This window comes from Pedobacter sp. Leaf176, assembly GCF_001424305.1.
Lineage (GTDB): Bacteria > Bacteroidota > Bacteroidia > Sphingobacteriales > Sphingobacteriaceae > Pedobacter.
Map to the genome: position 1 here is coordinate 576715 of NZ_LMPD01000001.1, position 57671 is coordinate 634385.

54 protein-coding genes, 5 tRNA genes and 1 riboswitch (2 of these 60 only partly in view) are annotated in these 57671 nt (G+C 39.4%); of the genes, 28 read left to right on the forward strand and 31 right to left on the reverse strand.

Features of this window, described 5'->3' with window-relative positions; genetic code table 11:
* Window positions 1-2046, forward strand: the 3' portion of a protein-coding gene (locus ASF92_RS02550) for a P-loop NTPase fold protein (RefSeq protein WP_056087347.1). The gene continues 108 nt to the left of window position 1, outside the view; only the last 2046 of its 2154 coding nucleotides appear in the window; its start codon lies beyond the left edge, outside the window; the stop codon is at window positions 2044-2046.
* Window positions 2047-2289: 243 nt separating this feature from the next.
* On the opposite strand, the gene ASF92_RS02555 is transcribed toward ASF92_RS02550, so the two are convergent.
* The 4 genes from ASF92_RS02555 to ASF92_RS02570 form a co-directional block, all read right to left on the reverse strand.
* Window positions 2290-2361, reverse strand: a tRNA-Glu gene (locus ASF92_RS02555).
* 80 nt (window positions 2362-2441) lie between these two features.
* Window positions 2442-2514, reverse strand: a tRNA-Met gene (locus ASF92_RS02560).
* A gap of 74 nt (window positions 2515-2588) precedes the next feature.
* Window positions 2589-2660: transfer RNA gene (locus ASF92_RS02565), tRNA-Glu, on the reverse strand.
* 74 nt (window positions 2661-2734) lie between these two features.
* Window positions 2735-2810 (reverse strand) — tRNA-Met (locus ASF92_RS02570).
* Window positions 2811-2924: 114 nt separating this feature from the next.
* On the opposite strand from ASF92_RS02570, the gene era reads away from it, so the two are divergent.
* The 4 genes from era (at window position 2925) to ASF92_RS02590 (ending at window position 6684) form a co-directional block, all read left to right on the forward strand.
* Window positions 2925-3821 carry a GTPase Era gene (era, locus tag ASF92_RS02575; RefSeq protein WP_056087350.1) on the forward strand — a complete coding sequence of 299 codons (897 nt, stop codon included), beginning with the start codon at window positions 2925-2927 and terminating at the stop codon, window positions 3819-3821.
* 36 nt (window positions 3822-3857) lie between these two features.
* On the forward strand, window positions 3858-4364 hold the full coding sequence (locus ASF92_RS02580; RefSeq protein WP_056087354.1) for a TlpA disulfide reductase family protein: 507 nt from the start codon (window positions 3858-3860) through the stop codon (window positions 4362-4364).
* 155 nt (window positions 4365-4519) lie between these two features.
* Complete coding sequence (gene der / locus ASF92_RS02585; protein ID WP_056087358.1) at window positions 4520-5821, forward strand: ribosome biogenesis GTPase Der; 1302 nt, start codon at window positions 4520-4522, stop codon at window positions 5819-5821.
* Window positions 5822-6174: 353 nt separating this feature from the next.
* Entirely contained in the window at window positions 6175-6684 is a 510-nt protein-coding gene (locus ASF92_RS02590; RefSeq protein WP_056087361.1) for an N-acetyltransferase, read from the forward strand.
* On the opposite strand, the gene ASF92_RS02595 is transcribed toward ASF92_RS02590, so the two are convergent.
* The 3 genes from ASF92_RS02595 to ASF92_RS02605 all read right to left on the reverse strand — a co-directional run bounded on the left by ASF92_RS02595 (window position 6681) and on the right by ASF92_RS02605 (window position 9557).
* Window positions 6681-7187, reverse strand: coding sequence for a GNAT family N-acetyltransferase (locus tag ASF92_RS02595; RefSeq protein WP_056087364.1), 507 nt, complete (start codon window positions 7185-7187; stop codon window positions 6681-6683). The two genes, ASF92_RS02590 and ASF92_RS02595, sit on opposite strands and share 4 nt — an antisense overlap.
* Window positions 7188-7224: 37 nt before the next feature.
* Complete coding sequence (locus ASF92_RS02600) at window positions 7225-7821, reverse strand: short chain dehydrogenase (RefSeq protein ID WP_056087367.1); 597 nt, start codon at window positions 7819-7821, stop codon at window positions 7225-7227.
* 128 nt (window positions 7822-7949) lie between these two features.
* The gene (locus ASF92_RS02605) at window positions 7950-9557 is read right to left on the reverse strand and encodes a S41 family peptidase (protein WP_056087370.1); all 1608 of its coding nucleotides are present in this window, start codon (window positions 9555-9557) and stop codon (window positions 7950-7952) included.
* Between the two features lie 177 nt (window positions 9558-9734).
* Between ASF92_RS02605 and murQ the strand changes: the two genes are divergently transcribed.
* The 10 genes from murQ to ASF92_RS02650 all read left to right on the forward strand — a co-directional run bounded on the left by murQ (window position 9735) and on the right by ASF92_RS02650 (window position 19915).
* Window positions 9735-10550: an N-acetylmuramic acid 6-phosphate etherase gene (murQ, locus tag ASF92_RS02610; protein ID WP_056087373.1), complete on the forward strand. Its 816-nt coding sequence runs from the start codon at window positions 9735-9737 to the stop codon at window positions 10548-10550.
* Window positions 10551-10647: 97 nt separating this feature from the next.
* The gene (locus ASF92_RS02615) at window positions 10648-11214 is read left to right on the forward strand and encodes a hypothetical protein (RefSeq protein WP_056087376.1); all 567 of its coding nucleotides are present in this window, start codon (window positions 10648-10650) and stop codon (window positions 11212-11214) included.
* Between the two features lie 202 nt (window positions 11215-11416).
* Window positions 11417-12172: a Bax inhibitor-1/YccA family protein gene (locus ASF92_RS02620; RefSeq protein ID WP_056087379.1), complete on the forward strand. Its 756-nt coding sequence runs from the start codon at window positions 11417-11419 to the stop codon at window positions 12170-12172.
* 114 nt (window positions 12173-12286) lie between these two features.
* Window positions 12287-12391: riboswitch (SAM riboswitch) on the forward strand.
* Window positions 12392-12558: 167 nt separating this feature from the next.
* The gene (gene metH / locus ASF92_RS02625) at window positions 12559-16689 is read left to right on the forward strand and encodes a methionine synthase (RefSeq protein WP_082489429.1); all 4131 of its coding nucleotides are present in this window, start codon (window positions 12559-12561) and stop codon (window positions 16687-16689) included.
* A 68-nt stretch (window positions 16690-16757) separates the two neighbouring features.
* Window positions 16758-16946, forward strand: a complete 189-nt coding sequence (locus ASF92_RS21480) for a four helix bundle protein (RefSeq protein WP_255353094.1) — start codon at window positions 16758-16760, stop codon at window positions 16944-16946.
* 19 nt (window positions 16947-16965) lie between these two features.
* Complete coding sequence (locus tag ASF92_RS21485; protein WP_255353095.1) at window positions 16966-17082, forward strand: hypothetical protein; 117 nt, start codon at window positions 16966-16968, stop codon at window positions 17080-17082.
* Between the two features lie 73 nt (window positions 17083-17155).
* Window positions 17156-18109 (forward strand): methylenetetrahydrofolate reductase, encoded by a 954-nt coding sequence (locus ASF92_RS02635; protein WP_056087382.1) that lies wholly within the window; start codon window positions 17156-17158, stop codon window positions 18107-18109.
* Between the two features lie 96 nt (window positions 18110-18205).
* Complete coding sequence (locus ASF92_RS02640) at window positions 18206-18514, forward strand: hypothetical protein (protein WP_056087385.1); 309 nt, start codon at window positions 18206-18208, stop codon at window positions 18512-18514.
* 74 nt (window positions 18515-18588) lie between these two features.
* Window positions 18589-19011 carry a tail fiber domain-containing protein gene (locus ASF92_RS02645; protein ID WP_056087389.1) on the forward strand — a complete coding sequence of 141 codons (423 nt, stop codon included), beginning with the start codon at window positions 18589-18591 and terminating at the stop codon, window positions 19009-19011.
* 190 nt (window positions 19012-19201) lie between these two features.
* Complete coding sequence (locus ASF92_RS02650) at window positions 19202-19915, forward strand: carboxypeptidase-like regulatory domain-containing protein (protein WP_056087392.1); 714 nt, start codon at window positions 19202-19204, stop codon at window positions 19913-19915.
* 135 nt (window positions 19916-20050) lie between these two features.
* Here the strand turns inward: ASF92_RS02650 and rnc are convergent, their stop codons facing one another.
* The 3 genes from rnc to ASF92_RS02665 form a co-directional block, all read right to left on the reverse strand.
* Entirely contained in the window at window positions 20051-20779 is a 729-nt protein-coding gene (gene rnc / locus ASF92_RS02655) for a ribonuclease III (RefSeq protein ID WP_056087395.1), read from the reverse strand.
* Window positions 20780-20871: 92 nt separating this feature from the next.
* The gene (gene fabF / locus ASF92_RS02660) at window positions 20872-22125 is read right to left on the reverse strand and encodes a beta-ketoacyl-ACP synthase II (protein ID WP_056087398.1); all 1254 of its coding nucleotides are present in this window, start codon (window positions 22123-22125) and stop codon (window positions 20872-20874) included.
* A gap of 21 nt (window positions 22126-22146) precedes the next feature.
* A complete protein-coding gene (locus tag ASF92_RS02665) occupies window positions 22147-22383 on the reverse strand; it encodes an acyl carrier protein (RefSeq protein ID WP_008508386.1) in 237 nt (78 codons plus the stop codon).
* Window positions 22384-22540: 157 nt separating this feature from the next.
* On the opposite strand from ASF92_RS02665, the gene ASF92_RS02670 reads away from it, so the two are divergent.
* The 3 genes from ASF92_RS02670 (at window position 22541) to ASF92_RS02680 (ending at window position 24925) form a co-directional block, all read left to right on the forward strand.
* Window positions 22541-22960, forward strand: coding sequence for an IPExxxVDY family protein (locus ASF92_RS02670; protein WP_056087401.1), 420 nt, complete (start codon window positions 22541-22543; stop codon window positions 22958-22960).
* Between the two features lie 144 nt (window positions 22961-23104).
* Window positions 23105-24535 carry a pyruvate kinase gene (gene pyk, locus ASF92_RS02675; RefSeq protein WP_056087404.1) on the forward strand — a complete coding sequence of 477 codons (1431 nt, stop codon included), beginning with the start codon at window positions 23105-23107 and terminating at the stop codon, window positions 24533-24535.
* A 305-nt stretch (window positions 24536-24840) separates the two neighbouring features.
* Window positions 24841-24925: transfer RNA gene (locus ASF92_RS02680), tRNA-Ser, on the forward strand.
* A gap of 252 nt (window positions 24926-25177) precedes the next feature.
* On the opposite strand, the gene ASF92_RS02685 is transcribed toward ASF92_RS02680, so the two are convergent.
* From ASF92_RS02685 to ASF92_RS02770, 18 genes are all read right to left on the reverse strand, one after another.
* Complete coding sequence (locus tag ASF92_RS02685) at window positions 25178-26092, reverse strand: AraC family transcriptional regulator (protein ID WP_056087407.1); 915 nt, start codon at window positions 26090-26092, stop codon at window positions 25178-25180.
* A gap of 18 nt (window positions 26093-26110) precedes the next feature.
* Complete coding sequence (locus ASF92_RS02690) at window positions 26111-26848, reverse strand: SDR family oxidoreductase (RefSeq protein WP_056087410.1); 738 nt, start codon at window positions 26846-26848, stop codon at window positions 26111-26113.
* Window positions 26849-26861: 13 nt separating this feature from the next.
* Window positions 26862-27839, reverse strand: coding sequence for an aldo/keto reductase (locus ASF92_RS02695; RefSeq protein WP_056087413.1), 978 nt, complete (start codon window positions 27837-27839; stop codon window positions 26862-26864).
* A 325-nt stretch (window positions 27840-28164) separates the two neighbouring features.
* Entirely contained in the window at window positions 28165-29052 is an 888-nt protein-coding gene (locus tag ASF92_RS02700) for an AraC family transcriptional regulator (protein WP_056087416.1), read from the reverse strand.
* Window positions 29053-29060: 8 nt separating this feature from the next.
* Window positions 29061-30065 (reverse strand): aldo/keto reductase, encoded by a 1005-nt coding sequence (locus ASF92_RS02705; RefSeq protein WP_056089100.1) that lies wholly within the window; start codon window positions 30063-30065, stop codon window positions 29061-29063.
* 275 nt (window positions 30066-30340) lie between these two features.
* Window positions 30341-31042 carry a sulfite exporter TauE/SafE family protein gene (locus tag ASF92_RS02710; RefSeq protein ID WP_056087419.1) on the reverse strand — a complete coding sequence of 234 codons (702 nt, stop codon included), beginning with the start codon at window positions 31040-31042 and terminating at the stop codon, window positions 30341-30343.
* Window positions 31039-31476 (reverse strand): FixH family protein, encoded by a 438-nt coding sequence (locus tag ASF92_RS02715; protein WP_082489430.1) that lies wholly within the window; start codon window positions 31474-31476, stop codon window positions 31039-31041. The genes ASF92_RS02710 and ASF92_RS02715 overlap by 4 nt, the downstream gene beginning before the upstream one ends.
* A 44-nt stretch (window positions 31477-31520) precedes the next feature.
* The gene (ccoG, locus tag ASF92_RS02720) at window positions 31521-32885 is read right to left on the reverse strand and encodes a cytochrome c oxidase accessory protein CcoG (RefSeq protein ID WP_056087424.1); all 1365 of its coding nucleotides are present in this window, start codon (window positions 32883-32885) and stop codon (window positions 31521-31523) included.
* Window positions 32869-33837 (reverse strand): cbb3-type cytochrome c oxidase N-terminal domain-containing protein, encoded by a 969-nt coding sequence (locus ASF92_RS02725; RefSeq protein WP_231729724.1) that lies wholly within the window; start codon window positions 33835-33837, stop codon window positions 32869-32871. Before ASF92_RS02725 ends, ccoG begins: the two co-directional genes overlap by 17 nt.
* The gene (locus ASF92_RS02730) at window positions 33824-34006 is read right to left on the reverse strand and encodes a hypothetical protein (RefSeq protein ID WP_056087427.1); all 183 of its coding nucleotides are present in this window, start codon (window positions 34004-34006) and stop codon (window positions 33824-33826) included. The genes ASF92_RS02725 and ASF92_RS02730 overlap by 14 nt, the downstream gene beginning before the upstream one ends.
* Before the next feature lie 4 nt (window positions 34007-34010).
* Window positions 34011-36152, reverse strand: coding sequence for a cytochrome-c oxidase, cbb3-type subunit I (ccoN, locus tag ASF92_RS02735; protein WP_056087430.1), 2142 nt, complete (start codon window positions 36150-36152; stop codon window positions 34011-34013).
* Window positions 36153-36225: 73 nt separating this feature from the next.
* A complete protein-coding gene (gene ccoS, locus ASF92_RS02740; protein WP_056087432.1) occupies window positions 36226-36405 on the reverse strand; it encodes a cbb3-type cytochrome oxidase assembly protein CcoS in 180 nt (59 codons plus the stop codon).
* Window positions 36402-38789, reverse strand: coding sequence for a heavy metal translocating P-type ATPase metal-binding domain-containing protein (locus ASF92_RS02745; protein ID WP_056089105.1), 2388 nt, complete (start codon window positions 38787-38789; stop codon window positions 36402-36404). Before ASF92_RS02745 ends, ccoS begins: the two co-directional genes overlap by 4 nt.
* A 10-nt stretch (window positions 38790-38799) precedes the next feature.
* Window positions 38800-40146, reverse strand: coding sequence for an oxygen-independent coproporphyrinogen III oxidase (gene hemN / locus ASF92_RS02750; RefSeq protein ID WP_056087435.1), 1347 nt, complete (start codon window positions 40144-40146; stop codon window positions 38800-38802).
* The gene (locus ASF92_RS02755) at window positions 40146-40574 is read right to left on the reverse strand and encodes a hypothetical protein (protein ID WP_056087439.1); all 429 of its coding nucleotides are present in this window, start codon (window positions 40572-40574) and stop codon (window positions 40146-40148) included. Before ASF92_RS02755 ends, hemN begins: the two co-directional genes overlap by 1 nt.
* 177 nt (window positions 40575-40751) lie before the next feature.
* Window positions 40752-41783, reverse strand: a complete 1032-nt coding sequence (locus ASF92_RS02760) for a response regulator (protein WP_056087443.1) — start codon at window positions 41781-41783, stop codon at window positions 40752-40754.
* Window positions 41784-41795: 12 nt separating this feature from the next.
* Window positions 41796-42989, reverse strand: a complete 1194-nt coding sequence (locus tag ASF92_RS02765; protein WP_056087446.1) for a PAS domain-containing sensor histidine kinase — start codon at window positions 42987-42989, stop codon at window positions 41796-41798.
* Between the two features lie 52 nt (window positions 42990-43041).
* The gene (locus tag ASF92_RS02770) at window positions 43042-44811 is read right to left on the reverse strand and encodes a hypothetical protein (protein ID WP_056087449.1); all 1770 of its coding nucleotides are present in this window, start codon (window positions 44809-44811) and stop codon (window positions 43042-43044) included.
* A gap of 172 nt (window positions 44812-44983) precedes the next feature.
* Here ASF92_RS02770 and ASF92_RS02775 point away from each other — a divergent pair, with 172 nt between their 5' ends.
* The 6 genes from ASF92_RS02775 to thrC all read left to right on the forward strand — a co-directional run bounded on the left by ASF92_RS02775 (window position 44984) and on the right by thrC (window position 52075).
* On the forward strand, window positions 44984-45442 hold the full coding sequence (locus tag ASF92_RS02775) for a GyrI-like domain-containing protein (protein WP_082489431.1): 459 nt from the start codon (window positions 44984-44986) through the stop codon (window positions 45440-45442).
* A 51-nt stretch (window positions 45443-45493) separates the two neighbouring features.
* Entirely contained in the window at window positions 45494-45739 is a 246-nt protein-coding gene (locus tag ASF92_RS02780) for a DUF6364 family protein (protein WP_056087455.1), read from the forward strand.
* Window positions 45729-46145, forward strand: a complete 417-nt coding sequence (locus ASF92_RS02785; protein WP_056087458.1) for a PIN domain-containing protein — start codon at window positions 45729-45731, stop codon at window positions 46143-46145. Before ASF92_RS02780 ends, ASF92_RS02785 begins: the two co-directional genes overlap by 11 nt.
* Window positions 46146-47124: 979 nt before the next feature.
* A complete protein-coding gene (gene thrA / locus ASF92_RS02795; protein ID WP_056087463.1) occupies window positions 47125-49575 on the forward strand; it encodes a bifunctional aspartate kinase/homoserine dehydrogenase I in 2451 nt (816 codons plus the stop codon).
* A gap of 113 nt (window positions 49576-49688) precedes the next feature.
* On the forward strand, window positions 49689-50621 hold the full coding sequence (locus ASF92_RS02800) for a homoserine kinase (protein WP_056087466.1): 933 nt from the start codon (window positions 49689-49691) through the stop codon (window positions 50619-50621).
* Between the two features lie 143 nt (window positions 50622-50764).
* Window positions 50765-52075 carry a threonine synthase gene (gene thrC, locus ASF92_RS02805; protein ID WP_056087468.1) on the forward strand — a complete coding sequence of 437 codons (1311 nt, stop codon included), beginning with the start codon at window positions 50765-50767 and terminating at the stop codon, window positions 52073-52075.
* 153 nt (window positions 52076-52228) lie between these two features.
* Here thrC and ASF92_RS02810 read toward each other — a convergent pair whose 3' ends face one another.
* Complete coding sequence (locus ASF92_RS02810) at window positions 52229-52555, reverse strand: hypothetical protein (protein WP_056087471.1); 327 nt, start codon at window positions 52553-52555, stop codon at window positions 52229-52231.
* A 184-nt stretch (window positions 52556-52739) separates the two neighbouring features.
* Here ASF92_RS02810 and ASF92_RS02815 point away from each other — a divergent pair, with 184 nt between their 5' ends.
* The 3 genes from ASF92_RS02815 to nadD all read left to right on the forward strand — a co-directional run bounded on the left by ASF92_RS02815 (window position 52740) and on the right by nadD (window position 54828).
* Window positions 52740-53603, forward strand: a complete 864-nt coding sequence (locus ASF92_RS02815) for a YicC/YloC family endoribonuclease (protein ID WP_056087474.1) — start codon at window positions 52740-52742, stop codon at window positions 53601-53603.
* 69 nt (window positions 53604-53672) lie between these two features.
* The gene (gene gmk / locus ASF92_RS02820; protein WP_056087476.1) at window positions 53673-54242 is read left to right on the forward strand and encodes a guanylate kinase; all 570 of its coding nucleotides are present in this window, start codon (window positions 53673-53675) and stop codon (window positions 54240-54242) included.
* A gap of 13 nt (window positions 54243-54255) precedes the next feature.
* A complete protein-coding gene (gene nadD / locus ASF92_RS02825; RefSeq protein ID WP_056087479.1) occupies window positions 54256-54828 on the forward strand; it encodes a nicotinate (nicotinamide) nucleotide adenylyltransferase in 573 nt (190 codons plus the stop codon).
* A 114-nt stretch (window positions 54829-54942) separates the two neighbouring features.
* Here the strand turns inward: nadD and ASF92_RS02830 are convergent, their stop codons facing one another.
* Complete coding sequence (locus tag ASF92_RS02830) at window positions 54943-55644, reverse strand: SAM-dependent methyltransferase (protein WP_056087482.1); 702 nt, start codon at window positions 55642-55644, stop codon at window positions 54943-54945.
* Window positions 55645-55922: 278 nt separating this feature from the next.
* Between ASF92_RS02830 and ASF92_RS02835 the strand changes: the two genes are divergently transcribed.
* Window positions 55923-57533 carry a DUF6600 domain-containing protein gene (locus ASF92_RS02835; RefSeq protein ID WP_056087485.1) on the forward strand — a complete coding sequence of 537 codons (1611 nt, stop codon included), beginning with the start codon at window positions 55923-55925 and terminating at the stop codon, window positions 57531-57533.
* A 54-nt stretch (window positions 57534-57587) separates the two neighbouring features.
* Here ASF92_RS02835 and ASF92_RS02840 read toward each other — a convergent pair whose 3' ends face one another.
* Window positions 57588-57671, reverse strand: partial view of an HAD family hydrolase gene (locus ASF92_RS02840; RefSeq protein ID WP_056087487.1) — the final stretch only. The gene runs 549 nt beyond the window's last position; 84 of the gene's 633 nt are visible here — the last part of the coding sequence; its start codon lies off the right edge, out of view — the gene reads right to left on this strand; its stop codon occupies window positions 57588-57590.

A 57671-nucleotide genomic window follows, 5' to 3' on the forward strand; every position in this document is an offset into this window, starting at 1 on the left:
ACTATAATTCATAGGAAAAGCAAAGAAAGTATTGTATTCGGCTTATTTGGTGCTTGGGGAGAAGGTAAATCTTCAGTGTTAAATTTTATTGATGAAGAACTTGCCAAAGATGAGGCAATCATACGGATCAATCTTAATCCTTGGCGCTACAGCGATGAAGAAAGTTTATTGATAAACTTCTTTAACAAAATTGCAGAAGCTATAAACAAGAAGCTAAATACTAGAATGGAAAAGCTAGGTGGTTTTGTAAAAAAATACGGGTCATCAGGTAGCATATTTGGATTTGACTTTTCGGGAATCGGAAATGCTGTTTCGGATGTTGATCTTGAACAGCTTAAAGAGCGGGTGGATGATTTTCTCGATGAGAGTACCAGTAAAATTGTAATCTTCGTAGATGATATAGACCGATTGGATAAACAAGAGATTTACACTCTTTTCCGATTAGTAAAGCTGACGGCCGACTTCTCAAATACCACATATATACTATCTTTTGATGAGGCAATGGTTGCAGCCGCTATTGGAGAAAGATTTGGTTCGGGGGATAAAAATTCTGGTTTCAGCTTCTTAGAAAAGATTATTCAAATCCCATTAACAATTCCAAAAGCACAGCCAGAGGCTTTGAAAAAATTCTGCTTTGATATGGTTAATAATGCTATTGATGCGGCCACAATCACTCTGACAGAAAAAGAGGTACAAAGATTTGTGTATCAATTTAGCACAAATATCCTTCCTCGATTAAACACACCACGCTTGGCGGTAAGGTTTGGAAATTCTCTTTCGTTTTCTTTACCCCTTTTAAAAGGTGAAGTAAATATGGTGGATTTAATGCTCGTTGAGGCTCTCAAAATATTTTACCCAGATCACTATCAATTCATTAAAGGAAATGCAGACTATTTCGTCGGATCGTATGAACATTTTGGTATTGGCAGCGATCAACAAAAGATAACCGATATAAAAGCACATTTTGATTTACTAGGTAAGAATTCAAGCAAAATTGACCGTGCAAACAGCTTAGATCTAATAAGTAATCTATTTCCGAATTTAGATACTGTATACGGTAATTTCCATTTTTCGGACGAAACCAAAAATGATTGGTATGTAGCCAAGCGCATAGCATCTCCACAATACTTTGACAGATATTTTTCATACGCAGTAATTGAGGGTGATATATCAGATGTTGAATTTGATCTACTATTAAAAAAGCTTGATACAGGTACTCCGCAAGAGATTGAAAGTGAAATTAGAGATATAATAGGCCGTAGCGACACAGGTACCCTAATCCAAAAAATGCGAACACATGAAACTAGTCTGAATTGGCATGCTAGTAAAACCATTGCAAAATCGCTCTGCTTAATTACAGATCTCTTATCAAATACAGGCGGTATGCTTGGTTACGGCTTTGATACGCAAGCAGGGCAAGCAGCTATATTTATTTATCAGCTTTTAAAAAATAATAAAGAAGAAAATATATTTGAGTTTGCCAAAGAATTAATGGCATATCCTAAAGACTTTGTGTTTGCTTATAGTTTAAACAATTGGTTACGAACTGGAGATCGTCCTGAAGACAAGTTGTTTGACCTTGCGCAGTATCAAGAATTAGCTAAAATATTAACTGAACGAGCCATAACAGAAGCTGGTGATGAAAGCGTATTTGAAAAATTTCCAAATCAAATACATTACATAGTTTCAACATGGGAAGAAAGGGATAGCGGCGAGTTGAAGTCATATATTAAAACATATTTGGACAAGAATAACGAGACAGTTTTAAATTTGCTTAAATCATTTGTTCCAGTTCAAAGAACTAGTTCTCGTGAAGGAGAATTTAAAACAGACATCAATAAAAACCAGTATGAATATATTGTATCTTATTTTGATAAAAATGATATACATAGTCGACTGTTATTGAACTTTACGATCGAGGAATTAGAATCAGACGAACCATATTGGATTGACATGACTGAGAGAGAATTTACACTTTTAAATATGGCAAGACAATTTCATAAGTGGTATAAAATAGAAGCAATTGAATCGCCGGCGAAAGATTAAGTTATGGACATTAAAGGCATATGACAAAGGCTAGTCAATCGTTTTCAATTACGAGCTAATAAATATTAGATTGGACCCAATCTGATAAATCGGCGTAGGCTTCTATACCTTTGATTAATTTCTGTCTTGATGAGTTAAATCCTATATCGTTTAGTTTTTGTGTTGACCATAATCTTAGCAAAAATTGATTTTATCATTAAAAACAAAAAACCCGCTAACAATCAAGATGTTAGCGGGTTTAAGTAGCCCGTAGGGGAATCGAACCCCTGTTTCCAGAATGAAAATCTGGCGTCCTCACCCCTAGACGAACGGGCCTCTTGAGTTAAGTGTTGAAAGTTTTACGTTATAAGTTAACTTAACTTATAACTTTTTACTTATCACTTTTAACTTATGAGTAGCGGGGACACGACTCGAACGTGCGACCTTCGGGTTATGAGCCCGACGAGCTACCAACTGCTCCACCCCGCATTACGTTGTATTTTTGAGGATATACCAACCTTTTTTTGATAAAAAAACCGCTCAACTTTTGTAAAGCGGTTTCGTAGCCCGTAGGGGAATCGAACCCCTGTTTCCAGAATGAAAATCTGGCGTCCTCACCCCTAGACGAACGGGCCATTTTTTAAGCCTAAAGATAAAAAGACCAAAGTCTAAAGCTTTTAACTTTCTGCCTTAAGCTTTCAGCTTAAAGTGGTAGCGGGGACACGACTCGAACGTGCGACCTTCGGGTTATGAGCCCGACGAGCTACCAACTGCTCCACCCCGCATTATATACAACTCGTTTTTTCTATTGAATTAAATCCTTAACTCTGTTTCCGAATTGGAATGCAAAGATATAATTCGTTTCTTTGTACTGCAAATTTTTTTTAAAAAATATTTTAATGGCGCATAAAGCAGGTTTTGTTAGTATAATAGGTAAACCAAATGTAGGTAAATCAACCCTCATGAATGTGCTTGTAGGCGAGCGACTTAGCATTATTACACCTAAAGCACAAACCACAAGACACCGTATTTTAGGTATCGTAAATGAAGAAGATTATCAGATAGTTTTCTCCGATACCCCGGGTATTATTAAACCAAAGTACAGTTTACAGGAGAGCATGATGAGCTTTGTAAACGGATCTTTGACCGATGCGGACATACTTTTATTCGTAACCGACATTAATGAGGAGCACGATGAAGAAGACGTTCTGGAGAAAATCCTGAATAGAAACATCCCGACCATCGTATTGATAAACAAGATTGATAAAGCCTTGCAGGAACAGGTGGATGAGAAGATTACGTATTGGCAGGAAAAATTAAATCCCGTTGCTATTTATGCAATTTCGGCCTTACACAACCACAATGTGGATGGTTTGTTAGATCGGGTTTTGGAAATGCTACCCGAGCATCCTGCATATTATGATAAAGAAGAGTACACCGATCGTTCTGAACGTTTCTTTGTTTCTGAAATCATTCGTGAGAAAATATTCCTGAATTATCAAAAAGAAATTCCATACAGCACCGAGGTTATCGTTAAAAGTTTCAAGGAAGAAGAAATGAAAAACGGTAAAGGTTCAATGGTAAGGATTACCGCAGAAATTGTGGTAGAACGGGATTCTCAAAAAAATATATTAATCGGTACCGGTGGCAGTATGCTTAAAAAAGTAGGTACCGAAGCCCGGATAGAAATAGAGAAATTTTTAGACACAAAAGTGTTCCTGGAAATGTTTGTAAAAGTAATTCCAGACTGGAGAAGTAAGAAAAATTACTTAAAAAGTTTTGGTTACGATAATTAAACTCGATTTTTATTAGATAAATTAAATTATATCAAAATGAAGAAAAGTTTAACGTTTCTCTTATCGCTGTTAAGTACAGTAGTTTTCGCTCAGGAATCTAACAATGGTAAAAAACTGTGGGCAAAGTCAATCCTGAATGAAAAAGCACCCGAACTAATTGTTGAAAAGTGGGTTTCAAAACAACCCGACACTAAAGGAAAGTTTGTGTTGATTGATTTCTGGGCAACCTGGTGCGGTCCTTGCAGGGCTTATATTCCAACACTGAATGATATTCAGGCAAAATACGCCGATAAAATTGTCATTATTGGTGTGTCTGATGAGACGGCAGAAAAAGTCGAAGCCTTTAATAATCCAAAAATTAGTTATTTCGAAGCGATAGATACAAAAGGAACTGTAAAAAATTCCATTCAGGTGAAGGGAATTCCCCACGCAATCTTAATCGATCCAAAAGGAATTGTAAGATGGGAAGGATTTCCATTATTAGATGGCAGCCAGCTTACAGAGGAAGTTATAAAAACGCTTTTAGAAAAGTATAAAATTTAATATTGATTGAGGTTACGATAATTAACCGTACCTTTGCAGCCCGAAATAAATCGGTTAGTAGTTGATAGTCAATGGCTGATAGCCAAATAGTTTAAGCAGCTTGCTGAACATCCAGACCGTTAACTATAAGCCATTAACTATCAATTAAGAGATACATGAGTAACATTATAGCCATCGTAGGCAGGCCGAACGTAGGCAAGAGCACACTTTTTAACAGGTTAACTGAAAGCCGTAAAGCAATCGTAGACGATTTAAGTGGTGTAACCCGCGACAGGCATTACGGTACTGCAGAATGGACCGACAGACAATTCACCGTAATTGATACCGGTGGTTATGTTGCAAATTCTGAAGATGTTTATGAAGCCGCCATTCGCGAGCAGGTAATGATTGCTATTGAAGAAGCCAGCGTGCTTATCTTCATGGTTGATGTAACCACAGGCATCACCGATCTGGACGATGATATTGCGCAGGTACTGCGCCGTAGCAATAAGCCTGTTTTTGTAACGGCCAACAAGGTAGATAATACCGCACTTCATAGTGAAATCAGTACTTTTTATAGTTTTGGTTTAGGTGAGGTTTTTCCGCTTTCATCAATGACTGGTTCCGGAACGGGTGAATTATTAGATGAAATCGTTAAACATTTCGAAGATATTCCTGAAGAAGAAAACCAATTACCAAAAATTACGATTGCCGGTCGCCCGAACGTGGGTAAATCATCTTTAGTAAACGCTTTAATTGGTAAAGAACGTAATATTGTAACCGCAAATGCAGGTACAACCCGCGATTCAATTAAAATTCATTACAACCAGTTTGGCCATGAGTTTATGTTAATTGACACAGCAGGTTTGCGTAAGAAAACCAAAGTTAAAGAAAACCTGGAGTTCTATTCCGTAATGCGTACCATTAAAGCTTTGGAAGAAGCTGACGTTGTGGTTTTAATGATTGATGCGCAGGAAGGTATCGAAAGCCAGGACATCAATATTTTCCACCTCGCGGAGAAAAACAAAAAGGGTATTGTAATCCTGGTGAATAAGTGGGATATGATTGAGAAAAATACGCAAACCATGAAAGCTTTTGAAGAGCAGATTCATGAACGTATCCGTCCATTCACCGATGTCCCGATTGTATTTACCTCTGTTTTGAACAAACAACGTATTTTCAAAGCAATTGAAGTTGCGCTTGATGTTTATAAAAACCGCAGTAAGAAAATCCCGACATCAAAATTGAATGATGTCATGCTCCCTTTGATTGAAAAATTCCCGCCGCCGGCATTAAAAGGTAAACACATTAAAATTAAATACATCACGCAAATTAATGCGACCTCGCCGATGTTTGCGTTTTTCTGCAACTTGCCACAGTACATTAAAGACCCATATAAACGTTTCATCGAAAATAAACTGAGAGAGAACTTTGATTTTTCAGGTGCGCCGATTCAAATCTATTTTAGACAGAAGTAAGGTTAAAGCTTAAAGCAGAAAGACTAAAGCTTAAAGCAAAAAGTTTAATAAATATTTATAAAGCAGGGTTCGCATTCCATAGGGAAAGGCAATCCTGCTTTTTGCGATTTCAATGTTTTTCAAGAGGCTGTATCAAAAGTAAAATTTAGCTTTAAGGTCAGAATTTTATTTCGTTTCCCCCGTCATTCTCGCGCAGGCGGGAACCACGAAGTGCTCAGCGAAGCTAATCTTAAAGCGATTTGCAATGGCATTAGGATTCCCAATTAAATTGGGAATGGCGACGTAAATATAATTGCTTAGTGAGCCCAGTGTAAATCTTTTTGATACATCCTCTTAATCCTTATCTTCGCAGCATGCAAATCCAGGTTTTAAACAGCCAAATCTCCGATATCGACACCATTTTTATGTTTTATGATATGGCTGTTGCTCATCAGAAAAAAGTTTTCAATAAACACTGGCAGGGTTTCAGCAACGAACTAATTGAAACTGAAATTCAAGAACACAGGCAGTTTAAGATAGTAGTCGATGGGGTAGTGGCCTGTATTTTCGCAGTGACTTATGCTGATAAATTAATCTGGGGCGACAGAGATAAAGATTCAATTTACATCCATCGCATCGTAACACACTCTCAATTCCGGGGTTATGCTTTTGTAAAAGAGATCATCAAATGGGCAAAAGAATTTGCGCCTATCCGAGGTATCAAATTCATTAGAATGGATACCTGGGCGGATAATGAAAAATTATTAGAATATTATACCGGCTGCGGTTTCGATTATGTGGGCGTTGTTACTATGGAAAAAACGGAGGGCTTGCCAAAACATTATGAAGGCATTAGTTTGAGCCTTTTCGAAATTAAAGTTTAATCTAGTTTCAACTTCCAGGTAAACATGCCTTCACCTTCTGATACTTTTATAAAATTGTTTTTTTCCAATATGGAATAAGACGCAACGTTATCTACGCCGGTTGATGCTGTAATGGTTTTCACGTCATCCTGTTCCTTCGCCCACTCAATTATTCCCGCTACAGCTTCAGTCATAAAACCTCTTCCTCGAAACGCTTCGTAAGTACCATAACCAATCTCAATTTCACAATTCGCATCCGGTTCACCCTCGAAACCTATGTCACCAATTATTTTATGGTCAGATTTTGAAATTAATACCCATAGTGTATTATAGCGGTAGTTTTTGTCTTTGTTATGAACATTCGGCAAAATGGTTTGCTTCAATGCATCCTGTAATGAAGGAGAAATATTTTTCTTGTTTGACAATAGCCCGAATTCTTCTTCCAGTGAATGATCATCTTTGATGTATTTTAAAAGCTGATCATGAGTTAGGGGCTTTAGCAGGAGGCGTTCTGTTTCTATCATGCTAGATAATGCTTAGCTTAATATAGCCATTTAATCACTAATATACTTTAATCACCTGTCCGCTTACTATGCCCAATACACTTTTTTCGAAGGCCTTAACAACCTTATCCATAACGACCGGAATCTCACCTGGAAAGGCATCAAAGTATGCGGGAGAATCTTCAACCACATTCGGGCTGACCGCATTTAAACGAACACCATTTTTAAGTTCGGGGGCTGCGGCAATAACAAAAGAATTTAAGCCGCCGTTTACGGCACTTAATGCCGTGCCTGCTGCTACGGGATGATCAGCAAGAATGCCCGAGGTCAAGGTAAAAGAACCACCCTCATTAATATAATGCTGGCCGATGAGTACAAGATTAACCTGTCCGAGAAATTTGTTCAGCAAGCCGCTTTTAAATGCTTCGCCGGTCATTTCGCTAACCGGAACAAAAGGGGCTTTTCCGGTGGTGCTGATTAATGCATCAAAAGGACCGGCCTGTTCAAACATTGTCTTGATTGATGTTTCATCTTCAATATTGACCTGAATATCACCGCTGGTATTTCCTACACGTATAATTTCATGTTTTTGTCCGAAGGCTTCAGTTACTTTTTTGCCCAATGTACCTGTTGCACCGACAACTATTATTTTCATCTCTATAGCTTAAATGTTAACTTAAACCTACTCAAATTTAAACATTTGGGTCCCTTTAAAAGTTTGTGGGAATAAACCTGAATTTATGTTAAGCGATTTTGCTGTTTTGTACTGGAGTTGACCCAGGACTATTGAAGACTGGCAAGGGCCTGTTTAACCGCATTATCATTTTGGTTGATGGCTTTATAATAACCAACATCACCGAGGTAGTAACGGCAAAGAAGTGCCTTTAAATCGTTAAGAATAACTGTTTTCGAATTGTAAAGCTGAAAACGATCTATCGGTACGTTTTTGCGTTGCAAAAAGCCGATAAAGTCTCGAAAATCGGAATCGTTTAAGTTGAATAGGTTGATATTCTGTTCAATATAAGCACTGTTATATTTGCTGGTGAGTACATTAAAAACGTAATCAGAGAGTACCTTTTTACTAACCAGTGTACTGTAAAATTTATTGTAACCTGTGGTATCCAGCTTCACAAAAATATCAGGTTGTATCCCGCCGCTTGTTTTTGGCTTTCTGGGTTGCGATAAGTTTATCCCGCCATTTTTCTCTACAGAATCCCTGAATGAGGTTAAATCCCCGGTTAGTTCGCCGTCTGTCAAGCGTTCGTCCAGCTCATGCTTATAAGCATCATAACCTTTCTTGTAAGATTTCTGAATGCTTTTTCCCGACGGCGTGTAATACCTGGCAATGGTTAGGTTTAACGCTGATCCATCTTCAAATGAGAACTGCTCTTGCACTAGTCCTTTACCAAAAGAACGGCGGCCAACGATTACACCGCGGCCTAAATCCTGTATGGCCCCTGCAACAATCTCGCTGGCAGAAGCTGTATTTTCATTTATTAAAATGGCAAGTTTTCCCTGTTGAAAAGCGCCCGTGCCTGTTGAGAAATAATCTGTACGGGGTTCATGCTTACCCTGTGTATATACGATTAATTTATTTTCAGGTAGAAACTGATCAGCGAGTCCGGTAGCGGCACTAAAATAGCCCCCGCCATTATCACGCAAGTCAAGAATGAGTTTTTTCATGCCTTTGGCTTTCAAACCTGCAGCTGCATTGGAAAAATCAGAATCCGTGTTAGCGCCAAATTTACTGATCCGTACATAACCCGTTTCATTATTAATCATGTAAGCCGCGTCTATACTGCTGATGTTAACCTTTCCACGGGTAACCATCAACCGGTTTGGCAGCTGACTCCCATTACGTATTAGTTGAACGTTCACGCCGCTACCTGCTTTACCCCTGAAACGGCCCGCTAATTGGCTTTTAGGTAAATTTCGCCCGCTAACTACCGTGCTGTCGATAGATAAAATTTTATCGCCCAGTTTAATGCCAGCCTGGTAAGCAGGTCCGTCTTTGATAACATTGGTCACCATCATGGTGTCGTTCAGCATGTAATATTCAATACCAACACCTTCGAAATTCCCCTCCAAATCATTTTGCATATCCTGTGCGTTCGCTGGGGGAAGGTAAACGCTGTGTGGGTCCAACTGATGCAATACGCTATCTATAGGTAAATTCTGTAAGGAATCTGTATTGATTTCGTCTACATAATTTCCATTGATGATGTGGAGGATTTCTTCAAGCTTTTCAGAATTTTTTGCAGTTAAAGCCGGGCTTTTCTGAACACCATAACCCTGATCTTTGATGAACTTAATACCCAAAAACATCCCGGCTATTAAAATTACAGAATAGCTTAAAGCGACAAGGATATTGTTACGGGTATTTTTTTTCATCAGCGTTGTGCAAATTTATGAAAATTAGCGGGTTGATTATTTTTTTAACGGCGATTTATCGTCTTTTGTTTCTAATATTTAACAATAATTAATACGACAAAATGTAAACCGGTATATTTTTAGATTTTTAGACCATTTTTTAAAAAGAATTTACCGAATTTTATCAAAATTAAATTTATGAACAGAGTTACCGAGCAAGAATCTAATTATAACCACATCGAACAAATGTCCGTAATGGAAGTGTTGCAGGCCATTAATAAGGAAGACAAAACGGTTGCGTTTGCGGTTGAAAAGTCTCTGCCTCAAATAGAAAAACTGACTTCAGCCGTTGCCGAAAGAATGAAAAAAGGCGGTCGCCTTTTTTATATAGGTGCAGGTACAAGTGGCCGTTTGGGCGTTGTAGATGCATCTGAATGTCCGCCAACTTATGGCGTGCCTTTTGATTGGGTTGTGGGTATCATAGCAGGTGGCGACACGGCTATCAGGAAGGCAGTAGAATTTGCTGAAGATGATGCGGAACAGGCCTGGAAGGACTTAATGGAATTTGATATTAACGAGAAGGATTGTTTGGTAGGTTTAGCCGCATCAGGAACAACACCTTATGTAATTGGAGGCTTAAATACCGCTCGTAAAAATGGCGTATTAACAGGATGTATTGTTTGCAATACCGGTGGACCAATTGCTGCTGAATCTGATTTCCCTGTTGAGGTTGTTGTTGGGCCGGAATTTATTACCGGTTCTACCAGAATGAAATCAGGTACGGCACAAAAATTAGTTTTAAACATGTTGAGTACTACGGTTATGGTTCAGCTGGGCCGTGTTGTTGGCAATAAAATGGTGGATATGCAGTTAACCAATAATAAGCTGGTCGACCGCGGAACGCAAATGGTTGCGGATGAATTAAAAGTCAGTTATGATGAGGCAGCAGATTTGCTTAATCGTTACGGAAGCGTTCGTAAAGCAGTAGAAGCCGGACATTTGAATTTACGATAGTAGATTTACGAATTACGATTGTATAGCCGGGTATTAAAATAGTTGATTTGCGATTGCTTAATCTAAAATCGTAAATCTAAAATCAAAAATTTAACTAATGCACGAAATAGAGCCTTATTACCAGTGGAGAGATGAATACATTTCGGCAGAAGATGATCGTTCCCCGTTTTACAATACCGAATACTCCGAACTTTACTTCGATAAGCAGATATACAATTTTTTGCTTCACCCGCAGTGGGATGAATTCGGTTCGAATACACTTTACATGAAAGTGCTTTTCGCCGATTACGACAGGAGTTACGCAATTATAGAATTTATCGGAGAATGGAACGACGCCATCAACAATGACATTATGCTTTTGAAGCGTGATATTTTAGAATTGATGATGGATGAAGGCATCAATAAATTCATCCTGATTGGTGAAAATGTCTTAAATTTTCATTCGTCGGATGATAGTTATTACGAAGAATGGTTTCAGGAAGTAGAAGATGGCTGGATTGTTGGAGTTAACTTTCAGGAGCACGTGATTCGGGAATTTAAGGATAACAGCATCGATTACTACATTAACTTTGGTGGTGCTTTTGATAACATGCCCTGGCGTACCTTGAAGCCACTCCAGTTCTTTAAGAAAGTTGAAGAATTGCTGACAAAAAGATTAAATTAAAATATTTATTTTTAAGTACTATTATATCTCATGTCAGAAATGCAGATGGAGAAGCCAAATTTAATTGGATGAGGTTAAACTTGTCAGTAATAAGGGGCTTAAAAACAAGGATATTAATCTTGCACAATCTTTGATAGAAGAAAACAGAGCGTTTTTATTGCAAAATGGTTTGAGTTAAAATTATTTAAATACACAAAATAAAATGGAACAACAAAATTATCAATATCAGGACAATAGCGTTTTCGTACAAGAAGGCTCTGTTTCTAAGAAATTCTTTGCAAATGTCTTTTTATGGATGTTTGTCGCATTAAGTTTATCAACTGTGGCTGCTTATATTTTTGGTACTAATGAACAATTCATGCAGTACCTTATGACTATTAATCCTGAAACCGGGAAAGTAGGCATGTCGATATTTGGTTATATAGCCATGTTTGCTCCACTTGGTTTAGTCTTATTAATGGGATTTGGATTAAGCAGATTGTCATTGCCCGCTTTAATCGGTGTTTTCGTGCTTTATTCAGTATTAACAGGGATTAGTTTAAGCTTTATTTTACTTGCTTACACTTCTGGTTCAGTTGTGAGTTGTTTTGCAGGCGCAGCAGGTATTTTCGGTATTATGGCTTTTATGGGCTATACAACCAATATCGATTTGAGTAAATTCGGACCAATTCTTATGGTTGGCGTTATTGGCCTTGTAATCGCAAGTGTCGTAAATATGTTTATCCAAAGCGAGCAATTCAGCTTATTTATGGCTTTCATTGGCATCGCAATTTTCACAGCTTTAACGGCTTACGATGTTCAGAAGATAAAACGCATTGGCGAAGGCATTGAAGCAAGCGGAGAACAGGTGTTAGCAGTTGAGTCTAAAAAGATGGCAATTGTTGCTGCACTTTCCTTATACCTTGATTTCTTAAACATTTTTCTTTTCTTACTTCGCATATTCGGAAGCAGAAAATAATCCTAAAACAGAACAATATTTTAAAGGCTACGCAGTTTTGCGTGGCCTTTGTAATTTTATTTGGCGCCTAAGCAATAATTTTTGGAATTGATAATGCTTTGTTGCATTTTTGTACGCTTATTAAGAAAGACGGAGGGATTAGACCCAACGAAGTCTTAGCAACCTGTGACCACACAAGGTGCTAAATTCTATTCTGCAAATGGCGGGAAAAGATAAGTTTAGGATTACGATTCTCGTACCAACTTTTTAAATAAGCTATTTAAGTATCAGGTATCAAGTATCAAGTATCAAGACAGATCTGGTCTAGGTACTATGCTTATTATCTGCAGTTAGGGCGCATATCAGGAATCTTGATACTTGCTACTAACTACTTGCTACTAAAACAAATGGGTATAAGAGAAGAATTAGAAAAACGTATTTTGGTAATTGATGGGGCGATGGGCACCATGATCCAGCGTTATACATTAACAGAAGAAGATTTTAGAGGGGAACGTTTCAAAGATCATCCCTGCGATGTAAAAGGCAATAATGATTTGCTGAACATTACGCGTCCGGATATTATCAAAGCCATACATTTAGAATACCTGAATTCGGGTGCCGATATTATCGAGACCAATACCTTCAGTACGCAACGCATTTCCATGGCCGATTACCAGATGGAAGACCTTTCTTATGAAATGAGCTTTGAAGGTGCCCGTGTTGCAAAAGAAGCTGTAAACGAGTTTATGGCGGCAAACCCTGACAGGAAATGTTTTGTTGCCGGTGCAATCGGTCCGACAAATCGTACGCTTTCTATGTCGCCAAATGTAAACGACCCGGGTTTCAGGGCGGTTTATTTCGATGAGTTGGAGGCTGCTTATTACGAACAAGTTCGTGGTTTAGTAGACGGCGGTTCTGATGTACTTTTAATCGAAACCATTTTCGATACCTTAAACGCAAAAGTGGCCATCGTGGCCATTAAAAAATACGAAGAAGTAATTGGGCGGAAGCTCGAAATCATGATTTCGGGAACCATTACCGATGCTTCCGGAAGAACACTTTCCGGTCAAACAGCAGAGGCCTTCTTAAACTCTGTAATGCATGCAAAACCTTTGAGTATCGGTTTTAACTGTGCTTTGGGTGCCAAAGAAATGCGTCCGCACATTGAAGAACTTGCTGCAAAAGCAGGTTGCTATGTTTCTGCTTATCCAAATGCGGGTTTACCAAATGAATTCGGCGCTTATGATGAACAACCTCACGAAACCGCTCACTTAGTTGATGATTTCATTGAATCGGGCTTTGTAAATATTGTAGGCGGTTGCTGCGGAACTACACCTGACCATATCGGTTGTATCGCGGCAAATGCCCGTAAAGCAGCACCGAGAAAAATTCCGAAGATTGAGCCTTACATGCGCTTAAGCGGATTAGAGCCCGTAACCATTACACCCGAAAGCATCTTCGTAAACATTGGAGAAAGAACCAACATTACCGGTTCTCCAAAGTTCTCTAAGCTCATTTTAGGTGGCGATTACGAAGCAGCCCTTGCCGTTGCCTTGCAGCAAGTAGAGGGTGGCGCACAGGTAATCGATGTGAACATGGATGAGGGTATGCTCGATTCGGAAGCGGCAATGACTAAATTTTTAAACCTGATTGCTTCCGAACCTGATATTGCAAAATTGCCCATCATGGTCGATTCCTCTAAATGGTCGGTTATTGAAAATGGTTTAAAATGTCTGCAGGGTAAAGGCATTGTAAACTCGATTTCCTTAAAAGAAGGCGAAGATAAATTCCGTGAAAGTGCCCGTAAGATTATGCAATACGGTGCTGCCGTTGTTGTAATGGCATTTGATGAGCAGGGGCAGGCAGATAACTACGAACGCAGAAAAGAAATTTGTAAAAGAAGTTACGATATCCTGGTTCATGAAATTGGTTTCCCGGCAGAGGATATTATTTTCGACCCGAACATATTAACCGTTGCAACAGGATTAGAAGAGCATAACAATTATGCTGTCGATTTCATCAACGCAACACGCTGGATTAAAGAAAACCTTCCTTATGCCAAAGTAAGTGGCGGTGTTTCTAATATTTCATTCTCTTTCAGGGGAAATAATGTGGTACGCGAAGCCATGCACTCCGCATTTCTTTACCACGCCATTCAGGCGGGTTTAGATATGGGTATTGTAAACGCGGGTATGCTGGAGGTTTACCAGGAAATCCCGCCGGAACTTTTAGAAAGGGTTGAAGATGTGCTCTTAAACCGCAGGGAAGACGCCACCGAGCGATTGGTGGAATATGCCGATACGGTAAAATCTAAAGGGAAAGAAATTGTAAAGGATGAGGAATGGAGAAAAGGTCCGGTAGAGGAACGATTATCGCATTCATTGGTAAAGGGTATTGTAGAATACCTCGATGATGATGTTGAAGAGGCCCGTCAGAAATATGCTCGGCCGATTCAGGTTATTGAGGGTCCTTTAATGGACGGAATGAACATAGTTGGTGATTTATTCGGCGCCGGAAAAATGTTTCTGCCACAGGTGGTGAAATCGGCCAGGGTAATGAAGAAGGCAGTGGCCTACCTGCTTCCGTTTATTGAGCAGGAGAAACTGGATAATCCCGACCAAGATCAGAATTCATCAGCCGGAAGGGTATTAATGGCAACCGTTAAAGGCGATGTACACGATATCGGGAAAAACATTGTTGGTGTGGTTCTGGCTTGTAACAACTTCGAAATTGTAGATATGGGCGTAATGGTTCCTGCTCAGGAAATCATTAAAAAAGCCAAAGAAATAAATGCCGATATCATTGGCTTAAGTGGCCTGATTACACCATCATTAGATGAGATGGTACACTTTGCCAAGGAAATGGAGCGTGAAGGCTTTACTATTCCATTGATTATTGGTGGCGCAACAACTTCCCGTATTCATGCCGCCGTTAAGGTAGCTCCTAATTACTCAGGTCCGGCAATACATGTTTTGGATGCATCGCGTAGTGTTACGGTTTGCAGCACTTTAATGAACCCTGAAACCAAAGCGGATTACGTTGCAGGTATTAAAGCGGAATATGAGAAAGCCAGGGAAGGCCATTTAAACAAGCGCTCCGATAAACGTTTCAAAACATTAGAAGAAGCAAGAGCCAACAAATTCAAAATAGATTTCAAAGAAAATCTTCCTGTTCCGGAATTTACAGGTACAAGGGTTTTTGACAATTATCCTTTGGAAGAACTGGTTCCTTATATTGATTGGACACCTTTTTTCCATACCTGGGAACTTCGTGGCAGCTATCCTAAAATATTCGACGATAAAAATGTTGGTGATGAAGCCAGAAAGCTTTTCGACGATGCACAGCTATTATTAAAAAGAATATTAGACGAAAAATTACTAACGGCGAGAGGTGTTATCGGTTTTTGGCCAGCGAATGCAGTTGGAGACGATATCGTTTTGGAAGTCGGCCCATCCCCAACTCTTCCCAAAGGGAAGGGAGCGCTTAGAGGCTACCATACCGCCGATCCGGTAATGTATTCAATTTTAAAAGATTTTGCATTAAAACATAGAAATAACCCAACGGAAGCAGAGCACATACTTTGGGGAATAATAAAATCCAAGCAATTAGAAAATTTTAAATTCAGACAACAGCACATTATCGGGCAGTATATTGCCGACTTTGTTTGTTTGGATAGAAATTTAATTATCGAAATAGATGGTTTGATACATCAGTTGCCGGAAAATATACAATCTGATTTAGAACGAACCGATTGGCTTGAAAAAAATGGATACACCGTTATTCGTTTCAAAAATGAAGAAATCATTTCTGATATTGATCACGTACTGGACGTCATTGTTCGAACTCTTGGTGACTTGCCATCTATTAAAGAACAGGCCCTGATAGCTGAACAGTCCAGTTCTCTTCCCTTTGGGGAGAGCAAGAGTGGGGCTGTCATTCATACTTTGCGCCAGCAAGCTGAAAAAGTAGACGGACAACCTTATTATGCTTTATCAGATTTTATTGCTCCTGCGGCATCAGGAATCCAGGATTACTTTGGCGGCTTCGCCGTAACAACTGGTATTGGTATTGATGAACTTGTTAAGGAGTTTGAAGACAATCATGATGATTACAACAGCATCATGGCTAAAGCCCTGGCCGACAGGTTGGCTGAAGCTTTCGCTGAAAGGATGCATGAACGTGTTCGTAAAGAGTATTGGGGCTATGCGAAGGATGAAAACCTGAGTAACCAGGAATTAATCAAAGAGGAGTATGCAGGCATTCGGCCAGCACCGGGTTATCCGGCTTGCCCGGAGCATACCGAAAAGGGCACTTTGTTCAGCCTGCTCGATGCCGAAAACCAGATTGGATTGCGCTTAACGGAAAGTTACGCCATGTATCCAACAGCTGCAGTAAGCGGGTTTTACTTCGCACATCCCGAATCGCGGTATTTCGGCCTGGGTAAAATTACAAAAGACCAGGTAGAAGATTACGCAAGCAGGAAGGGGATGACTATTGAAGAGGCGGAAAAGTGGCTTAGTCCAAACCTAGCGTATTAAGGTAGTTAGTATTTAGTATAAAGTATTTAGACAGGATGCACAATTTTAGAGAGTTTAAAGTTTGGAAAATGGGAATTGAAATCTCTAAATTGATATTTCAAATTACAAGAACTTTTCCTGCTGAAGAAAGGTACTCTTTAACATCTCAACTAACACGTTGCGCTATTTCAATACCATCTAATATTGCAGGGGGTTGTGGAAGAAAATCTAATAAAGAACTTAATCAATTCTTAAGTATTAGTTTAGGCTCCATTTGAATTAGAAACGCAAATAATATTGGCTTATGAGTTCGGATATATTGACCAGGTCCCTTATGAAAAAACCATTATTCAAATTAACGAAGTGCAAAAAATGATAAGTGGATTGCAAAGAAGTTTAGGCATCCAATCGTGATACTAACGACTTTATACTAAGTACTAAATGACTTAAGACTTTTAACTTTTTAAACCATAACCTTTAACCTAAATTGAAAATTACAGACCATATAAAAAACGCAAAGGGCAAAACCTTATTCTCTTTTGAACTTTTACCACCTATAAAAGGGCAGAGTATTCAGTGGATTTACGATGCGATAGATCCATTACTGGAGTTTAATCCACCGTTTATTGATGTGACGTCTTTAAGGGAAGATTACATCTATAAGGAGCAGGAAAACGGATTATTGCAAAAGGTATCCTACCGTAAACGTCCGGGTACGATTGCCATTTGTGCTGCAATCATTCATAAATATAAAATTGATGCCGTTCCACATTTAATTTGCGGCGGCTTCACCAAAGAAGAAACTGAAAATGCATTAATCGATTTGCAGTTCTTAGGTATTGATAATGTTTTGGCACTGCGCGGCGATGCCCGTTCTGCTGACACGGCCTTCATTCCAACGAAAGGTGGACATTGCTATGCCACGGATTTAATTGAGCACATTAAAAACCATAATGAAGGCAAATTTCTGCATGAGGATGTAGAAACTTTTAAAAGTGACTTCTGTATTGGCGTTGCCGGATATCCTGAAAAACACTTTGAAGCGCCAAACTTAAATACCGACTTTAAATTTCTAAAGAAAAAGGTGGATATGGGCGCAGAATTTATCGTTACCCAAATGTTTTTCGACAACCAGAAGTATTTCGATTTTGTTAAAAAATGCAGGGAGAACGACATCCATGTACCGATTATACCGGGTTTAAAACCAATCAGTACATTAACGCAATTAAACGTGCTGCCTAAAATCTTCCACATCGATTTGCCTGAAGAGCTAACGGATGCACTGTCGTATGCTAAAAGTAACGCAGAAGCGAAAGAAATTGGTACCGAAGCTATGATTAAACAATGTAAAGAACTAATGGACTTTGGTGTGCCTGTACTGCATTTTTATACGATGGGTAAACCAGAGCAAACGAAGAAAATTGCAAGGGCCATATTCTAAGGGAAGTTGTTATAAACTGCGACCAAAAATCAATTCTGACAGAACTTTAACGAATAATAACTGTTTCTTAGAGACGGAGCCAGTATATTTGCTTTAATGAAATCAGGTAGTTTTAAATATGTCCTAATTTATTGTTTTGCAATAGCCTTATTGTTCAAAACAAGTGGGGTGGTGTCTGTTTTCGTAAATTCAATTAAAACAGCGGAATATAATTCTGCTAATCAGGATTCTACAGAAAAGGAAGAGAAGAAAATAGAAACAGAATATTTCGAAGAGCGTATGTTGATTCTTCCGGATCTAAAAGTTCTTATACAGCTAAAGGAGAAAACTCTACTGCCCCAAAACAATTTTTTCCCGTCTTATTTTCCTGAGGTTTTAACACCTCCACCATCCTTAGAAGCGTAACACCACCGTTTCTAATTCCTCTTTTTGAATTTATTTCAGGGGATATCAATTCATATTTATATAATTTTAATAAGATGAAAACTTTAATTTTTTCAACGGCGTTTGCGGCGTTACTAATTTCCGCATCTTCAAAAGTCAGCGCTCAGGAAGTTGCGCAAACCAATATCCAACCTTTAAACAATTCGGTTTCACTCGTATCGCAACTACAGCCTGTGCGCTTTAATTATGATGCCAAATGGACCGACAAATTAAAAATATCAGATAAAACTCAATTGGGCTTTGTAGCGGCAGATGTTCAAAAAGTCTTACCATCGCTGGTCATTAAAACGGCGAAAGATTACCCAACTGGTAAAAATGCATCCAGAACAGCCACCATTTCTAAAATAGATTATGAAAGTTTGATTCCGTTGCTGGTTGGTAGCATTAAAGAACAACAACAGCAAATTGAGCAATTAAGGCGTGAGCTTGATAGTTTGAAATCAAAAAATACAAAGTAAATTTTTAGTGTTAGTTGGGCCGGGATATCATATTCCGGCTTTTTTTATCGCATCTCGAAAAACAGCAAATCTATCGAAAAATGACGCCTAGAAACAAAACAGGGCATCCTTAAAACTTTAGTTGCTTATTAACGTTTTTTTAACAGTTTACCTGGCTTACAATTGTTAATTTTACCAAAACTCTTCATACATGAAATTCCGTTACTTTTTTTCATTCGCTATTATTTGCTTATTCGGTTTATCCAGGGTAGCAGAGGCGCAGGAATTCATTGTTAAAGGAGTCGTTTTTGAAAAAGGAGCAAATGCCCGTGTTGCGTTAGCAAATATTCAAAACCAGCGCACAAAAATAGGCGTTACGAGTAATGATTTGGGTCTGTTTCAGTTAAAGGTTGCTGTTGGTGACACGTTGCTAATCGCGAAAACTTTCCTGAATGATCAGCGGATTGTGATAAAAGCGCAACAAGATATCCTCATTTATTTAACCAGAAGCAGCACCATGTTAAATGAGGTTACCATTATTGGCAATACAAAAAAGAGCGACCTGGCCGAAATCAAGCGTGAGTTTCAGAATAAAGGTGTTTACAATGGTGGTAAATCCTCTTTCTTATCTGCAATATTCAACCCTTTAAACGGATTATATAATTTAGTTGGAAAGGAGCCGAAAAATGCCCGCAGGTTTAGTCGATATGCTGATAATGAAATCAAACAATCGCAGATTGATGTTTATTTCAACCAGAGTATTATAAAGAATAATACAAGCTTAAGGGGCGATACGCTCGAAAATTACATGCTGAATTATCGCCCGGATTACCAGAAAGCACAATCCTGGAGCAGCTACGATTACATTAAATACATTAAAGATTCAGCAAAGAAATTTACCGACACGTTGGGTAAAGGGAAGTAGTTCAGTTGCCTATTATCAGTTTTCAGTTGGCGGTCGGCAGTTTTCAGTTAATCGATTAAACAGTTAACCAATTTTAACAATTTAGTAATTAACCATTTTAGCAGTTAAACAATTAATCAATTCTAACAATTAATTCTATATCGCCAGGGTTTCACAGGCTTTCTCGGCGGCAAGTTTTTCTGCGTTTTTCTTGTTATAATCCCTGCCGGTACCCACTTTTTCCCCTTCAACCACGGCACTTATAGTAAACAGCTTTGCACTTTCGCCCTCTCCGTTTTCTACAAGTTCAAACAATATATCTTTACCGTGACGCTGGCACCACTCAATTAACTTGCTTTTAAAGTTTGTTTCAGTAAGTTCTAAAGTGTGAATGTCTATATGGGGTTTCACTATGCGCCTTAAAAGAAATTCTTTGGTGAAATTGTAACCCTTGTCCATGTATATGGCTCCGATAATGGCTTCGAAGGCATCACCGAGCATGGAGTTGTGTTTGGTTTGAATGCTTACAGAGCGTTGGTCAAAACGAATCAGTTTATCAAAGCCCATTTTCCTTGCCAGCTGATTTAGATTTGCCCGGTTTACAATCTTAGATCGCATCTCGGTTAAAAAACCTTCTTCTTTATATGGATAATGTTTGAAAAGCAATTCAGCTATTACAGAGCCTAATACGGCATCGCCTAGGAATTCCAGTCGCTCATTACTGCTGCGGGTACCGTTTTTTAAAACTTTAGCTACAGAACGGTGCCTGAACGCCATTTCATATAGCGTTACATTTCCCGGAACAAAGCCCAAAATATTTTTCAGCTTCTTAACGAACTCCTTTTCAGGAGAAAAATAAAGTTTATATAATTTTAATATCGGCATTAAATAAATAACACAATTAACGGCTAATCAGCATATTTAACTAAGTTATCTATTTTTAATTAGCATACAAAATTATATAGCCTGGCTTTTTATCAATCTTCGTATTTCTTAAAAATAACGGAGGCATTATGACCACCGAAACCGAAGGTATTACTTAAAGCTGCTCTCACTTCACGTTTCTGAGCTTTATTAAAAGTAAAGTTTAGTTTAGGATCAAATGCGGGATCATCTGTAAAGTGGTTTATTGTTGGCGGCACAACGTCGTTTTGAACAGCAAGAATTGCTGCGATGGCTTCGATGGCACCAGCTGCACCCAGAAGGTGTCCGGTCATTGATTTAGTCGAACTGATGTTTAAGCGGTAAGCATCCTCGCCGAAAAGATCGGCAATCGCTTTAGTTTCGCTGATGTCACCAAGTGGTGTAGACGTACCGTGAACATTAATGTAATCAATGTCAGCAGTTGTTAAACCGGCGTCTCTTAGTGCATTAGTCATCACCATTCTGGCGCCTAAACCTTCAGGATGTGGTGCAGTAATGTGATTTGCATCCGCACTCATACCACCACCAACAAGTTCTGCATAAATTTTTGCACCCCTTGCTTTAGCATGTTCAAGTTCTTCCAGAATAATGGTACCTGCACCTTCACCGGCTACAAAACCATCCCTGTCTTTATCGAAAGGACGGGAAGCGGTAGTCGGATCGTCATTGCGCGTAGATAATGCATGCATGGCGTTAAAACCACCCATTCCTGCTTCGTTGATGATGGCTTCAGAACCACCACTGATGATGATGTCAGCCATACCCAAACGGATGTAGTTGAAAGCATCAATCATGGCATTGGTTGAGGAAGCACATGCAGAAACAGTTGCAAAATTTGGCCCGCGTAAGCCATATTTAATCGAGATATGCCCTGGAGCGATATCAACAATCATTTTAGGGATAAAGAATGGATTGTATCTTGGCGTGCCATCTCCTTTAGCGAAATTCGAAATTTCATCTAAAAAAGTTTTCAATCCACCGATGCCTGCGCCCCAGATAACGCCAATCCGGTTGGTATCTAATTTCTCAAAATCAAAATTACCATCCTTTACAGCCTCCTCTGTTGCTACTAAAGCATATTGTACAAACGGATCAAGCTTGCGGGCCTCCTTTTTTTCCAGAAAATCTTCCGGATTAAAGTTTTTTACCTCACAAGCGAATTTGGTTTTAAACTTTTCAGTATCAAAACCCTTAATAGGGGCAGCGCCACTCACCCCGTTAGTCAATCCTTCCCAAAAATCAGGAACATTATTGCCTATAGGAGTGAGCGCACCCAACCCTGTTACTACTACTCTTTTTAATTCCATTTATACTGAAAAAGCGTAATTCTATTTAACGTTTTTTTCCAAATAAGCGATTGCCTGACCAACTGTGCCGATGGTTTCAGCCTGATCATCAGGAATGGCTACATTAAATTCTTTTTCAAATTCCATAATTAATTCTACGGTATCTAAAGAATCTGCACCCAAATCGTTGGTGAATGAAGCCTCTGGCGTAACTTCGCTTTCGTCAACACCTAGTTTTTCTACGATAATAGCCTTAACTCTTGAAGCAATATCAGACATAATTTTATAATTTAATGGTTAAATAATTCTGTGCAAAGAAAAATAAATTCTTACAATTTTCAAATGTTTTTATTTCGACACCTAAATTTGGCTTTGAAATAACAAGCGAATATAGAATTAGTTTTTTAATTTCGTTCTGTAAATAATTTATTTCCCCTTGAATAAAACTTATCTGAAATTAACCTTAGACCTTGATTTCATACTAATTGCGATAACGGCACCCTTAAAAGACTATATTCTTTGCCACAAAATTAATACGCGTTTAAATACGCAATTTGCTAAAGTAGACGATCATGAAATATTTTTTAACATTGATGAACCCGCCTGGTCTTTCTCTAAATATTACTTCTTTGTTGAACAAGGCGAGGTAGAATATTATTTAATCAGTAATAAAAGCAGCGATGGCGTACTGGTTCCGGAGATGGGTAATGTAGATTTTTTTATTATAATTAAACAATTTATTGATAAGGAGGATTTAAATTATCTGATAAACGGTTTAAATAAACTGCCTGATATTCAGGTTGCTGCGAAAATTGAGCCTGCCAAATTAAAATCTAAGGAGAATTTGGTAATATAAAAATTATATGCATGGTGTATTAAATACACTATATTTGAGGGTTATAAAAACTGTACAAAACAATATATATATAAAATTTAATGCGGTATTAATTAATTTTAGCTAATTAATTAGGAATAACAGCATTGCTAAATCAATTATTAAATGAAACCTTTTCATTCCAGAACAAAAATTGTAGCCACACTCGGCCCCGCTTCAGCTAAACCAGATGTATTATATAGTATGTTTAATGCCGGTTTAGATGTTTGTCGTTTAAACTTTTCTCATGGTTCTCAGGCAGATCATCAGGCGGTTCTAGATACCATCCGCGATCTGAACAAAAAATATGATTATAACGTAGGCATCCTTGCCGATTTGCAAGGACCGAAAATCCGCATCGGATTGGTTAAAGAAGGTGGTATCAACTTAATTAATGGCGCGAAAACCGTTATTACAACCAACGAATGTATTGGTAATGAAGAGCGCATTTACATCACTTATCAGAATTTCCCCCAGGATGTTCAGGCAGGTGAGATCATCTTATTGGATGATGGAAAACTTCAGATGAAGGTTATTTCGACCAATTTAAAAGATGAGGTGGTTTGCGAGATTGTACATGGCGGTATTTTAACCTCGAGGAAAGGGGTAAACCTTCCGAATACCAAAGTTTCCATTCCATCTTTAACACCTGAAGATAGAGAGAACCTGGAATTTGTTCTTGAAAACGACGTTGAATGGATTGGTTTATCTTTCGTTCGTAAGGCTGAAGATATCATTGAACTTAAAAAAATAATTGCAGAACGCGGCAAAACAGCGCGTGTAATTGCTAAAATAGAAAAACCAGAGGCTATTGCAAATATCGACGAGATTATTGCCGTTACGGATGGTATTATGGTTGCCCGTGGCGATTTGGGTGTGGAATGCCCGATGGAAGAAGTTCCATTATTGCAGAAAATGATTGTTGCCAAGTGTAGAGCAGCTTCAAAACCTGTAATCGTTGCTACCCAGATGTTGGAAAGCATGATTACTACACCTCGTCCTACACGTGCCGAGGTGAATGACGTGGCCAACTCCGTATTAGACGGTGCAGATGCGGTGATGTTAAGTGGTGAAACCTCTGTTGGTGAATTTCCTTTAATCGTTATCGAAACGATGCAGAAAATCATTCAGAACATTGAGGACAACAACTATCCTTTCAATCCGGATAAATTCTTAAAACCAAAATCTGCCTCTTTCCTAAGTGATGCAATCTGCGATTCTGCTTGCTTCCTGGCTAAACAAACCAATGCAGTTGGTATTGTTTCCATGACGCTAAGCGGCTATACGGCTTTTGAAATTTCAAGCCACAGACCGGAAGCTTTAACTTTTATCTTCACCAGCAACAGGGCGTTATTGAATGCTGTGAGCTTACTTTGGGGCGTTAGGGGTTTCTATTACGATAAATGGGAAAGTACTGATAACACCATCATTGAGGTGAACGAATTCCTTAAAAGCAAGAAATTGGTTAAACAAGGCGATATTGTAATTAATACCGCAGCTATTCCGATGGAAGCAAAAGGTAAAACCAACATGTTAAAGATTACGGTTATAGATTAATCATAAACTATTTATTACAAGGCGCTTCATTTCAGATGAAGCGCCTTTTTTTATGCCCCGATCTTTAACATACCAGCTAATTGCTTATCCTTAGCTACAGACATGAAGCAGATTTAGGTCGGACTTTGGTCGGGTAGAATTGTCATAAGTCCGACCAAACCCCGACTTAAGTCCGGCGGAAGTCCGTCGAAACAGTTAATACTTTGTCTAGCTGTATTCTGACATAGCTTTAGATCAGACCGAATTTATTGTCATTATTTTTTTGTGGAGATATCAATAAAAAAATTACTTTTGCAGTCCGATACGGAGAGGTGTCAGAGAGGTCGATCGAGCACGCTTGGAAAGCGTGTGTACTGCAAGGTACCGCGGGTTCGAATCCCGCCCTCTCCGCAAAGCGGGAGTACCAAAAAGGTCTCCCGCTTTTTTATATAATCTAATGATCCAGTGCGCTCATTTTTAACGATTCATGACCAAGTAAATCTATTATCACTGGGATTCTTTAAAATCACAAAGTGCCACCAGAGGCGTAATGAAATCCCTAATGTAAAATTTAAATAAATATTTCGTAGAAGCATTTCCGCGCTCCTATTTTCAAGCCAATGTTAGTAGCAAAGTCTTCTATTCGTTCGTTGTCTTCCATCTTTAGTTAAACGAATGTCTGAATTCCGAAGGCGAAATGTTTGTCTTTGTTTTGAAAAGTTTGCTGAAGGATTGTGGATGTTCAAAACCCAGTTCATAAGCAATTTCCGAAACAGATAAATTTGTCATTGATAATTTTTCTTTGGCTTTCTCTATGATTGCGTTTTGAATGTATTGTTGTGTGTTTAGCCCTGTCAATGAACTCAACATGTCACTCAAATAGCGTTGCGATAGCTTCAGTTCCGTGCTGATGTATTTTACGGATGGCAATCCGTTTTTCAAACTGTTTTCTTCTTCAAAGTAATTGTTTAAAAGCTTGTCCAACGAAATTATGATGTCATGATTGACTGCTTTCCTTGTCAAAAATTGCCTGTTGTAGAAACGGTTGCTGTAATTCAATAACAATTCTATTTGCGACACCAACACATCCTGGCTGAAGTGGTCAATGTTACTGTCTAATTCATTGGCTATAGTAGCGAATAAATTGGCTATGATTTCTTTTTCTTTTGCAGATAGAAATAGAGCCTCTGAAACATCATAAGAGAAAAAGCCATACTGATTAATTGTTTTTCCTAAAGGATAGTTTCGGATAAAGTCCGGATGGAAATATAAAGCAATTCCTTGATAGCTCTCTGTATCTTCCGGGGAAAAAACGATTTGTTTTGGCTTCAAAAATGCTAATCCACCTTCTTCAAAATCGTAATGGCCTTGTCCGTATTTTATTTGCCCTGTAAATGTAGGTTTAAAGGATATTTTGTAAAAATCAAGACTTACTTTTTGCCCTTTTGGAAACATTTCAATCGAAATAGTATTGTAATCAACCAATGCAATCAATGGGTGTAATGGCGCAGGAAATCCTAAGATGCGCACCAATTGTGATATACTTTTTAGGTGGTTGATGTTGGATTGTTGCTGCATTTTAGTTTACTAATTTAATCAATTTTGTTTTGATGGACGAATTACAATATCACCAACTTCAACATCGTTGGGTTGGCTTATTGCATAAATAACTGCATTAGCAATGGCATATGGGCTAATGGCCAAGTTTTCCATATTCTTCTTAATGATGGTCTTCATTTCGTGGTTTTTTATACCGTCCGCAAAGTCGGTTCTTACAACACCTGGCGAAATGCCAGTAATGCGTATAGTTCCGTCTGATTCCTGACGAAAAGCTTCTGCAATGGTGCGAATGGCATTTTTAGTTCCTGCATAAACACCTTGCATAGGGACAATCTTAATTCCTGAGGTTGAAATGATATTGACGATATGTCCAGATTTTTGTTGTTTGAAAACGGGAATTGCTGCTGCCATCCCATACAAAACACCTTTGAGGTTAATGTCGATCATCTCTTCCCAACCGTCAATATCCAATTCATCAACCCGGCTTAATTGACTAATACCTGCGTTATTTACAATGACATCCAATTTTCCATACTGCCCAACTGCTGCATTGACTAGATAGACCAAATCGGCTTTATTTTTTACATCAATTTGAGCAAAGGCGGCGTCGCCACCCTCGCTTTTAATTTCCTCAACAATTTGTAGCAATCGCTCTGATCGTCTGGCACCAATAACAACCTTAGCACCATTTCTGGCTAATTCTATGGCGATGACTTTTCCCATTCCGCTACTTGCACCTGTAATGGCTACAACTTTCCCTTTAATATTCTTCATCGATATTGGCTTTTTATCTGTCTATTTGTTTTTCTAAAAATTCGGGGTAGCGATTACCTACAAGCTTAATTCCATTGACTGTTGAGTCAATTTTTACTAGTTCGTCAGCAGTTAATAAAACACTAGTACTGCCGATGTTTTCCTCTAAACGATGCAGTTTAGTGGTCCCTGGTATTGGTGCTATCCACGGCTTTTGCGCTAAGAGCCAGGCCAATGCTAATTGACTGGTCGTAACATTTTTTTGTTGCGCAATCTCAGTAAGTGCATCCACTAAAACCAGATTGGCCTTTATATTTTCTTCGCTGAAACGCGGAATAATGTTTCTGCGGTCGATATCATCTAATTTTTTGGTTATGATGCCTGTGAGGAAGCCTTTTCCTAAAGGACTGAATGGTACGAAGCCAATTCCTAATGCTTCTAATGTTGGTATGATTTCATCTTCCGGTTCTCGCCAAAACAAAGAGTATTCGCTTTGTAATGCTGATACGGGTTGTACTGAATGTGCTTTTCGAATGGTTGCAGCACTTGCTTCTGATAAGCCGAAATATTTCACTTTTCCTTCTTTTATGAGGTCTTTTACTGTTCCTGCAACATCTTCAATCGGGACATGCGGGTCAACTCTATGCTGGTAGAGTAGATCAATGTAATCTGTTTTTAATCTTTTTAAGGAGGCCTCAGTAACTGCTCTAATCGTTTCAGGTCTGCTGTCTAAGCCAACTGCTGGTCTGGCATCCTTACAACCAAATTTTGTAGCGATTACTACGTTTTTTCTATGAGGCAGTAATGCCTCACCAACAATTTCTTCATTGGTATAAGGGCCGTAGGCTTCTGCGGTATCAAAAAATGTAATGCCTCGTTCAACTGCGTTTTGCAGTAATGTTATGGCATCTTTTTTATCAAGACCTTTACCATCTAAAAAATTTAAACCCATACAGCCAAAGCCCAATGCGGAAACTTCTAATCCACTATTTCCTAATTTTCTCTTTTGCATAATTGTTTATACTTAATTAATTCTAAAACTGAATAAATTTATAGTACAAAACTCATCATTGTCACTTTGTAAAAAGTAGCCCAATTGGTAATTGTTGTAATCAGATTGTATATGCGGGTGGGTTTGGTTGCTGATTTGTAATGTCAATTGTGCGTCTTGCTACCATGGATGCTAACCATATTTTGGATTAGCTGAATTAACGCTTGAAATTTTTTCCAACTGCTTATGGATTGCATCATTAATATGCTTTCGAGTATTTATAGAATCGTAAGGTACAATGAGGCCAGTAATGAATTCAAAGAAGAATTTTTTTATTCACCCCTCGTCAATTAAAAGCCTGGCGGAATTCCAGTGGTGATAAATTCGTCTTCTTTTTGAAAAGCGTGCTAAAGGACTGTGCATGCTCAAAACCCAGCGCATAGGCGATTTCGCTAACGGAAAGACTGGTGGTAGAAAGTTTTTCTTTGGCTTTTGCAATCAATTTTTCATGAATGTGCTGTTGTGTATTCTGCCCTGTATGCACGCGGAGCAGGTCGCTCAGGTAGTTCGGCGACAAGTTCATCTGTGCAGCGATATAATGTACCGTAGGCAAAACCTGTACGTCGCTGTTAAAGTGTTCGTCGATTAATTGCTCAAACCTACTCAGTAGTGCCGAATTATTATTCTTGCGGGTTAAAAATTGCCTTTCATAAAAGCGATTAGAATACTTTAAAAGACTCTCTATCTGTGTCAGAATAATTTCCTGGGTATACCTGTCGATGTGTCTGCATTCCTTATCAATATTATGGAGGATGGTAATCAGATCCTCTTCTTCCTCGGCCGAGAGGTGTAGCGCTTCATTAACCGCGTAATCGAAAAAGCCATACTGATGAATGTTATTCGCCAGCGCATGCTGTAACAGAAAGTCGGGGTGGAAGATGAGGAGGTAACCAGACCCGCATTCCATATTTTGCAGGTCCAGTTGTTGCACCTGGTTAGGTGCGGTAAAACTTAGTACACCTTTATCGTAATCATAGTGCTGCTGTCCGTACCGGATTTTGCCTTTGGCTTCCCGTTTCAGCGCCACGCAGTAAAATCGGTTAACGAAACCTTTCCAGATTTCGTCTTCCAGAAAAATACTTTCCGCCAGATTGATGACGCTCACCAGCGGGTGGCGGGGTTCTGGTAAGGACAGCAAACGGTGAAATTCTGATATGGAGTTAATGGCGTTCATAAACAAATTTAATCAATTAAGCTCATACTGAACTCATCATAAGGTGCACCGGTATCCGTACCTAAGGGCACGATGCTATCCAGTTGTGACAAATCCGACTCTGTTAATACAATGGTAGCTGCGGCAATGTTTTGCTCCAGGTACTTCCGGCGTTTCGTGCCCGGGATCGGTAGAATGCCTTTGCTCACGATCCAGGCCAATGCCAGTTGCGAAGAAGTAACCTGCTTTGCTTCAGCCATTGCCTCAATGGCTTGCACCAACTCAATATTCTTATCAAACTGTGCGCCCTGAAAGCGTGGGATAGCCCTGCGGAAATCGTTCTCAGGCAGGTCATCGATGCTTTTGATTTGTCCGGATAAGAAGCCACGGCCCAATGGTGAGTAAGCGACAAATCCAATGCCTAGTTCTTTCAGAGTAGCCAGAACGCCACGTTCTTCCACCCTGCGCTCGAATAAGGAATACTCGCTTTGTACGGCAGTAATAGGATGCACGGCGTGTGCGCGTTTAACCGTTTCAGACGAAACTTCCGACAAGCCGATGTAGCCTACCTTGCCTTCCTGCACCAGTTCAGCCATCGCCTCAACGGTTTCCTCGATTGGCGTATTTTTATCGAGGCGGTGCAGGTAATACAAATCAATGTAATCCGTGTTCAGGTTTTTAAGCGAACGTTCCAAAGATTTTTTTACATATTCTTTTTTGCCATTAATGGCCCAGGTTACCTTATTGTTGTCATCGATTTCCCATCCAAACTTGGTTGCGAGCATGTACTGATCACGTTTGCCACTGATGGCTTTAGCGATTAACTGTTCGTTTTTCAACGGTCCGTACAAATCGGCCGTATCTAACAAATTGCCACCCAACTCAAGCGAACGGTGAATTGTTGCGATGGCTTCCTGCTCATCTGCGGGGCCATACATGTGTCCCTCTTCAAAACCTGTCATGCCCATACAGCCCAGACCGATTACTGGTACAACCAAACCCTGGTTGCCCAATGCCATTTGTTTTATTTCCATGATCCAAAGGTCGGTAAGTGGAATCGTCTGCATGTATGCAAAGCCCTGAAGCTTGTAAGCAAATCAAGGAATGTTTTTTAAGTGTCTGTAAAAATAAAAGCCGTGGTTCATGTCCTCACGAACCAATATTATACTTTCGATTCGTGAGGACACCAACCGAGGCGTTGGGGAAGAAAAAATGTTTCCCGCAGATTACACAGATGAAGTACCTAAAATCCGAAGCCATGGTTCGTGTCCGCACGAACCATATTGTAGCCGGGTCAACAAGGTTATAGTCAGCGGCATTGTGAAGCCTGTCCAAATGAACCGGTCATTTTCGGTGATAAAAAAGGGATTCCGAGATCAGCGGAACGAAGGATAAATAAAATCCCGATGAACAACATAAACCATGGAATTAATTGCTGCGTATTGAAGCGGATGTATTTTTTGAGGTAAATTCCGCCCATGGAAATCATCATCATTAAAGGTGTGGTGCCCAAACCAAAGAGTAGCATAAACATGCCTCCGGAATTCACATTTCCCGTGTTCAATGCCGTAGCTAGAGCCAAATAAACCATTCCGCAGGGAATTAGGCCATTTAGCATGCCGGCAAATAAGCCCCAAAGTTTAAGTTTAAAAACTTTGGGCATCAGTTTACTAATTGGATTTAACAGTTTATTCTGAATTTTTGAAAACCGATGCTGGTAAATTGTGCTGAACTGTAAAACAGTAAATACAACTAATACAATTCCAATTGTTAAGCTAAGTGTTTTTTGATTGCTAAAAATTTTGATGCTGCTTCCCAATGCGCCAACGCCTATACCTAACAGGGTATAAACCAATATTCTCCCGAACTGGTAAAGTAAAAGCTGTAAGGAGGATTGCAGGAAACTCTTTTTTTGAAATGGCATTCCGAGCATAATTGGTCCGCACATTACGGCGCAATGCAGGCTTCCAAACAAGCCCATCAAAAATGCCAGTGGAAAAAAGTTTATCACAAGGTGATGTTATTTTTGTACAAATAATCTTTGTTTGCAGCATGCCATGTTAAACTGATGAACCATACGCCCTTTGCTAGTTTAGCCTTATCAACCAGGATTATATTTGAATCGCCAGTTGTTTTGCCGTTCAGTTTAAAATCATCTTTACTGTCAGACGCACGCATCAGAACGAGCTGATAAGTAGCAGAATCCTTTAACTGAATAAGGAGTTGTTTTGGCGTATTTGTTATTTTGGGCTTTGCATTATCATCAGCAACATTTTGTTTTGCATTGTATTCTGTATTGTAATCAATGCCTTTTTCGTAATAGTTTTCTTCGATTAAAGCATCCCGCCCGTGTACGTGGAAAATATAAATCACCATCCCGATGATGAATAACATAAAAGTTATCATGCCTAAAATTATTTTTGTTCCCCAGTTCATACTATTCATTCAGTCAATCATTCTTTAATTCTATCATTCAATAATTCAATCCTTCATTCGGGTTGTGCAAAAAAGCTTGTGGTTGCCCTGCTCAAAACTTTTCCATCGGAAATAACTTCAAAAACCACATCAGTTTTGTATTTCTTTATCGAATTATTTTTCCGGATGAGGAAGAAGGTTAAATGCGCCGAACCTTCTTTTGGAAGCACATCAGCCTTTTGAATAAAATCGATTTCATCTTCATCGCTTTGCGGTTTAAACCTGAACTTTATGGTTTTATTGGTTTTGTTGGTCAATTCCGCATTGTATAGATTACTTGTTTTATTGGTGCCTTTTGGCTGGTATAATGTTCCGCTTGCCCGCAAAACGGTTGTCTGGATGACTTCGCGTTTATAAATTAATGATGAAAATACCATTAAAACTACAACGAGCACGGCAGCATAGGCATAAGGTTTTAATCCGATTTTGTAAGGTTTCCGTGTGGTTATAAAATCCTGGTTATAGAATCCAATCAGATTTTTTGGCTTACCGATTTTCAACATGACATCATTGCAGGCATCAATGCAGGCTGTACAATTAACACATTCCAGTTGCGTACCTTTTCTGATGTCGATTCCTGTTGGGCAGACCTGAACACACAAATTGCAGTCTACACAATCGCCGGTTTGTGGAACCTCGTTTTGTCTTTGAATTTTCCCGCGGGGTTCTCCTCTTGTAAAATCATATGCGACAACCAGGCTCTGATTATCTAGCAAAACACCTTGCAGACGTCCGTAAGGGCAAATTACTGTGCAAACCACTTCACGTACATAGGCAAACACCATGTAAAAAATGAAGGTAAATAACCAGATGGATGCAAAACCCGAAACATGTAAACGAATCGGTTCGGTCATGATTCTGATTAACACATCAGACCCAATTATATAGGCCAGAAAAGTGTTTGCAATTGCAAAGGAAATGATCAGGAAAATAAGGTGTTTTATGCCTTTTTTGAAAATCTTCTTCCTGTTCCAGGGCTCTGCATCAAGCTTTTTTTGCTTGTTTGCATCACCCTCAATCCAATATTCTATTTTTCGGAAAACCATTTCCATAAAAATGGTTTGCGGGCAAAGCCAGCCACACCACAGCCGGCCAAAGACCACCGTGAAGCTTACAATGAAGACAATGAAAATCAGCATCGCAAGTGCAAACAGAAAGAAATCCTGGGGTGTAAATATCAGCCCGATGAAGACGAATTTTCGTTCCAGAAAATTAAGCAGAACCAACTGTTCGCCATTAAATTTTAAAAAGGGAAAAGAAAACAGTACGACCAGCAATACAAAACTTACCCATTTACGGTAGTTATATAACCTGCCCGAGGGTTTTTTCGGGTAGAGAAAATCCCTACCCTTACTTTTTTGCTTATTTAGTTGAAGCATCGGTTTCGTTCACACTATCCTTAACACTTTTCATCTCACTATCTTTGAGGTCTTTCTCCTCATATTTTTCACCCTGTGGTGCTTTTGCGCCCGCCGGGTTGGAGCCATGAAGCGATAAAATATAATTTGATACGGCGCTAATTTGTTTAGGCGTGAGGTTTTTCTCCCAGCTAATCATTCCTTTTTCCGGAACGCCGTATTTTATGGTTTTGAAAACATTATTGATGCCACCACCATGAAGCCAGAAATCATCTGTTAAATTCGGACCAATAATACCTTGTCCTTTATCGCCGTGACAAACCACGCAATTACCTGTAAAAATCCCTTTTCCTTCTTCGAGTGTTACTGGGGTATTATCTTTAAGCACAGAGTTTTCATCAATTGTATTCGCCGATTTTTCGAGGTAGGCGGCTTTTTCTTCTTGTGCTTTTGCCATCTCCTGCTCGTATTCCGTATCCTGTAAATCGCCATAACCGCCAATATGGTAGTAAAAGAGGTAGCCGGCTGCAAAGAACATGGTGCCGAAGAAAAGGATATTAAACCAGGTGGGGATGGGATTATTGAGTTCTTTTATACCGTCGTAAGCATGTTCAATTTCTAGATCCTTTTCTTGTTCAATTGGTTTTAAACTCAGGATTTTTTCCCAAAGTGATAAGCCGGTTTTCTTTGATTTTAGCCAGGCATCGTAATCCATTACCGCATCTTTTTCAGGGGCAGCATAGGGCGTTGGAGCAAGTTGTTCTTTATACATCACCTTAAATGCATTGAGCAGGGTAACCGAAACAAAAAGTAATACAAGCACAAAAAGCAACATAATTACGATTAACAATTCCGATTGGCTTAAACCTAAGCCCGGCTCGCCATGGATGGCCGGGGCGGCAGCTCTATCTTCAGCAGCAAATCCACTCAACGATAAAAGCAATAAAACAATAAGGGTATTAATCTTCTTCATATGCTTCGGGCTGATTTTCCTGAATTGGAAGTGAACTCATAATTTCGATGTGCTTTTTATTGAGCTTTAGCAGGTAAACGCCTACAATTACAAAAAACACCATAAATAGAAGCAGTGAACTAATGAGGTACAATTCTCCTCCTGCTAAGTTTTTTATCTGATTAAACATCGTCTTATTGATTTGAAGGAATGGTTTCTTTGTTGGCTTTTATATCAGTTCCCAACCGTTGCAGGTAGGCGATGATGGCTACGATTTCCCGATCACTTTTAACTTTAATGTTGTTCTGGCTTAAGTCTGAGGCAATTTTGTCTGCCTGCACTTTTAAATCTTCGTTTGCTTTGCTATCGTAACCTTCGGGATAGGGAACGCCTAAGGATTGCATCGCCCTAATTTTAGCTTGTGTGGTCGAGATATCAAGTTTTTGCTCCGCTAACCAGGGGTAAGGCGGCATGATACTACCCGGCGACATAGAAGTTGGGTCGAGCAAATGATTGAAATGCCAGGCATCAGAATATTTACCGCCAATCCGATGTAAATCAGGCCCTGTTCTTTTACTTCCCCATAAAAACGGATGGTCGTACACAAATTCTCCTGCTTTGCTGTATTCGCCGTAACGTTCCGTTTCTGAGCGGAATGGACGAACGGTTTGCGAGTGGCAGTTTACGCAACCTTCTCTAATGTATAAATCCCTGCCCTGAAGTTCCAATGCGGAATATGGCTTTACACTTGCAATGGTTGGCACATTCGATTGAATGGTAAATGTTGGCATCATCTCTACCATCCCGCCAATTAAAATTATGATAAGTGAAAACACCATAAACTTCATCGGCTTGCGCTCTAACACACGGTGCCATGCTTTGTCAGCCGGAGAATCGTCAACGATGACTTTCTCCAAAGCCATAGCTTCCGCAGGTTCGTTGGCAACGAGTTTTGAACCCAGCATTGTTTTTGCAAGGTTATACGTCATAACGATAACACCCGTAAGGTAGAAAGCGCCGCCTATCGAACGTAAAACATGCATAGGGATGATCTGCAGGGTAGTCGCAAGGAAGTTTGGGTATTTCAGCAATCCTTCCGGTGTAAATTCTTTCCACATCAGGCCTTGCGTAAATCCGGCCCAGTACATTGGTACAGCGTAGAATAAAATACCTAAAGTACCTATCCAGAAGTGAAAACCAGCCAGTTTTTTAGAGTAAAGCTGTGTTTTGTAAATCCTTGGAATTAACCAGTACATCACGCCGAAAGTTAGAAATCCGTTCCAGCCAAGTGCGCCTACATGTACGTGTGCCACAATCCAATCGGTAAAATGTGCCACTCCATTTATTTGTTTAAGCGATAGCATCGGACCTTCGAAAGTAGCCATACCATAAGCAGTTAGTGCAACAACCATAAACTTAAGTGTTACATCATCTCTTACTTTATCCCAGGCACCACGTAAGGTTAACAAACCGTTTATCATACCGCCCCAGCTTGGTGCAATAAGCATAATGGAGAAAGCTACGCCTAGTGATTGTGCCCAGCCGGGTAATGAGGTGTATAGCAAATGGTGCGGGCCAGCCCAGATGTAAATAAAAATTAGCGACCAGAAATGGAGAATACTTAATTTATAAGAATACACCGGTCGACCAGCCATTTTAGGAAGGAAATAGTACATCATCCCGAGGTAGGGTGTAGTCAGGAAAAAAGCAACCGCATTATGTCCATACCACCATTGTACAAGTGCATCCTGAACACCGGCATACACGTAGTAGCTTTTCATAAATGAAATTGGAAGTTCGAACGAATTAACAATATGCAGAACAGCAATGGTAACAAACGTTGCAATGTAAAACCAGATGGCAACATATAAGTGTCGCTCCCGCCTTGTGAAAATGGTACCAAACATGTTTACGCCAAAAACAACCCAGATTATGGTTATGGCGATATCTATAGGCCATTCGAGTTCAGCATATTCATGTGAAGTTGTAAAACCCAGGGGCAGAGTAATAACGGCGGATACAATAATCAATTGCCAGCCCCAGAAATGGATTTTGCTTAAAATGTCGCTGAACATCCTGGCTTTTAAAAGGCGTTGTAAAGAATAATAAACACCCATAAAAATGGCGTTGCCCACAAAAGCAAAAATCACAGCATTGGTATGCAAAGGTCTTATTCTGCCAAAAGTGGTGTATTGGTTGCCCATATTCATGGCGGGCTTAAAGAGTTGCATTGCTGCGAGTAAGCCAACGGTCATGCCGATGATGCCCCATACCAGCGTGGCGATTCCAAAATTCCGAACAATTTTGTTATCGTAAGTAAATTTTTCTAACTGCATAATCTAATGGAAAGTTTTGTTCGTTTGATGAACCAAAGGTATTGTGAGGTGTACGGTCAAATGATGACGGTGCTTAGTTAGAAAAGTGATCTTCTTCACTATTTTCCCTTTCCGGTTCATCATCAAAAAGCATCCGTACGCCGGGCGTGTACACATCATCATGCTGACCGGTTTTGGAAGCCCAGAAAAATGCAGCAAGGAATATAAGTGCCATTAGGATACTGCAGCAAATTAAGAAATAGAGGATGTTCATTTTAATTTGCGTTTACGGGCGAAATAGCCGGTGGTGAAAGTGGTAAAACAAATGATGGTAATGGTACTTGCCGGCATGAGCACCGCAGCGATAAGCGGATATAAAGTGCCTTGAACCGCAAAGTAAATCCCCACACAATTATATGCCACAGCAATTGCAAAACTTATCTTTATAATCTTTAACCCATCTTTACTTAACTGAATAAAGGCAGGTAGAAGACTTAGCGAAGTTCCTTTTAAAATCGCATCGCAGCCTGGCGTAAAGCTGTTTATGTTATCGGTTATCGCGATGCCGAAGTTGCTTTGTTTCAAAGCACCCGCATCATTTAAACCGTCTCCAAGCATCATTACCTGCGCTTTATTTTGCTGTAATGCTAAAATCGCACTGAGCTTTTCGTGAGGACTTTGTTTAAATTTAAGCTTTGCATCAGCAGGAAAAATGGTTTTCAGAAAGGGTTCATCTTTATTGGTATCGCCTGACAAAAGTTGTAGTTGGAAACTTTTCTTTAATCCTGATATCAGGTTATTTAAGTCTGGCCGCCACTGTTGCTTTACAGAGAAAACGCCCATATACTGCCCATCAATTACGATATGAATCCCAGGGGAACCGGACTGATTTACCTGCTTACGCAATAACGAAAGATTGCCCGCATAAACGGCTAGACCATTGATTGTACCACTTAATCCTTTGCCTGGTATTTCAATAAAGTCCTGAACGGTATAAAATTGATCTGGATTTAATTTTTGCAGAATATGCCTGCTCATGGGGTGCGTAGAGTTTCGCATTAAGGAACTCAGCACCATTTTCTCTTGATAGGTGAGCGAACCTTTAAAACTTATTTCAGCAGTATCGCTGCTGGTTAGGGTTCCGGTTTTATCGAAAATAATGGTATCACATTTAGCCAGCGCTTCAACAGCATCTGTATTTTTAATATAAAAGCCCTTCTTATCGAAAACGGATAAAATAGCGCTCAAAGTAAAAGGTGTACTTAATGCCAAAACACATGGACAGGCCACAATAATCACCGCTGTAAATGCCGACCAGGCTTTATGCTGATCACCGGTAAAAGCCCAATAACTGGCTGATGTAAAAGCAGTAATAAAAACAGCCAGACTGAAATATTTAGCCACGCTATCGTTAAAGGTTTCTTTGGATTTATCTGACTTATAATTCTCATTATTCCAAAGTCCGGTTAAATAACTTTGCGATACAGGTTTAATCACTTCAAGTTCAATTGCTTCGCCGGCCTGCCTGCCGCCTGCGTAAATTATTTCGCCCAACACCTTATGCACCGGTTCAGATTCGCCGGTAACAAAACTCATATCCATCCTGGCATCGCCTTTCATTAAAATCGCATCGGCGGGAACAAGTTCTCCGTTTCGAATCCACAAACGGTCGCCGATTTTTACTTCATTAAGGGCTACAGGTTTTTCTTTTCCTTCGATAATCACAGTAACCGCAATTGGGAAATAAGAACGGTAATCTCTGTCAAAGGAAATATGATGATACGTCCGTTGCCTGAGCCACTTTCCCATTAAAAGTAGAAATATTAGACCTGTAAGTGTATCAGCAAAGCCTGGTCCGGTTTTAAAAATAACTTCGAAAGCCGTTCTGAAAAAAAGTACGGCAATGATTAATGCTAAGGGGGTATCGAGATTAATGTGTTTATGTTTTAGACTCGTTATTGCCGAAACAAAATAATCGCGGCCACAATAAAAAGCGGCAGGAATAGCAAAGGCCAGGTTAAGCCACCCGAATAAATCCTGAAATTGTTTTTCGAAGCCTGATAAACCAAAATACTCGGGAAAGCTGAATAGCATTACATTCCCCATCAGGAAACCCGCAACAGCAATTTTTACAATCAATGATTTATTGTTGACATTTTGGTTTTCTTTAACGACATCCTGGAGACTGATTAAGGGCTCGTAACCAATATGAATAAGCGTTTCTACCAGTTGCCTCAACGAAATCTCTTCGTGGTTAAAATTTATGGTAACCTGTTTTTTTAGGAAATCAATTCTCGAACTGAAAATCGCTGTATTTATTTTATACAAATGTTCCAGCAACCAGATGCATGAACTACAATGAATCGCAGGAACGTAAAATGTAATGATGCTTGATGAACCTTGCCTGTAATCGATAAGTTGTGATATAATTGCTTCTTCATCAAGATACTCCAGGTGGCTTTCGCTGTTAAAGCGCTGACCAGGATTATCATTATAAGCGTAATAATTACAAAGATTATTTTCTGAGAGTATTTTATAAACGCCTTTACAACCCGCACAACAAAAATCCTTATCATCGAGCTGATATTTTAGCTTTGGCAAACCTTCTCCACAATGAAAGCAAACTGACTTTATAGCTGTGTTCTTTTGATTTTCCATTTGGTTGCGTTTAAATTGCCGAACTGAATACTTGTGTTTCCGGTTTCTTAAGCCATAATTTTTCATCGAAAGCCATGCAAATATTTCTGATAAACGATTTGCCTTGTATGGTTGCACGAATAGAATTATCGGCTAACGAAATCAGGTTATCATCAAGTAAAGGCGTTAATCTTCGCTTTATCTGCTCTGGAATCTGACTGCCAAAATCGGTTTCGCCGTGGCACATCATATCCAGGATATGCTTTCTGGTTTTTAAGTCTTCCTGTGATAAAATATGACCTTTTTCCACAGACAAGGATTGCGTTTCAATTTTTTCCAGATAAGCTTCAACAGTTTTAGGGTTTTGAGCGAAGGCACTCCAGCTATCGCTGATTGAAGAAACACCCAGGCCAATAAGTAAATGCGTATGCTGATGGGTGTAACCCATAAAATTTCTGTGCAGCTTATTAGCCTGACTCGCCAGAAACAGGCTATCGGTTTTCAGGGCGAAGTGATCCATACCGACATCTTCATATCCTGCGTTAATCAGTAGCTCTTTGCCGGTGTTGTAAAGTGAAAATTTAGCATCGCCTGCAGGCAAATCTTTTTCTGTGTAATGGCGCTGACCCGGTTTAAGCCATGGAACATGCGCATAGCTATAAAAAGCAATGCGATCTGGTTTCATCGCGATAACTTCCTTAACAGTTTCAATCAAACCTTCCGTAGTTTGCCGAGGTAAACCATAAATTAAATCGAAATTAACAGAATCGTATCCGGTATTTCTTGCTGCCGTTGTTACCTGAAAAACTTGTTCAGGGGTTTGAATGCGGTTTATCATCAGCTGCACAATCGGGTCGAAATCCTGAACGCCGAGGCTCAGCCTGCGGAAACCTAAATCATAAAGTGTTTTTAAGTGTTCGTTACTTGTATTTGCCGGATGCGCTTCGAAAGATAATTCCGCATCGCAAGACAGTTCGGCTTTACTGAGAATGCCTTTTATAAGTAAATCCAGGTGTTCCGCACTGAAAAAGGTTGGCGTTCCGCCGCCTAAATGTAGTTCTTTTATTTTAGGTTTATCGCCTAAAATGTTTACATACATCGCCCATTCTTTCAATACCGAATTTATGTACGGCATTTCTACATTATGGTTTTTTGTTATGCGTGTATTGCAGCCACAATACGTACATAAGCGCTCGCAAAATGGCAGGTGAATGTATAAGCTGATGCCTTCCCCGGAATAATCTGCATAAGTATTCTGCACAGCATTTCTCCATTTGCTTGCGTTGAAATTTTCGTTATCCCAGTAAGGTACTGTCGGGTAGCTGGTGTACCTGGGTGCGGCTACATTATATTTTTTGAGCAATGCTGGTATTTCCATTATTTAAGAACTTTAGCGACGCCACAGTTATTCTGACAACAGCAGGCTTTTCCCACACATTTGCCTGCAGCCCATTGGTCGAGGTTTTTTATGACCTGCTGCATGCGTAATTCCGGATTCCGGGCGATTTCAGTCAGTGGAACGTTGGCGATTTTCATTCCTGCGGCTCCTGCTGCATTTAAATCAAGGTGGTCGGTTTCGAAAGATGAGGTGGCAATGTATTTAATTCCGAGCGATTGAAGTCCGGTAATAATTTCAGCGGTTAATACATCATTATTAAATACAAGCAAAGCCTCTTTGCCCGTTGCAAAAGACAGCGTATCAGCTGTTAAGCTATTGGCGATTATGGTTATCTCGTGTTTTTTATAGTTGGCGAGCGCCAACCATTCTTTTTCGTCGGGCTTAATGTTATAGGCTATTACTTTCATCAGCTTAAATGTTTCTGTGTGATGAAGCAGTCATGATTTGGTTTATTATCCAATCTGATTTTGAAAATCATGACAGTTTCATATGCATATTTTATATACACAAAACTAAAGCCTTGAAGGGCGGGTAATGATGAGGTTACTTAGAAAAAAAATTGATCATCATCACAAAAGAGTGTTTTACTGTTTAACATTCCGGAGTTTTTCCAGGGAAAGAATATTTATGGCGTTCCCGCTTTTATCGATCAGCTTTTCTTCCTTAAAATCGGCAAGCATTCTGCTCACGGTTTCACTGGCTGTTCCAACTAAAGCGGCAAGGTCATCTCTGGATATTTTAATTGTGCAGCCATCACTTTCATTTAAACCAAATTTTGTGGCGACCTGCAGCAAAGCTTCGGCAACACGTTTTCTTACGGACGAATAAGCAAGCTGCAACATCTGTTGCCCCTTATCGCGAACATTTCCGGACAACAGATCGATAAATTTTTTTGAAACGGCCTGGTGCGATAAAAGGTATTGCATAAAATCGCTCTTAGGAATTTGAATAATTTCACTGTCAATTAAAGTTGCGGCGCTTTCTGAGTAAGGTTCGGCGCTACAAAGGCTTTCATATCCAAAAAATTCCCCGTCGTTATAAAGCGAAGAAGAAAGTTCACGTCCATCTTTAAATCTTTTATACGTTTTTACCTGACCTTTGTTTATGTAGTAAAGATAAACTGGCTCGTCTCCTTCTACATAAATGATCTGTTTTCGCTCTATTTGTTTAGTCTTCCCTTTCTGCTGGAGTTCTTCTAAAACTGCATCAAGATTACCTGTTGAAGCCCCAAAACCGGCTGCTGAAGTTTTCTTTTTAAATCTGCTTTCGATGGCCTTAAAAAGTTCAATGTCATCAAAGGGTTTGGTTAAGTAATCATCTGCGCCCATTTCCATACCTTTTCGCATATCGGCCCGTTCTGTTTTCGCGGTAATAAAGATGAAAGGAATTGAGGCTGTTTTAGGGTTTTTATTTAAGAGGTAAAGTACGCCATAACCGTCAAGTTCAGGCATCATGATATCGCATAGAATAATATCGGGCACATGCAACGATGCCATTTCAACACCAGCTTTTCCGTGTTTCGCGCTAAAAGTTTCGTAGCCTGCAAGCTCCAGAACCTCGGCCGTGCCTTCCCGGATATCATCGTTATCTTCAATAATTAATACCTTCCTGTTCATGGTTATTGGCTGTTATTGGTTATTAAAATCAAAGCTTAAGGTAAATGTTGTACCATTGTTCAGTTCGCTTTTACAGAGAACGGTTCCACCCATTAAGCCAACGTATCGTTTAACAATATTTAAACCCAGGCCTGTACCCGGAATATCGCCCGTGTTATGCGCCCTGAAAAATGGTTCGAAGAGGTTATTCTGATCGGTATCCGGGATGCCAATTCCATTATCTTTTACCTCCAGTACCAATTTATCATGGGTTATAATTGTATTAAACTGAATAAGTGTATCTTCTCCGGAGTATTTAACGGCATTAGAAATGAGGTTAATAATACAATTTCTCAATAAATTCGGGTCGATAAAAACCTGTGCGGTGATGCCTGTATGCTCGTAAATAATGCGTTGATTTTGCTTGGTCATCAATTGCATTTCTTCGGCAATTTCTTCAGCAAAGCTGATAATGTTAAAAGACTGTGCAGCTGCTTCTACTTTTCCGGCTTCAAGTTTTTCAAGTGACAGGAAATCGTTCAGTATAGTTGTCAGGTTATTAATTGAATTCTTGATTTTCGAGGTATGCTTTTCCACATTCGGAACATCATGCTTCACAGTATATTTATCAATCAGGGATGCAGACAACTGGATGGAGCTCAAAGGCGTTCTGAATTCATGCGAAGCCATGGAGACAAACCTGGTTTTTAGCTGGTTCAGTTCTTTCTCCTTTTGAAACAATGCCCGCATGTTTTCTTTCGCCATTTCAAGCTCTGAAACCAGTTTAACTAAATCGCGGGTACGTTCTTTAATTTTGACCTCCAGCTTTTCGGTATAGCTTTTAATTTGTTCTTCATTGGCTTTTTCCTTGCTTAAATCGTGAATAAAACCGGTGTATATTTTCCTGTCGCTAAACTTTATTTCGCTAACGCCTAATCTAAAAGGAAAGACGGAACCATCTTTGCGTTGACCATGAACTTCCCGGCCAATACCGATAATGTGCTTCTTTCCTGTTGTATGGTAATTATGGATATAGCCATCGTGTTGTGCCTTATCTGGCTGAGGCATTAAAACCGAAACATTTTTACCAACCAATTCTGCTCTCGAATAGCCAAAAAGTTCTAATGCTGCGGGATTGAGGTGCTCGATAATGCCTTTGTCATCAATGGTTATTATGCCATCAATTGCGTTTTCTATAATTGCATCTAAAAATTTAGACCTGTCCATTAGTTATGAGATGTGATTTGTAAATATAGAAATTTATGCAAGTGGCTTTTGCTCAATCCACAATTATCTTATCCAGTTTACTTTTAGAAATTGCAAGTTCTTTCAGTTGCTCAGAAGCCTGTTCGGCGAAGTCTGTAAACAAATTTTTATAGTAGCCTATACCTTCTGATAGCTGGTTTTTAAAAACACCCAACTGCTTCTTTTTCTTTTCGCTGAAATGCTGAAGGTGTTGCTGCAATTCTTTTTGCAGGTAATCGATGTAAAGATTTAACTCTTTAATGAAGAAATGAGGTCGATCGACCCCGGCAAGTAAGTCTAGCTTCCCGTAAATGTGACCAACCATTTCATCTAATGAATAAACGTCAGAAAAGTAGGCTAAATTAGGACCCGGGCAAATGGCAACAGCCTTATTTTCTTTCGGTTTACTGATGTTATATTTTATGTAAGCTGAAGAGCATAAACCTTCACAAAGGCAGATTTTTTCGGTAACTGAATTAAATTGAGCAGTAAACTCCTCATCAGAAAGTCCTGCCGATTTAAGACTTTCTATTTTTAAACGCTGATATACTCTGGAAGCCGTACAAATCGCCTGTTCAGTAAATTCTGTATTGTTGCAAAGGTATTTTTTTGTACAGGGGCTTCCTGGTCTGCCCTTTTCAATACGTTCTAGTCGCTGTTTTTCGATACTGCTGTTTCGGAAATTATTGAATTGGATGCCCAGGGGAGAAACTGCACTCAGATAAAAATCGTCATCCTGTGCATCGGCTAATTTGGCCAGGGTTTCGGCATCTACATTAGTGGCTTCAGGAACCAAAAGAAATGGGCTACCCCAACCAGTTGCGTCAACGCCGTAATATTTTAGCAGGAAGTCATTTTCGTCTGCCGTACCTATGCCGCCCTGAACGCTAACCCTTTGCCTTGGTGCTAAATCGACAGAAATATTTTTTTGTTGTAAAGCAGCACGGAACATTTCAAACAGTTCAGCCTGCATTGCCGCTTTTTTTGTCTTAAATTCTTCTAAAATAGGACCTAACAGATAACCTTCAGTCGCGAATGCATGTCCGCCACAGTTTAAGCCCGATTCAATTCTGAATTCAGAAACCCACAAACCTTTCTTTGCCAGGAATTTTGCCTGAATTAAAGCCGACCTGAAATCGCTCACTTTTAAAATGATCTTCTTTTTGATGAATCCGTTCTCATCAGGGAGAAAATCGGTGAAATTTTCCATGTAACTGTAAAGCTTAGGATTCATACCTGCCGAAAGAATTAGAGAAGATGTTAATTCGCTTTCTGCAAAACCACGCAATGCAGCTAAGGCGTCGGTATTTGCTTCGCCCGTAAATTCGTTATCAATGTAATTCATTTTATCAACTTTGGACATAATGTTAACGTCGATTGAACCGGGTTTCATCGCTTCGCGCAACCGGTTTTGAAAGGCGTTTTTGCTTTCACCTTCCGGATAATCGAGCATTAAGTCGTAACCCTGTTTCAGGTTGGAGGACTCCGGCAGAAGTTCAAAGTACCTGCATATATCGCTTCCCTTATTAAATTTCTGTTGCTTTAATTTCTCAAATTGAGCCGTAATTAAATCCTTAAGAAAATTCAGGTAAGTCTTAATTCTTTTAGCCCGGTAATCTTCTTCCGATTTTGGAATGGAGACAAACTTTAATCCAGCCTTTTCCGAATGGAAAGCGCGCATACGTTCAATTAATTCATCATCTACAATGGAAATAACCGAGGAAATTCCATAACGGGCAACTTTTAAAGGCGTATCAATTGAGTAACCTAAACCTAAAACCGGGATGTGAAAAGTATGTAGCATAATTTGTTCTTTGAGCCGACAAACCTATCAAAGGCGACGTAGAATCTTAGGGACATTGGTTACAAAAAAAGATGACGGAAATCATTTTTTGAATCAAGTTGTCGAGTGCTATATTAAATCATCTTCAAATCATTCAATTTAATTATTCTTTAAAACATTACCTTCACCTAAAATCTTATCCATGGAACATATCAAAGTTATTGGCATATCGGTCGAAACTACCAATCAGAACAATCAGGCTGCAACAGATTTGGGTAAGCTCTGGAATCAGTTCTTTGCTGAAGCAATCGCTGATAAAATCCCGGATAAAGAGAGTGATGCCATTTATGCCGTTTATACCGATTACGAAAGTGATTACACAGGTAAGTATACGACCATTATAGGACACTTGGTAAGCACGCTAAATAACCTTCCTGAGGGTTTGGTTGGCCGGGAAATTAAAAATGAAAAGCTTTTTAAATATGTTGCTAAAGGAGAGATGCCAAACGCTGTAGTGGAAACCTGGAAGGAAATATGGGCAGATGACATTGCTCTATACCGGACTTATAATGCCGATTTTGAGGTTTATGGAGAAAAATCTCAGCAAGGGGCAAATTCAGAGGTGGAGATTTACATAGGGGTAAGGGGTTAGTTGATACCTAGATGTATGCGCATGATTAAAATTTATGCGTATATTTGATTTATGAAAGCAAGGGTTAATTTAACGATTGAGGAAGAATTACTCATTCAGGCAAAAAAACATGCGGCAAAAATTGGTACAAGTGTTTCTGAATTAGTTGAAAGCTATTTCAGGAAAATAACACAGCCTAAACAACAAAAAGTGAAACTCTTCGAAATAGTTAACAAATTAGAGAAGCCAATTTTTCCGGAAGATTTCGATTTTAAAAAGGAATATTACGAAGCCAGAAAAGAAAAGTATGGTTTTTAAGATTTTTCTGGACATTAATGTTCTACTGGACTTTTTCCTCAAAAGAGATGACTTTGACTATGCGGAAAAAGTACTTCTTCTTGCCAAAGACGAGAAAGTTGAAGCATTCATAAGCATTTCAATTTTACAAACTACTTCATTTTACTTAGAGAAAAGTTATGGAAATAAAGTAGCAAAAGAACTCCTTTTAGAATTGTTACTCATTGTAAATATTATCGAATCCGATGAAGAAATCATTTTACATGCTTTAAATTCTTCTATAAATGATATGGAAGATGCGCTTCATTTCTACACTACGGTGAAACATAAGTTAAACTTTATAATTTCAAGCAATCATAATTTCCAAAAACTAAGCAGTACAAATTTAGAAATAATTAGTGCAAAAAAACTTCTAGAGTTGTTTTAATGATAAGGTTTATAGTAAGGTTTTTAGGATATTACAACAGTTCTTTTAGTTTTGCGCGGTGAATAATAAAAGCGACCTTAAAATCTTTGCCATTGTATCGCTAACGATATTAATTTTGTTATTTGCTTACAATGTTACTCCGATAATTCAGATTAAGTTTCAACTCGTTAGCGATTTTATTCCTGCTAGCGTTTTCTACGAAGTGGCCAAACCATTCATCTATATAAGTACCTTTTATTTTTTATCCATTATCATTGTAGCTATATTATTTTTACGCAAAAAATACTTGCCGGTTATTATTTTTGGTTGTGTTGCATTTATTCTGAATCAGATTTTTGTTCATTTGATCATGAACTAATCTCGATTGTATGCACTTGCCTGAAAGAGGAGTCATGAAATATAACATTTATAATTCGGTAAATAAATTTACCCACTTGTTAGCTGCAGAATACCCTTCCTTAAAGCGGGTTAAATGAATTGCCGCGTTTGTTCCTACTCGCAATTGAAAGAATTAGACGAAGGTTCCAGGGAACTTTAATAAATCTTATTGATTAACCACCCCGCCCTGCGGGCACCCCTCCTTGAAAAAGGAGGGGAGTTGAACTCGATTCTGAAAATCCATATTAGTTTTCGGTTCATAAAATGCGGCTATTTCATTTGGTTAAACGTTTTATTAGAATATTTTCAAATAAATCTCGAAATCGTTTGCATTTAAGAAAAATAATCTGCTACTTTACGGTGTACAAAATACACGAACAGAATGATTTTTAATACTTCAATTATTACAACGATTATTATGACCACCGGGATAAACCAGCGGGGCTAATTTGTTGTAAATTGAATTAACATACAAAACACAGAAAGCGTCCCGACACAAATCGGGGCGCTTTTTTTTTAAACCAAACTAATGAAATGCCGGGCTATAGACCACAAAAATTTAAAAACCCGGTAATAATTTAGTTAAAACCAATATAGACTAATGAAAGTATTGAAATTCGGCGGCACATCCGTAGGTTCGGCCGAGAACATTAAAACGCTGCTAAATATAGTAGCTGAGGAAAAATTAAAAAGCAATCCGGTAGTTGTATTATCGGCAATGAGTGGCGTAACCAATTTGCTAACCGACATGGCCGAAAGTGCCGGACGTGGCGAAGATTATGACGCAGGTTTAAAGGAAATCGAAGCAAAACATTTTGCAGTCATCCGTTCCCTTTTACCCGCAGCGGCACAAAACCCGGTATTTACACGTTTGAAAATCTTCTTTAACGAACTGGAAGATTTATTGCAGGCGGTAACCAATCTTCGCGAACTGAGTTTGCAAACCAAAGATCAGATTTTAAGTTACGGCGAGCGTTGTTCTTCTTTTATGATTGCCCACATCGCCTCTCAAAAATTTCCTGAAGCACTTTATGTAAATGGGGCAGAATTAATTAAAACTGACAGCAATTTCGGACAGGCGAAGGTCGACACCGGACTCACTGAATTATTAATTAACGATTTCTACCAGGCAAATCAGAGCAAGGTTTTATTTGTTACCGGTTTCATCGCAAGCAATGCCGCAGGTCGCGTGACCACTTTAGGCCGCGGGGGTTCTGATTATACCGCAGCCGTTTGGGGTGCAGCTTTAAACGCAGAGGAAATCGAAATCTGGACGGATGTAAACGGTATGATGACTGCTGACCCACGCATCGTTAAAAAGGCTTTCTCTTTACCTGAATTGAGTTATACCGAAGCAATGGAACTAAGTTATTTCGGGGCGAAGGTGATTTATCCGCCGACCATGATTCCGGCTTTCATGAAGAAAATTCCAATTGTAATCAAGAATACTTTCGAGCCCGATTTTTCAGGAACTTATATAAAAAGTGATGTACAAGCATCTAGCTTGCCGATAAAAGGCATTTCTTCTATCGACCACATCAGTATTATTAACCTAACCGGAAGTGGTATGGTAGGTAAAGCGGGTTTTAGTGGTCGGTTGTTTTCATTGTTATCCCGTGAGCAAATTAATGTGGTGTTGATTACACAATCCTCATCAGAGCATAGCATTACCTTTGCGGTTAAACCAACCGATGCCGGACAGGCGATTGCTTTAATTAAAAAAGAGTTTGAACTCGAACTGGATGCTAATAAACTGGCTTTACCGGAAGTGGAAAATAATCTGGCCGTCCTGGCTATTGTAGGCGAAAACATGAAACATACGCCGGGCATGAGTGGGAGATTGTTTAATGCTTTGGGTAGAAATGGTATCAACGTCCGGGCAATTGCACAAGGTTCATCGGAATATAATATTTCCGTGATTATCAGTGCAGGTGATTTATCGAAAGCAGTAAACGCGGTTCATGATGCTTTCTTTACTGATTTGAAACGAACGCTGAACATCTTCTGTTTAGGGACCGGAAATATTGGTAAAACTTTATTCCACCAATTGAAAGAGCAAATGCCTTTCCTGGCAGCAAACAACGATTTGCAGGTTAAGGTTACCGGCATCAGCAATACCCGGAAAATGATTTTCAATACAGATGGCTTATCGCTTGAAGATTGGGAAAATGAACTAAATACCAACGGAGAACAGGCTGAATTGGCTGGTTTTGTAGAGCGTATGAAATCGATGAATTTGCCAAACTGCATTTTCGTGGATAACACCGCAGCAGAATCGCCAATTGAATATTATCAGGAAATCTTCGAGAACAGCATTTCAGTCGTTACCTGTAATAAAAAAGGAAACTCTGCGGATTTTGCCCAATACAAATCGTTCAAAGATGCGGCCCGCAAATTTGGCGTGGATTTTTATTATGAAACCAATGTAGGGGCAGGTTTGCCAATCATCCGCACTTTGAAAGAATTGATGATGAGCGGCGATAAAGTGGCGCGCATTGAGGCGATTCTATCCGGAACGATTTCTTACATCTTCAACAATTTTAAAGGCGATGCTGGTTTTTATGAAACGGTTAAAGAAGCGCAGGAATTAGGCTACACAGAACCCGATCCCCGTGATGATTTAAACGGAAAAGATTTCATGCGGAAAATGTTAATCCTGGCACGTGATGCCGGTTATCCTTTGGAAGCAGCCGATGTAAAAATCGATAATATTTTACCCGATGCTTGTTTAAACGCAACTTCTGTAGAGGATTTTTATTCAGAATTGCAAAAAAACGCAGCTTACTTCGAAGATTTAAAGAACCAGGCGGCAGATGGCGGCAAGGTGCTGCGTTACATTGGCAAACTGGAAGACGGTAATGTAGAAATAAGCTTGCAAATGGTCGATGACAGCCACCCTTTTTACATGCTTTCAGGGAGCGATAACATTATCTCTTTTACAACAGATAGGTATAAATCTCGTCCATTAGTAGTAAAAGGGCCTGGCGCGGGTGCAGAAGTTACCGCTGCCGGTGTTTTTGCCGACATTATAAATGTGGGATCTTTAAGCTAAAAGCAGAAAGACTAAAGCTGAAAGCGTCAGTTGAAATAAAAAAGATAAATTAAGGTGATGGAAAGTTATAGATTCCTGTCTCGATACTTGATACTCACTACTTGATACAAAAAATGAAAAATAGCATAAAAGTTTTCGCTCCCGCCACAGTAGCCAACGTAGTTTGTGGCTTCGATGTGCTGGGTTTCGCCGTAAACGAGCCGGGCGATGAAGTTGAAATGCGTTTAACGGAAGCCCCGGGCGTAGTGATTAAAAAAATTGCCGGTGATGATGGTCGCCTGCCTTTAGATGCAGCGAAAAATACAGTGAGTGCAAGTGTCCAGCATTATTTGCAACACATTAACCGTTTAGATGTTGGTGTTGAAATTGAACTACACAAAAAGATGCCAATTGGTAGTGGTTTAGGTTCGAGTTCAGCAAGCACAGTTGCTGGTTTATTTGCCATCAACAAGCTTATGGGTGATTTATTAACCCCAAAAGAACTGGTTCCCTTCGCCATGAAAGGTGAGGAGTTGGCTTGCGGTTATGGCCACGCTGATAATGTTGCCCCGGCGATTTTAGGTGGCTTTGTTTTAGTGAGGAGTTACGAGCCGTTGGACGTAATTTCATTACCCACCCCAGCCGGTATGTATGCTGCAATTGTCTATCCTGAAGTGGATGTGCCTACAAAAGATGCTCGTCAGATGATTCGCAGCAAAGTATTTTTAAAAGATGCCGTTACCCAATGGGGAAATGTTGCCGGTCTGGTAAGCGGATTATTCATGAATGATTTCGATTTAATTGGCCGCAGTATGAAAGATGTTCTGGTCGAACCAACACGCTCCATCTTAATACCCGGTTTCGAAGAAATGCGGACAATTGCCATGGAAAACGGCGCCATCGGTTTTGGAATCTCGGGTTCTGGTCCGTCGGTTTTCGCTTTGACAAAAGATGAAGAAACGGCCCGTAAAATAACCAAAGCCCAACAACAGCACTTACATAAAATTAATATTAACAGCAAAGCTTACGTTTCTTCGGTTAATGCGGAAGGACCGAGGGTGATTTAAAGAAGGTGTAAGGTAAAAGGTTTAGGGCGTAGGGTTTGTACTCGGCGTCATAACCCTAATTCCTCGGTTTGTGTCTCCGCAGACCGAAACTTAGAATATCAAGATTGTGTGATAAACCAATCGAACAATAAAACAATTGAGCAATGAAACTATACTCAACCAACAATAAAGATTTACGCGTTTCCTTTAAAGAAGCCGTTTTTAACAGCATGCCACAAGACAAAGGTTTATATATGCCTGTGGAGATTCCTCAGCTGGATGCTGATTTTATAGAGAATATAGAGCAATATTCCCTGCCGGAAATTGCTTATAAAGTGGCTTCAACATTGTTAAAAGATGAAATTCCTGCTGAAGCTTTAAAAGCCTTGATTGATGAGGCGATTAGCTTTGAAGCGCCCGCCCTGAAGCTTGATGACAAAACTTTTGTTTTAGAACTTTTCCACGGACCATCGTTAGCTTTTAAGGATTTCGGCGCTCGTTTTATGAGTCGTGTGATGGCTTATTTCCTGAAGGATGGCGAACAATTATTAGACGTTTTAGTCGCTACTTCTGGCGATACCGGCGGTGCAGTGGCTCTTGGATTTTTGGGGGTGCCAAATACAAGGGTTACTATTCTATATCCGGAGGGAAAAGTAAGCCCGATACAGGAATTGCAGTTAACTACTAACGGACAAAACATAAGAGCTATTGAAGTTAAAGGCACTTTTGATGACTGTCAGGCTTTGGTGAAACAGGCTTTTGCTGATGATGAACTGAACGCAAATTTTCGCCTCACTTCTGCAAACTCAATTAACATCTCAAGGTTAATTCCGCAGACATTCTATTATTTCAACACCTATGCTCAACTGAAAAAACAAGGCTTGCAGGATGTAATTTTCTCTGTTCCAAGTGGGAATTTTGGAAACATTGGTGCAGGCTTATTGGCCTACAAATTAGGCTTGCCCGTTAAGCAATTCATTGCGGCTACGAATGTGAACGATACCGTTCCCCGCTTCCTGGAAACAGGTATTTATGAGGCCCGACCGTCTACGCAAACCTATTCAAATGCTATGGACGTGGGCGCACCGAGCAACTGGATTCGGATTATGGATTTATTTAGCGATGATGTAGAAGCGCTAAAAAAAATGGTTACTTCTTATCGATTCAATGATGAGGAGACTTTGGCTGGCATTAAAGAAATCGATTCCAGATTTAATTATGTTGCTTGTCCGCATACGGCGATAGCTTATTTAGCGATTGAGAAATTCAGAACAAAAAACCCAGAAGATGAAAGTGCATTTGTATTTTTATCAACGGCACATGCCTGCAAATTCCCGGATATTTTTCCAACAGATATTGCTGCTAAAATTGAAATTCCCGAACAGGTTACAGCATTAGAAATATTGCCGAGACATGCTGATAAGTTAAATGTAGATTTTAATGGTTTTAAACATTATTTAATGGATAAAGCTTAGTTATCGGCTCAATAGCTAGAATCTTATTGCTTATAAAAGACTTGGGTCTGATTACAATTTTAAAGCGATGATTGAGTGATTAGGCTGTATGCACTTCCCGTGTTGATCATTAGGTATCTTAAAGTTTAATTTAAACATATTGACCAGGCATACTTAATACTGTTTATTAATATCGTAACCAGTTTCATCATGCTTTGCCCGATCTCTGTAATCATCTAAAAACGCGCTGACATCCTGAGGTGGGTTAGTGTGAGCTAAAACCCTTTTTATTTCGATATCGTTATGGAGGGTTTTTATTAAATTTCCTTCCCAGTCCGTTAATGCTTCTTCAATCGAAATGCCATAACCAAGAATTCCATTTTGTGCATCTGCTCCGTATAGCACACAATAAGAATCACCCTGGCGGAATACTGACGGCTTTAATTTGTCAGCAATGCCTTTAAGCTTGGCGTCTACCAACATTTCTTTTGGAATATTCATCTTATTGCCCAATAACTTTTACTGTAAAACAATGTAGTAGAGTTAAAAGTTTGGAGCAAAAGCATAGTATGATATTGGTATGAGTAATTATAATTTGTAAATAGCAGTTAAGTTTTTACAAAAGAGTAAAAATCGGCACTTATGGATTGTCCAATTTTTCATACCTTTGCGCATGATAAAATCCATGACAGGATACGGCTTGGCTACAGCCGATTATGCAAATGCAAAATATAGTGTCGAAATCAAATCGCTTAATAGCAAATTCCTTGAGTTAAATTTAAAATACCCAAAAGCCTTTTCTGATAAAGAATTAATTCTGCGAAATGTATGCAGTAAAGATATCGAACGTGGAAAAGTTAGTCTTAGCATTAATGTAGAACGGAGTTCTGGCGAAGTAACTGGTGCGACTATAAATACAGCCTTGCTTGCTCATTATTACAATCAACTGGTTTCCGTTAACCATGAGCTAAATGCAAACAGCAGTAATTTGCTTCAAACGGCTTTAACTTTTCCTGAAGTTATCAGCTACAAAGAAGAGGGTGTGAGTGAAGATGAATGGAATCAGTTATACCAGATTTTCACAGAAGCCTTAGCGAATTTCAATAAATTCAGAGAAGATGAGGGTGCGGTTCTAAAATCAGATTTAGAGCTTAGAATCAAAAATATACTTTCCTATTTCAAATCAGTTGAAGCACTAGAACCAAAAAGAATTTCCGCAATCCGCGATAAGTTTACGCAGTTTTTAGATGATGCGGTAGGGAAAGTCAATATCGATCAGAACCGTTTTGAGCAGGAACTTATTTATTATATCGATAAAATCGATATCACCGAAGAGAAAACCCGTTTAAAAAGCCATTGTGATTATTTTGTTCAAACTTTAACGAGTAAAGAAGCTAATGGTAAGAAGCTTGGTTTCATATCTCAGGAAATTGGAAGGGAAATAAATACCATGGGTGCTAAAGCAAATGATGCGCAGATGCAGCAATTTGTTGTGGGTATGAAAGAAGAATTAGAGAAGATAAAAGAACAGTTATTAAACGTATTATAGAAATACTAAGCTTAAAGCTCAAAGGTTAAAAACTTTGGACTTTCAGCTTTAGTCTTTAGTCTCAAAAGAATGAAGCAAGGCAAATTAATCATATTTTCAGCGCCTTCAGGAGCAGGAAAAACCACCATAGTACACCATTTATTAAGTAAGTTTCCTGAACTAAGCTTTTCCATTTCTGCCACAACCCGCGAACTTCGTGGTGCTGAACAGCACGAAAACGACTACTATTTCATTACAAAAGAAGAGTTTTTGCACAAAGTTGCCCGCCAGGAGTTTGTTGAGTTTGAAGAAGTTTATAATGGAACTTTTTATGGCACTTTACGTTCGGAAATTGAGCGCATCTGGAATGAAGGCAAGCATGTAATTTTTGATATCGATGTTGAAGGAGGCATTCGTTTGAAAAGAAAATACGAGGAAGATGCTTTAGCAATTTTTGTTCAGCCACCGTCTTTAGACGTACTTAAGGAGCGCTTAAGTGGCCGTGGGACAGATAGTGCAGAGAAATTGCAGGAACGTTTTGTTAAAGCGGAGAAGGAATTGCTTTATGCAGATAAATTTGATGTGATTTTGAAAAATTACGACCTGACAACAGCTTGTAAGGAAGCAGAAAAGTTGGTTGGAGATTTTTTAAATGGTTAGCAAAAACTGAAACTTGAAAACTGGTTTATTCTTCGGCTCTTATAACCCGATTCATACCGGGCACTTAATTATTGCCAATTATATGGCTAACCATACCCAACTGGATGAGGTTTGGTTAGTTGTGTCTCCACACAATCCTTTAAAAGATAAAAGTGGTTTAACGAATATGTACGACCGGCTGGAGATGGCCAAACTGGCTACAGAAAATGCCGAAAATATTCGCGTAAGCGACATAGAATTTGCCCTGCCGCAACCCTCATATACCATTGATACCTTAACTTATCTCCATGAGAAATATCCTGAGAAAGAGTTTGTTTTGATTATGGGTGCCGATAATTTAGTTTCTTTTAAGAAATGGAAAAATTATGAGGTCTTGCTAAAAAGTTATCAAATATATGTTTACCCCCGCCCAGGTGCCGATGTTTCCGAATGGGAAAATCATCCATCAATAACTTTTACAAATACACCCTTAATGGAAATTTCATCGACATTTATTCGCAAAGCGATAAAGGAAAAGAAAAATGTACAGTTTTTTTTACCGGATAAAGTGGTCGATTTTATAGATGGAAAAGGCATGTACAGGTAATTGCACAAAAAATTTCACCTATATTATCAGGGTGCAATCAATTTCAAACCCGCAAGCGTAAGTAAGCTGGGATTCACTTCAAAATTTGTTTCTAAAAATTAACCAGACCATAAGTTAATACAACAAAAATATTGTTGGTTTTTTGTGCAGGTCTATTTCTTCTTTGCGCCAATTGTAAATGCTTTGAGTTTTGATAAATTCATCTGCTGCGGTCAGATTACTTGCAATACATAGTTGCGTATTCGGTTTACAGCTTTTTAGAACTTCTTCTAACATTTGATTATTACGGAAGGGTGTCTCGATAAAAATCTGCGTTTGTTTATAACGATTGGCGGATAGATCTAAATCTTTAATCCGCTTGGTACGTTGTTCTTTATCAATTGGTAAATACCCCCAAAATGCGAAACTCTGTCCATTAAAGCCGGAAGCCATTAGCGCTAATAGTATGGAGCTTGGACCAACCAAAGGAACTACTTTGACGCCACGTTTATGGGCTTCTGCAACAATATCGGCACCCGGATCTGCAATACCAGGACATCCGGCTTCACTCATCAAGCCAACGTCTTTACCCGCTTTAAGTTCAGTAAAAAACTGACCCAAATCTGTTCTGTTATGTTTGCCATAATCATGAACAATTAAATCTTTTTGCGGCGTTTTTAATCCTGCTTCTTTCAAAAACCGACGGGCAGTTTTGCTGTTCTCTACAATGTAAGCGTCTATTTGATTTATGGTATCGACCAGATAGGGCGTAAAAGTTTTATGAGCGACTTCCTCAGCCAGAGGAACAGGAATTAGATATAAAGTACCGTTTTGCATGATGCAAAAATACTTACAATTAATAGAATTTAAGTTTTAAAGTTTCCAGCATATGCAATATAATCTCTTTTCTAAACAGTGGTGTAGCAAATTTTATTTCTAATTGACTCATTTTCTGCACAATTATACTGGTTTCCAAACGTTAATAAATCGTTAATATGCCCTATAATGCAATATTTCGCATAAAACATAAAAACTATGCAAGCATATTAAACCATCGATAATTTTGGTTCTCTAATTGATACACACACATTAGGTTATTAAATATAAACACACAAATGAAAACACTGAAAACTACGGCACTTGTGCTGGGGCTGTTTGCGCTCCTTGCCGGAACCACAACCCTCGCCAGGGCACAGGGCTATGAAGAAAGTTACCAGGACGATGGTTACAATACTGGTAATGTTTCGCTTCAAACCTTTTACGATGAATTGTCTCCCTACGGAACCTGGATTCAAGACCCACAGTATGGTTATGTGTGGCGTCCGGATGTGGATCAGAACGAATTTCGCCCTTATTATACAAACGGTCGCTGGGCGATGACAGAATATGGCAACACATGGGTTTCTAATTATGACTGGGGCTGGGCACCTTTTCATTACGGCCGTTGGGTTATTAACAGTTACAGACAATGGATTTGGCTGCCAGATACGAACTGGGGACCAGCATGGGTGGACTGGAGAAGCGGGGATGGCTATTATGGATGGGCACCAATGGCGCCAAGTATCAATATAAATTTAAGTTTCGGTCGCCGATACAGCGTACCTGAATTTTGCTGGAATTTCATTCCCCAAGCAAGTATCTATATCAATACTTTCCCGAGGTACGATTATGGCCGTAATAATGTTTACATCCGCAATACCACAATTATTAATAACACCTACGTTTATAACAGAAGAAGTTATTATGGTGGCCCAAGACTTGAAGACATCAGACGTGCAACAAACCGAAATGTAACCGTTTACAGATATGCACAAAGCAATAGACCCGGTGCCAGCAGAATAGACAACAGGTCGGTTTCTATTTACAGACCTAGACCAGAGCGTGGAGCAGTTGACAACCGAAGTGCTGCACCAAGGAAATTTGAGCAAGGAAATGCAGGTTTTAGCAGAAATGGCAGAAACGACAACAATTACTCAAACCGTGATCAGCGAGGCAGAAATAATGACGACAATCGGTTCGGGCAGCGCAATGATAGTAGAATGTCTCAACCTAACCGTAGTGATAACGGAAATATAGATAATCGTAGAGATAACAATAACCAGCAGAATAACAGAGCTGGTGTTTATAACCGCGATGCTAATGGAAGAACTGATCGTGCAAACCAGAATTTTGGTGATGCAGAACAACGAAACAGACAGTTGGCCGACCGTACGCAGGAAAGGGGAAATCGCGATCAGCAACGTATCCAGCAGATGCAACAAAGAAATCAGCAGGACAGAATGAATCAGGATCAGCAACGTGGTCAGCGAGAGGTGCAACAACGTAATGAGCAGATGCAACAGCAACGTGCTCAGCAGACAGAGCAACAAAGAGCACAACGCGATCAGCAAATGCAGCAACGTAATGAGCAAATGCAACAACAGCGCGCTCAGCAGGCAGATCAGCAAAGAGCACAACGCGATCAGCAAATGCAACAACGTAATGAGCAAATGCAACAGCAGCGTTCTCAGCAGGCCGACCAACAACGCCAGCAACAAGCAGAGCAGCAGAGGGCACAGCGCGATCAGCAACGTTCTCAGCAGGCCGACCAGCAACGCCAGCAAATGCAACAGCGTAATGAGCAAATGCAACAGCAACGTCAACAGCAAGCTCAACCACAACAACAAAGTCGCGGTGGCGAAAGAGGTTCAGAAAGTGGCAGGCCTACAAGAGGCGGAAGAGGATAAGAATTTTGATTTTAAAAGTCCCGATGAAATTCGGGACTTTTTTTGTGAAATTATTTAAGCTTGTCCGGCTGCTTCATGAAGTTTACTAAAATCAGTTCCTCTAAAAGTAGTTTTGGCATCCGGATACAGATTTTCAGG

What these genes read in the sequence shown, in the direction of transcription:
- ASF92_RS02665 (WP_008508386.1), bottom strand. Translation starts at nt 22,383, where the DNA reads ATGTCTGATATTGCTTCAAGAGTTAAGGCTATTATCGTAGAAAAACTA.
- ccoN (WP_056087430.1), bottom strand. Translation starts at nt 36,152, where the DNA reads ATGCAGTTAGAAAAATTTACTTACGATAACAAAATTGTTCGGAATTTT.
- ASF92_RS02835 (WP_056087485.1), top strand. Translation starts at nt 55,923, where the DNA reads ATGAAAACACTGAAAACTACGGCACTTGTGCTGGGGCTGTTTGCGCTC.
- ASF92_RS02605 (WP_056087370.1), bottom strand. Translation starts at nt 9,557, where the DNA reads ATGAAAAAAAATACCCGTAACAATATCCTTGTCGCTTTAAGCTATTCT.
- ASF92_RS02695 (WP_056087413.1), bottom strand. Translation starts at nt 27,839, where the DNA reads ATGCAAAAGAGAAAATTAGGAAATAGTGGATTAGAAGTTTCCGCATTG.
- ASF92_RS02745 (WP_056089105.1), bottom strand. Translation starts at nt 38,789, where the DNA reads ATGGAAAATCAAAAGAACACAGCTATAAAGTCAGTTTGCTTTCATTGT.
- thrC (WP_056087468.1), top strand. Translation starts at nt 50,765, where the DNA reads ATGAAACTATACTCAACCAACAATAAAGATTTACGCGTTTCCTTTAAA.
- ASF92_RS02770 (WP_056087449.1), bottom strand. Translation starts at nt 44,811, where the DNA reads ATGCTACATACTTTTCACATCCCGGTTTTAGGTTTAGGTTACTCAATT.
- thrA (WP_056087463.1), top strand. Translation starts at nt 47,125, where the DNA reads ATGAAAGTATTGAAATTCGGCGGCACATCCGTAGGTTCGGCCGAGAAC.
- murQ (WP_056087373.1), top strand. Translation starts at nt 9,735, where the DNA reads ATGAACAGAGTTACCGAGCAAGAATCTAATTATAACCACATCGAACAA.
- gmk (WP_056087476.1), top strand. Translation starts at nt 53,673, where the DNA reads ATGAAGCAAGGCAAATTAATCATATTTTCAGCGCCTTCAGGAGCAGGA.
- hemN (WP_056087435.1), bottom strand. Translation starts at nt 40,146, where the DNA reads ATGGAAATACCAGCATTGCTCAAAAAATATAATGTAGCCGCACCCAGG.
- ASF92_RS02580 (WP_056087354.1), top strand. Translation starts at nt 3,858, where the DNA reads ATGAAGAAAAGTTTAACGTTTCTCTTATCGCTGTTAAGTACAGTAGTT.
- ASF92_RS02620 (WP_056087379.1), top strand. Translation starts at nt 11,417, where the DNA reads ATGGAACAACAAAATTATCAATATCAGGACAATAGCGTTTTCGTACAA.
- ASF92_RS02700 (WP_056087416.1), bottom strand. Translation starts at nt 29,052, where the DNA reads ATGAACGCCATTAACTCCATATCAGAATTTCACCGTTTGCTGTCCTTA.
- ASF92_RS02815 (WP_056087474.1), top strand. Translation starts at nt 52,740, where the DNA reads ATGACAGGATACGGCTTGGCTACAGCCGATTATGCAAATGCAAAATAT.
- ASF92_RS02725 (WP_231729724.1), bottom strand. Translation starts at nt 33,837, where the DNA reads ATGAAGAAGATTAATACCCTTATTGTTTTATTGCTTTTATCGTTGAGT.
- ASF92_RS02690 (WP_056087410.1), bottom strand. Translation starts at nt 26,848, where the DNA reads ATGAAGAATATTAAAGGGAAAGTTGTAGCCATTACAGGTGCAAGTAGC.
- ASF92_RS02785 (WP_056087458.1), top strand. Translation starts at nt 45,729, where the DNA reads ATGGTTTTTAAGATTTTTCTGGACATTAATGTTCTACTGGACTTTTTC.
- ASF92_RS02595 (WP_056087364.1), bottom strand. Translation starts at nt 7,187, where the DNA reads ATGATAGAAACAGAACGCCTCCTGCTAAAGCCCCTAACTCATGATCAG.
- ASF92_RS02800 (WP_056087466.1), top strand. Translation starts at nt 49,689, where the DNA reads ATGAAAAATAGCATAAAAGTTTTCGCTCCCGCCACAGTAGCCAACGTA.
- ASF92_RS02600 (WP_056087367.1), bottom strand. Translation starts at nt 7,821, where the DNA reads ATGAAAATAATAGTTGTCGGTGCAACAGGTACATTGGGCAAAAAAGTA.
- ASF92_RS02830 (WP_056087482.1), bottom strand. Translation starts at nt 55,644, where the DNA reads ATGCAAAACGGTACTTTATATCTAATTCCTGTTCCTCTGGCTGAGGAA.
- metH (WP_082489429.1), top strand. Translation starts at nt 12,559, where the DNA reads ATGGGTATAAGAGAAGAATTAGAAAAACGTATTTTGGTAATTGATGGG.
- pyk (WP_056087404.1), top strand. Translation starts at nt 23,105, where the DNA reads ATGAAACCTTTTCATTCCAGAACAAAAATTGTAGCCACACTCGGCCCC.
- ASF92_RS02685 (WP_056087407.1), bottom strand. Translation starts at nt 26,092, where the DNA reads ATGCAGCAACAATCCAACATCAACCACCTAAAAAGTATATCACAATTG.
- era (WP_056087350.1), top strand. Translation starts at nt 2,925, where the DNA reads ATGGCGCATAAAGCAGGTTTTGTTAGTATAATAGGTAAACCAAATGTA.
- ASF92_RS02755 (WP_056087439.1), bottom strand. Translation starts at nt 40,574, where the DNA reads ATGAAAGTAATAGCCTATAACATTAAGCCCGACGAAAAAGAATGGTTG.
- ASF92_RS02645 (WP_056087389.1), top strand. Translation starts at nt 18,589, where the DNA reads ATGAAAACTTTAATTTTTTCAACGGCGTTTGCGGCGTTACTAATTTCC.
- ASF92_RS02730 (WP_056087427.1), bottom strand. Translation starts at nt 34,006, where the DNA reads ATGTTTAATCAGATAAAAAACTTAGCAGGAGGAGAATTGTACCTCATT.
- ASF92_RS21480 (WP_255353094.1), top strand. Translation starts at nt 16,758, where the DNA reads ATGGGAATTGAAATCTCTAAATTGATATTTCAAATTACAAGAACTTTT.
- ASF92_RS02705 (WP_056089100.1), bottom strand. Translation starts at nt 30,065, where the DNA reads ATGGAAATAAAACAAATGGCATTGGGCAACCAGGGTTTGGTTGTACCA.
- ASF92_RS02615 (WP_056087376.1), top strand. Translation starts at nt 10,648, where the DNA reads ATGCACGAAATAGAGCCTTATTACCAGTGGAGAGATGAATACATTTCG.
- ASF92_RS02715 (WP_082489430.1), bottom strand. Translation starts at nt 31,476, where the DNA reads ATGAATAGTATGAACTGGGGAACAAAAATAATTTTAGGCATGATAACT.
- ASF92_RS02590 (WP_056087361.1), top strand. Translation starts at nt 6,175, where the DNA reads ATGCAAATCCAGGTTTTAAACAGCCAAATCTCCGATATCGACACCATT.
- ASF92_RS02810 (WP_056087471.1), bottom strand. Translation starts at nt 52,555, where the DNA reads ATGAATATTCCAAAAGAAATGTTGGTAGACGCCAAGCTTAAAGGCATT.
- ASF92_RS02650 (WP_056087392.1), top strand. Translation starts at nt 19,202, where the DNA reads ATGAAATTCCGTTACTTTTTTTCATTCGCTATTATTTGCTTATTCGGT.
- fabF (WP_056087398.1), bottom strand. Translation starts at nt 22,125, where the DNA reads ATGGAATTAAAAAGAGTAGTAGTAACAGGGTTGGGTGCGCTCACTCCT.
- der (WP_056087358.1), top strand. Translation starts at nt 4,520, where the DNA reads ATGAGTAACATTATAGCCATCGTAGGCAGGCCGAACGTAGGCAAGAGC.
- ASF92_RS02640 (WP_056087385.1), top strand. Translation starts at nt 18,206, where the DNA reads ATGAAATCAGGTAGTTTTAAATATGTCCTAATTTATTGTTTTGCAATA.
- ASF92_RS02765 (WP_056087446.1), bottom strand. Translation starts at nt 42,989, where the DNA reads ATGGACAGGTCTAAATTTTTAGATGCAATTATAGAAAACGCAATTGAT.
- ccoS (WP_056087432.1), bottom strand. Translation starts at nt 36,405, where the DNA reads ATGAACATCCTCTATTTCTTAATTTGCTGCAGTATCCTAATGGCACTT.
- rnc (WP_056087395.1), bottom strand. Translation starts at nt 20,779, where the DNA reads ATGCCGATATTAAAATTATATAAACTTTATTTTTCTCCTGAAAAGGAG.
- ASF92_RS02780 (WP_056087455.1), top strand. Translation starts at nt 45,494, where the DNA reads ATGAAAGCAAGGGTTAATTTAACGATTGAGGAAGAATTACTCATTCAG.
- ASF92_RS02760 (WP_056087443.1), bottom strand. Translation starts at nt 41,783, where the DNA reads ATGAACAGGAAGGTATTAATTATTGAAGATAACGATGATATCCGGGAA.
- ccoG (WP_056087424.1), bottom strand. Translation starts at nt 32,885, where the DNA reads ATGCTTCAACTAAATAAGCAAAAAAGTAAGGGTAGGGATTTTCTCTAC.